The 57,025-nt window shown below is 66.5% G+C and carries 48 protein-coding genes (1 of these 48 only partly in view); 25 read left to right on the forward strand and 23 right to left on the reverse strand.

Annotated features, from left to right (window positions below):
* The 3 genes from acs to U1R88_RS12960 all read left to right on the forward strand — a co-directional run.
* Window positions 1–706, forward strand: the end of a protein-coding gene (acs, locus tag U1R88_RS12950) for an acetate--CoA ligase (RefSeq protein ID WP_322431588.1). 1,241 nt of this gene lie to the left of the window's left edge; the window shows 706 of its 1,947 coding nt (coding positions 1,242–1,947); its start codon lies off the left edge, out of view; its stop codon occupies window positions 704–706.
* Between the two features lie 83 nt (window positions 707–789).
* On the forward strand, window positions 790–1,446 hold the full coding sequence (locus tag U1R88_RS12955; RefSeq protein WP_322431589.1) for a DUF4241 domain-containing protein: 657 nt from the start codon (window positions 790–792) through the stop codon (window positions 1,444–1,446).
* A 127-nt stretch (window positions 1,447–1,573) separates the two neighbouring features.
* Window positions 1,574–3,370: a chloride channel protein gene (locus U1R88_RS12960; RefSeq protein WP_322431590.1), complete on the forward strand. Its 1,797-nt coding sequence runs from the start codon at window positions 1,574–1,576 to the stop codon at window positions 3,368–3,370.
* 10 nt (window positions 3,371–3,380) lie between these two features.
* Here the strand turns inward: U1R88_RS12960 and U1R88_RS12965 are convergent, their stop codons facing one another.
* Window positions 3,381–4,415: an alpha/beta hydrolase family protein gene (locus U1R88_RS12965; protein WP_322431591.1), complete on the reverse strand. Its 1,035-nt coding sequence runs from the start codon at window positions 4,413–4,415 to the stop codon at window positions 3,381–3,383.
* A 190-nt stretch (window positions 4,416–4,605) separates the two neighbouring features.
* On the opposite strand from U1R88_RS12965, the gene U1R88_RS12970 reads away from it, so the two are divergent.
* The 4 genes from U1R88_RS12970 (at window position 4,606) to kdgT (ending at window position 8,367) form a co-directional block, all read left to right on the forward strand.
* A complete protein-coding gene (locus U1R88_RS12970) occupies window positions 4,606–5,367 on the forward strand; it encodes a GntR family transcriptional regulator (RefSeq protein ID WP_322431592.1) in 762 nt (253 codons plus the stop codon).
* Window positions 5,368–5,576: 209 nt separating this feature from the next.
* Window positions 5,577–6,422 (forward strand): 5-dehydro-4-deoxy-D-glucuronate isomerase, encoded by an 846-nt coding sequence (kduI, locus tag U1R88_RS12975; RefSeq protein ID WP_322431593.1) that lies wholly within the window; start codon window positions 5,577–5,579, stop codon window positions 6,420–6,422.
* The gene (gene kduD / locus U1R88_RS12980) at window positions 6,419–7,204 is read left to right on the forward strand and encodes a 2-dehydro-3-deoxy-D-gluconate 5-dehydrogenase KduD (protein ID WP_425545420.1); all 786 of its coding nucleotides are present in this window, start codon (window positions 6,419–6,421) and stop codon (window positions 7,202–7,204) included. Before kduI ends, kduD begins: the two co-directional genes overlap by 4 nt.
* A 164-nt stretch (window positions 7,205–7,368) precedes the next feature.
* Complete coding sequence (gene kdgT / locus U1R88_RS12985; RefSeq protein ID WP_322431594.1) at window positions 7,369–8,367, forward strand: 2-keto-3-deoxygluconate transporter; 999 nt, start codon at window positions 7,369–7,371, stop codon at window positions 8,365–8,367.
* A gap of 19 nt (window positions 8,368–8,386) precedes the next feature.
* Here the strand turns inward: kdgT and U1R88_RS12990 are convergent, their stop codons facing one another.
* The 6 genes from U1R88_RS12990 to U1R88_RS13015 all read right to left on the reverse strand — a co-directional run bounded on the left by U1R88_RS12990 (window position 8,387) and on the right by U1R88_RS13015 (window position 16,761).
* Entirely contained in the window at window positions 8,387–10,105 is a 1,719-nt protein-coding gene (locus U1R88_RS12990) for a VanW family protein (RefSeq protein WP_322431595.1), read from the reverse strand.
* 394 nt (window positions 10,106–10,499) lie between these two features.
* On the reverse strand, window positions 10,500–12,509 hold the full coding sequence (locus U1R88_RS12995) for an aldo/keto reductase (RefSeq protein WP_322431596.1): 2,010 nt from the start codon (window positions 12,507–12,509) through the stop codon (window positions 10,500–10,502).
* A gap of 39 nt (window positions 12,510–12,548) precedes the next feature.
* Window positions 12,549–13,637, reverse strand: a complete 1,089-nt coding sequence (locus tag U1R88_RS13000; RefSeq protein WP_322431597.1) for an ABC transporter ATP-binding protein — start codon at window positions 13,635–13,637, stop codon at window positions 12,549–12,551.
* 26 nt (window positions 13,638–13,663) lie between these two features.
* Window positions 13,664–14,497 carry a carbohydrate ABC transporter permease gene (locus U1R88_RS13005; RefSeq protein WP_068292889.1) on the reverse strand — a complete coding sequence of 278 codons (834 nt, stop codon included), beginning with the start codon at window positions 14,495–14,497 and terminating at the stop codon, window positions 13,664–13,666.
* Window positions 14,494–15,354: a carbohydrate ABC transporter permease gene (locus tag U1R88_RS13010; protein ID WP_322431598.1), complete on the reverse strand. Its 861-nt coding sequence runs from the start codon at window positions 15,352–15,354 to the stop codon at window positions 14,494–14,496. Before U1R88_RS13010 ends, U1R88_RS13005 begins: the two co-directional genes overlap by 4 nt.
* 123 nt (window positions 15,355–15,477) lie before the next feature.
* Window positions 15,478–16,761, reverse strand: a complete 1,284-nt coding sequence (locus U1R88_RS13015; protein WP_322431599.1) for an ABC transporter substrate-binding protein — start codon at window positions 16,759–16,761, stop codon at window positions 15,478–15,480.
* Between the two features lie 84 nt (window positions 16,762–16,845).
* On the opposite strand from U1R88_RS13015, the gene U1R88_RS13020 reads away from it, so the two are divergent.
* The 3 genes from U1R88_RS13020 to U1R88_RS13030 all read left to right on the forward strand — a co-directional run bounded on the left by U1R88_RS13020 (window position 16,846) and on the right by U1R88_RS13030 (window position 20,241).
* The gene (locus tag U1R88_RS13020; RefSeq protein WP_322431600.1) at window positions 16,846–17,781 is read left to right on the forward strand and encodes a helix-turn-helix domain-containing protein; all 936 of its coding nucleotides are present in this window, start codon (window positions 16,846–16,848) and stop codon (window positions 17,779–17,781) included.
* A 154-nt stretch (window positions 17,782–17,935) separates the two neighbouring features.
* Window positions 17,936–19,222, forward strand: coding sequence for a multidrug effflux MFS transporter (locus U1R88_RS13025; protein WP_322431601.1), 1,287 nt, complete (start codon window positions 17,936–17,938; stop codon window positions 19,220–19,222).
* 53 nt (window positions 19,223–19,275) lie between these two features.
* On the forward strand, window positions 19,276–20,241 hold the full coding sequence (locus U1R88_RS13030; protein ID WP_322431602.1) for a tyrosine recombinase XerC: 966 nt from the start codon (window positions 19,276–19,278) through the stop codon (window positions 20,239–20,241).
* Between the two features lie 162 nt (window positions 20,242–20,403).
* On the opposite strand, the gene U1R88_RS13035 is transcribed toward U1R88_RS13030, so the two are convergent.
* The 4 genes from U1R88_RS13035 to U1R88_RS13050 all read right to left on the reverse strand — a co-directional run bounded on the left by U1R88_RS13035 (window position 20,404) and on the right by U1R88_RS13050 (window position 23,766).
* Complete coding sequence (locus U1R88_RS13035) at window positions 20,404–20,754, reverse strand: RidA family protein (RefSeq protein ID WP_068292912.1); 351 nt, start codon at window positions 20,752–20,754, stop codon at window positions 20,404–20,406.
* Window positions 20,755–20,825: 71 nt separating this feature from the next.
* Entirely contained in the window at window positions 20,826–21,836 is a 1,011-nt protein-coding gene (locus U1R88_RS13040) for an NAD(P)H-dependent glycerol-3-phosphate dehydrogenase (RefSeq protein ID WP_322431603.1), read from the reverse strand.
* A complete protein-coding gene (gene tsaD / locus U1R88_RS13045) occupies window positions 21,833–22,927 on the reverse strand; it encodes a tRNA (adenosine(37)-N6)-threonylcarbamoyltransferase complex transferase subunit TsaD (RefSeq protein ID WP_322431934.1) in 1,095 nt (364 codons plus the stop codon). Before tsaD ends, U1R88_RS13040 begins: the two co-directional genes overlap by 4 nt.
* Before the next feature lie 200 nt (window positions 22,928–23,127).
* The gene (locus U1R88_RS13050) at window positions 23,128–23,766 is read right to left on the reverse strand and encodes an HD domain-containing protein (protein WP_322431604.1); all 639 of its coding nucleotides are present in this window, start codon (window positions 23,764–23,766) and stop codon (window positions 23,128–23,130) included.
* Between the two features lie 141 nt (window positions 23,767–23,907).
* Between U1R88_RS13050 and U1R88_RS13055 the strand changes: the two genes are divergently transcribed.
* Both U1R88_RS13055 and U1R88_RS13060 read left to right on the forward strand, forming a co-directional pair.
* On the forward strand, window positions 23,908–24,885 hold the full coding sequence (locus U1R88_RS13055; protein ID WP_322431605.1) for a GlxA family transcriptional regulator: 978 nt from the start codon (window positions 23,908–23,910) through the stop codon (window positions 24,883–24,885).
* A 117-nt stretch (window positions 24,886–25,002) separates the two neighbouring features.
* Window positions 25,003–25,989 carry a 3'-5' exonuclease gene (locus U1R88_RS13060; protein WP_322431606.1) on the forward strand — a complete coding sequence of 329 codons (987 nt, stop codon included), beginning with the start codon at window positions 25,003–25,005 and terminating at the stop codon, window positions 25,987–25,989.
* Window positions 25,990–26,030: 41 nt separating this feature from the next.
* On the opposite strand, the gene galE is transcribed toward U1R88_RS13060, so the two are convergent.
* From galE to U1R88_RS13075, 3 genes are all read right to left on the reverse strand, one after another.
* On the reverse strand, window positions 26,031–27,011 hold the full coding sequence (galE, locus tag U1R88_RS13065) for a UDP-glucose 4-epimerase GalE (RefSeq protein ID WP_322431607.1): 981 nt from the start codon (window positions 27,009–27,011) through the stop codon (window positions 26,031–26,033).
* Between the two features lie 303 nt (window positions 27,012–27,314).
* On the reverse strand, window positions 27,315–28,445 hold the full coding sequence (locus tag U1R88_RS13070) for a serine hydrolase domain-containing protein (RefSeq protein ID WP_322431608.1): 1,131 nt from the start codon (window positions 28,443–28,445) through the stop codon (window positions 27,315–27,317).
* A gap of 86 nt (window positions 28,446–28,531) precedes the next feature.
* On the reverse strand, window positions 28,532–29,473 hold the full coding sequence (locus U1R88_RS13075; RefSeq protein ID WP_322431609.1) for an alpha/beta fold hydrolase: 942 nt from the start codon (window positions 29,471–29,473) through the stop codon (window positions 28,532–28,534).
* Window positions 29,474–29,930: 457 nt separating this feature from the next.
* Between U1R88_RS13075 and U1R88_RS13080 the strand changes: the two genes are divergently transcribed.
* The 3 genes from U1R88_RS13080 to U1R88_RS13090 all read left to right on the forward strand — a co-directional run bounded on the left by U1R88_RS13080 (window position 29,931) and on the right by U1R88_RS13090 (window position 32,020).
* A complete protein-coding gene (locus U1R88_RS13080) occupies window positions 29,931–30,167 on the forward strand; it encodes a hypothetical protein (protein WP_322431610.1) in 237 nt (78 codons plus the stop codon).
* Window positions 30,168–30,330: 163 nt separating this feature from the next.
* Entirely contained in the window at window positions 30,331–31,254 is a 924-nt protein-coding gene (hemC, locus tag U1R88_RS13085; RefSeq protein WP_322431935.1) for a hydroxymethylbilane synthase, read from the forward strand.
* Window positions 31,255–31,318: 64 nt separating this feature from the next.
* Window positions 31,319–32,020 (forward strand): uroporphyrinogen-III synthase, encoded by a 702-nt coding sequence (locus tag U1R88_RS13090; protein WP_322431611.1) that lies wholly within the window; start codon window positions 31,319–31,321, stop codon window positions 32,018–32,020.
* Window positions 32,021–32,056: 36 nt separating this feature from the next.
* Here U1R88_RS13090 and U1R88_RS13095 read toward each other — a convergent pair whose 3' ends face one another.
* On the reverse strand, window positions 32,057–33,499 hold the full coding sequence (locus U1R88_RS13095) for an amidohydrolase (RefSeq protein WP_322431612.1): 1,443 nt from the start codon (window positions 33,497–33,499) through the stop codon (window positions 32,057–32,059).
* A gap of 328 nt (window positions 33,500–33,827) precedes the next feature.
* Between U1R88_RS13095 and U1R88_RS13100 the strand changes: the two genes are divergently transcribed.
* The 5 genes from U1R88_RS13100 to U1R88_RS13120 all read left to right on the forward strand — a co-directional run bounded on the left by U1R88_RS13100 (window position 33,828) and on the right by U1R88_RS13120 (window position 39,851).
* Window positions 33,828–35,159, forward strand: a complete 1,332-nt coding sequence (locus tag U1R88_RS13100) for a COG4223 family protein (protein WP_322431613.1) — start codon at window positions 33,828–33,830, stop codon at window positions 35,157–35,159.
* Window positions 35,160–35,166: 7 nt separating this feature from the next.
* Window positions 35,167–36,816, forward strand: coding sequence for a heme biosynthesis protein HemY (locus U1R88_RS13105; RefSeq protein WP_322431614.1), 1,650 nt, complete (start codon window positions 35,167–35,169; stop codon window positions 36,814–36,816).
* Window positions 36,817–36,931: 115 nt separating this feature from the next.
* On the forward strand, window positions 36,932–37,561 hold the full coding sequence (locus tag U1R88_RS13110) for a hypothetical protein (protein WP_322431615.1): 630 nt from the start codon (window positions 36,932–36,934) through the stop codon (window positions 37,559–37,561).
* A gap of 112 nt (window positions 37,562–37,673) precedes the next feature.
* Entirely contained in the window at window positions 37,674–38,120 is a 447-nt protein-coding gene (locus U1R88_RS13115) for a DsrE family protein (RefSeq protein ID WP_322431616.1), read from the forward strand.
* A gap of 159 nt (window positions 38,121–38,279) precedes the next feature.
* Window positions 38,280–39,851 carry a Na+/H+ antiporter gene (locus U1R88_RS13120; protein ID WP_322431617.1) on the forward strand — a complete coding sequence of 524 codons (1,572 nt, stop codon included), beginning with the start codon at window positions 38,280–38,282 and terminating at the stop codon, window positions 39,849–39,851.
* A gap of 111 nt (window positions 39,852–39,962) precedes the next feature.
* Here U1R88_RS13120 and xylB read toward each other — a convergent pair whose 3' ends face one another.
* The 7 genes from xylB to U1R88_RS13155 all read right to left on the reverse strand — a co-directional run bounded on the left by xylB (window position 39,963) and on the right by U1R88_RS13155 (window position 50,921).
* A complete protein-coding gene (gene xylB / locus U1R88_RS13125; RefSeq protein WP_322431618.1) occupies window positions 39,963–41,426 on the reverse strand; it encodes a xylulokinase in 1,464 nt (487 codons plus the stop codon).
* Window positions 41,427–41,536: 110 nt separating this feature from the next.
* Window positions 41,537–42,208, reverse strand: coding sequence for a hypothetical protein (locus U1R88_RS13130; RefSeq protein WP_068292957.1), 672 nt, complete (start codon window positions 42,206–42,208; stop codon window positions 41,537–41,539).
* A 138-nt stretch (window positions 42,209–42,346) separates the two neighbouring features.
* Window positions 42,347–43,852 (reverse strand): chromosomal replication initiator protein DnaA, encoded by a 1,506-nt coding sequence (gene dnaA / locus U1R88_RS13135; RefSeq protein ID WP_322431620.1) that lies wholly within the window; start codon window positions 43,850–43,852, stop codon window positions 42,347–42,349.
* 89 nt (window positions 43,853–43,941) lie between these two features.
* Window positions 43,942–44,388, reverse strand: coding sequence for a rhodanese-like domain-containing protein (locus U1R88_RS13140; RefSeq protein WP_322431621.1), 447 nt, complete (start codon window positions 44,386–44,388; stop codon window positions 43,942–43,944).
* Between the two features lie 935 nt (window positions 44,389–45,323).
* Window positions 45,324–45,590, reverse strand: a complete 267-nt coding sequence (gene rpsT, locus U1R88_RS13145) for a 30S ribosomal protein S20 (RefSeq protein ID WP_068292962.1) — start codon at window positions 45,588–45,590, stop codon at window positions 45,324–45,326.
* A 157-nt stretch (window positions 45,591–45,747) separates the two neighbouring features.
* Window positions 45,748–46,524, reverse strand: coding sequence for a TSUP family transporter (locus tag U1R88_RS13150; protein WP_322431936.1), 777 nt, complete (start codon window positions 46,522–46,524; stop codon window positions 45,748–45,750).
* Window positions 46,525–46,859: 335 nt separating this feature from the next.
* Window positions 46,860–50,921 carry a Pls/PosA family non-ribosomal peptide synthetase gene (locus U1R88_RS13155; RefSeq protein WP_322431622.1) on the reverse strand — a complete coding sequence of 1,354 codons (4,062 nt, stop codon included), beginning with the start codon at window positions 50,919–50,921 and terminating at the stop codon, window positions 46,860–46,862.
* A gap of 286 nt (window positions 50,922–51,207) precedes the next feature.
* Here U1R88_RS13155 and U1R88_RS13160 point away from each other — a divergent pair, with 286 nt between their 5' ends.
* The 3 genes from U1R88_RS13160 (at window position 51,208) to U1R88_RS13170 (ending at window position 53,649) form a co-directional block, all read left to right on the forward strand.
* Window positions 51,208–51,486 carry a PepSY domain-containing protein gene (locus tag U1R88_RS13160; protein ID WP_322431623.1) on the forward strand — a complete coding sequence of 93 codons (279 nt, stop codon included), beginning with the start codon at window positions 51,208–51,210 and terminating at the stop codon, window positions 51,484–51,486.
* Window positions 51,487–51,562: 76 nt separating this feature from the next.
* Window positions 51,563–52,228, forward strand: coding sequence for a response regulator transcription factor (locus tag U1R88_RS13165; RefSeq protein WP_068292966.1), 666 nt, complete (start codon window positions 51,563–51,565; stop codon window positions 52,226–52,228).
* Window positions 52,225–53,649: a sensor histidine kinase gene (locus U1R88_RS13170; RefSeq protein WP_322431624.1), complete on the forward strand. Its 1,425-nt coding sequence runs from the start codon at window positions 52,225–52,227 to the stop codon at window positions 53,647–53,649. The genes U1R88_RS13165 and U1R88_RS13170 overlap by 4 nt, the downstream gene beginning before the upstream one ends.
* 17 nt (window positions 53,650–53,666) lie before the next feature.
* On the opposite strand, the gene U1R88_RS13175 is transcribed toward U1R88_RS13170, so the two are convergent.
* Window positions 53,667–54,254 carry a GNAT family N-acetyltransferase gene (locus U1R88_RS13175; protein ID WP_322431625.1) on the reverse strand — a complete coding sequence of 196 codons (588 nt, stop codon included), beginning with the start codon at window positions 54,252–54,254 and terminating at the stop codon, window positions 53,667–53,669.
* Window positions 54,255–54,634: 380 nt separating this feature from the next.
* Between U1R88_RS13175 and U1R88_RS13180 the strand changes: the two genes are divergently transcribed.
* A complete protein-coding gene (locus tag U1R88_RS13180; RefSeq protein WP_322431626.1) occupies window positions 54,635–55,768 on the forward strand; it encodes an ABC transporter ATP-binding protein in 1,134 nt (377 codons plus the stop codon).
* Between the two features lie 27 nt (window positions 55,769–55,795).
* Window positions 55,796–56,947 (forward strand): ABC transporter substrate-binding protein, encoded by a 1,152-nt coding sequence (locus tag U1R88_RS13185; protein ID WP_322431627.1) that lies wholly within the window; start codon window positions 55,796–55,798, stop codon window positions 56,945–56,947.
* The last annotated feature ends 78 nt before the right edge of the window (window positions 56,948–57,025 follow it).

Here is a 57,025-nt window from a genome sequence, read left to right on the forward strand (position 1 = left end):
GACCGGCGGCATCCTGATCTCGCCGCTGCCCGGCGCCACCAAGCTCAAGCCGGGCTCGGCCACGCGGCCCTTCTTCGGCGTGCGCCCCGAGATCGTCGACGCCGAGGGCAAGGTGCTGGAGGGAGCCTGCGAGGGCAATCTCGTCATCGCCGATTCCTGGCCGGGCCAGATGCGCACCGTCTATGGCGATCACCAGCGCTTCTTCGACACCTATTTCGCGGCCTATAAGGGCAAATATTTCACCGGCGACGGCTGCCGCCGCGACGAGGACGGCTATTACTGGATCACCGGCCGCGTCGACGACGTCATCAACGTTTCCGGTCATCGCATGGGCACGGCCGAGGTCGAGAGCGCGCTGGTGGCGCATGAACTGGTGTCTGAAGCGGCGGTGGTCGGCTATCCCCACGACCTCAAGGGCCAGGGCATCTATGCCTATGTCACCCTGATGGCGGGCACCAGTGGCGACGAGACCCTGCGCAAGGAACTGGTCGGCTGGGTACGCCGTGAGATCGGCCCGATCGCCTCGCCCGATCTCGTGCAGTTCGCGCCCGGCCTGCCCAAGACCCGCTCCGGCAAGATCATGCGCCGCATCCTGCGCAAGATCGCCGAGGACGATTTCGGTTCGCTCGGCGACATCTCCACTTTGGCCGATCCGACCGTGGTGGAGGATCTGATCGCCAACCGCCAGAACAAGCCCAAGGGCTGACGCTGGTGTTGAGGCGGGCGCTTCTTGTCGCGCTCGCTTGCAGCGTGGGCATGATCGCGCCGGCGCGGGCGGAGGAGGGGCCGTTGCTCCCGGATGCCGCCCGCTTCGAGGCGGCCTTCAAGCCTGGCGCGAGCGGCACGGTCGAGGGGACATCGGTGCCGTTCGACAGCCGCGTCCTCGGTGAGGTCACGGTGTCCAGCGGCCAGATCGTGGCCTGCGATCCCTTCGTCTTCATCGAGGCCAAGCCCTTCATTCGTACCGTGCCGAAGGGGCGCTTTCCCGTACGCATCGCGATCATGCGTTCGCAGCGTTTCGACGATCGCATCGCCTTTGCGCGCGTCGAATTCTCGCAGGCGCCGGTGGTGACCTGGGAACAGGCTTTGGTGCCGGGGCAGGACCCGGCCAAGCTGGGCAAGGACGAATATTACGGCTTTCCGGTCGATGCGGGCACCGGCGCCTTCCTCGACCCTGCTGCCGGCGCGGAGATTGCCGCCCTGCCCGCCGAGCAGATGCAGGCTCTCGATGACGACTGGATCCGGCAGGGCGAGAGCTATGGCAAGGAGCACGGGCTACCCTTCGCCCTGCCGGTCTCCCGAGGTGCCCATGCCATGGTGCTGTTTTCGAGCGGCTGGGGCGATGGAGCCTATCCGTCCTGGTTCGGCCTGGCGGCCGACGGCAGCGTGGCCATGCTGCTGACCGATCTGCGCGTGGTGGATGACGCCCCGGACCGGCGAGAATAATGCCTGGCATCCCCGATCGCGCCAATTTTCGTCGCTTGCGGACTTTTGCCTTTCACAACAAGTGTCTAAACAGGATGGATCGGCCTTCCCCTTATTCCTGCCTCCACCAGAGGCGGGCTAGCTTGCCATGTTCCATCAGCGTTTTTCCCGCCAGGCTCTCAACCTCGCCTTCGACCGGATCATCCCTGGCTGGATGCGCCTGCTGGTGCGGCGCAGCGAGAGCGGCATGGTCGCGCTCGCGGCCGTGGTGGGCGCGCTGGCCGGCGTGGCGGTCTACGCCGTCGCGGCCACCGCGCAGCTCGCACATGAGCTCTTCTTCGGCCTGCAATCGGAAGAGCGGCTGAGCGGAACCCTCGGCCTGCCGGTGATCCTGGCGGTGTCGATGCCGGCTGTCGGCGGCATCCTGCTTGGCCTGGTCAACCTGATGCTGGCGCGGGGCCGCTCGGCCCGCCCGGTCGATCCGATCGAAGCCAATGCCCTGCATGGTGGGCGCCTCTCGCTCACCGGCAGCGTCATCGTGGTTGTACAGACCTGGATCTCCAATGCCTTCGGCGCCTCCGTCGGGCTCGAGGCCGCCTATTCGCAGATCGGCTCGGGCATCGCCTCGCGGCTGGGGCTCGGTTTTCACCTGCGCCGCGCGGATCTGCGCCTGCTGGTGGGGTGCGGTTCGGCCGGTGCCATCGCCGGTGCCTTCAGCGCGCCGCTGACCGGCGCCTTCTACGCCTTCGAGATCATCATCGGCACTTATGCCGTTTCGCATCTGGCCCCCGTGGCAGCAGCGGCCATCGCCGGCACCATCGTCACCCATCTGCTCGGGATCGATTCCTACGCCTTCGTCATCGATGTCGGTTACAAGCCGCAGGCCTCGTCCTTCGTGGCCCTGGTCGGCCTCGGCCTGTTCAGCGCCGCCGTCGCCATCCTGGTGATGCTGGGCGTCGCCATGACCGAGAAGGGCTTCCGTCGCCTGCCCCTGCCGATCTGGCTGATGCCCGGACTGGGCGGCCTGATGGTCGGTGGACTTGCCTTGATCACGCCGCAGGTGCTGTCGTCGGGGCATGGTGCGCTGGTGAAGATGCTCGCCGGCGGCGAGCTGCCGATGCTGATGCTGGGCGGCCTGATCCTGTTGAAGGGGCTCGCCTCCTCCATCTCGCTCGGTTCGGGCTTTCGCGGAGGCCTGTTCTTCGCCTCGCTCTTCCTCGGCGCCCTGGTCGGCCAATTCTATCTGGGTGGCATCCATCTCTTCTCCCTGGATACGGGGCTGACGCCTCACGCGGCGGCGCTGACCGGCATGGCGGCGCTGGCCGCGTCCGTGATGGGCGGCCCGCTGACCATGAGCTTCCTGGTGCTGGAGATGACAGGCGATTTCCAGCTCACCGCCGCCGTGCTGCTGGCGGTGATCATCGCCAGCATCACCGTGCGCGAGACCTTCGGCTACTCCTTCGCCACCTGGCGCTTCCATCTGCGCGGTGAGGCGATTCGCAGCGCCCACGACATCGGCTGGGCCCGTGATCTCACCGTCGGCCGCGTGATGCGCAAGCCGGCGCCGACCGTCGACAAGGACGCTTCCCTGGTGGTCTTCCGCAACGCCAATCCGCTCGGTGCCACCCATTACATCGTCGCCGTCGACACCCTGACCAACCGCTATGCCGGGCTGATCCGGGTCGCCGATGCCTACCAGGTCAGCTCCGAGATCCAGGACGGCGCCAATCCCATCGGGGAATTGGCGCTCTATCGTGACGTGGTGCTGACGGCGGGCATGACGCTCAAGGAAGCGACCGAGCGCATGGAGGGCTGCGAGGCCGAAGCGCTGGCGGTGGTCAACGAGGCCGGCCATGTCATCGGCCTCCTCTCGGAAGCCCATGCCTTGCGCCGCTATGCCGAGGCGGCGGACCGCGCCCGCCGCGATCTGGCAGGCGGGGTCTAGCGGGTTTCCATTAACGCGAGGGCTGGACCCGGGCCAGGAAGGCGAGGATCTCGTCGGCGATCTGGCGGTGCAGGGCCGAGCGGTCGCGGGTGCCACCGTCCCGGCAGACGAAACTCTCGCCCGGGGCGATCTTCTCGATGGCAGCCGACGCTTCCGGCAGGCAGAGCTGCATGAAGCTGAAATGTGTGGCGTCAGGGATGGGCAGATAGCGCGTGGCCGCCTGCGGCAGGCTTTTGGCAACGAACTCGGAATCCTGCCGCAAGGCGACGATGCCGGGAACCTCGGTGCCTGCCGCCAGGACCAGCACGGGTATCCGGACACCCGCCAGGCTTTGCGGCGTGAAGCCGAGCGCAGGTCCGAGGTCCAGGGAAACCACGGTTCCGATCCTGGCATCGCTGAGATCGGCGCCCAGTTTGACGGGATCGGCCTTGCCGTCGCGCAGCCCGAGAGCCGTGAAGGCCTCGCAATGCGGTGCGCAGGCGGCGGAAAGGCGGCTGACGTCGTAGCGACCGCCGGCGAGAGCCATCACGGTCCAGCCGCCGAGAGAATGGCCGATGGCGGCGATGCGGCCCGCCTCGATGGGGCCGGCCAAGCCGGGATCGGCGTTGAGGGCATCGAGAACCCGGCTGAGATCATGCGGGCGTTCCCACAGGCGGACGGCTTGTTCGGGCCGGCGGTCGGAGGTGGTCGTGCCGGGATGGTCCGGTGCCGCCACGACATAGCCGTGCCCGGCGAGTTCTCCCGCCAGCCAGTTCAGGTTCCGCCAACTGCCGCCGAAGCCATGTGACAGCAGGACGAGCGGATGGCTGCCGCTCGCGGGCGGTGCGTTCTCCACGACCTGGATGCCGGGAAAGATCCCGTCCCGGCCGCCCACCGTCGTCACGGGGCCGGAGGCGGCGGTCGGATACCACAGACGCGCCTGCAGCGGGCGCTCGCCGCCCGGATCGGGGATGTTGAACACCTTGGTGGCGATCGGCTCGCCGGCCAGGGCAGCATGGCCTGCCAGGCAGACGGCAAGGACGAGGAGGAAAGAGAAACGGCGCATGAAACGCTCCAGGGATGGGTTGACGCCGCCTTCCTGCGGCTCAACGGCCTGATCCAGCGACCTGGAACGTGTTTGAGGTCGTACCGGAAGACGATGGGAGACCGCCCTGTCTCGGTGCGGTCATCCCGGGCCATTGACGTCGCATACGAGAATAGCTAGGATATCTGATATATCAGATATGGTGAGAGTGATGAGCGCCTTTGGCCATTTCCAGGATCGCACCGGCGGGCGGCCGCTTGCGGCTCAACCGGGCCTGACGACGGCAGCAACCGTGCATCGGGCATTGCGGGACGAGATCGTCTCCATGATCAGATTGCCTGGCGAGAAGATCGCCGAGGCTGAGGTCGCGACGGCGCATGCCGTCAGCCGCACGCCGGTCCGCGAGGCGCTGCTGCGCCTGGCCGACGAGGGGCTGGTCGAGATCGCAGCGCGGTCGGCCACGCGCGTGGCCCGCATTCCCGCCGCCATCCTGCCGGATGCGATCTTCGTGCGCTCGGCCGTCGAGCACGCCACGGCGCGCGCCGCCGCCCATCAGGCTCGGGGCAGCAGCGTCACTCTGCTGCGCGGCCTCATCGAGCGTCAGCGTGAGAGCCTCGGGTCCGGCGACACCAATGGCTTTCACGAGGCGGACGAAGCGTTTCACGCCGCCCTCGCCATGGCAGCAGGCCGGCCTGGCGCCTGGGAGATGGTGCAGCAGGTCAAGACCCAGCTCGACCGCTATCGCCGGCTGACCCTGCCGGAAGCCGGACGCATGCTGCGCGTCGTCGAGGAGCACGGCGCCATCGTCGATGCCATCGAGGCCCATGATGCCGAGAAGGCGGGGCTTGCCATGGACCATCATCTCGACGGGCTGCGGCGGAGCCTGGCCTCCATCCGCGATCACAACCCGGACTATTTCTCAGGGGATGCCGCCGGCATCTCCGCCGCCTTCGAGACGCTGCTGTTCCGGTGAGGAGCTGTTCGTACATCAGCGCTCTGTCGTCCCCGGCACGGCCGAAGGCCGTGGGAAGGGGATCCAGGAGCCATAAGTTGTGTCCTGCAGCCCCTGGATCCCCTTCTCGGGGTCTTCGACCCCGCCGGGGATGCCAATCCTCGATTCACCTATTCGCGAACGGTTCTTGAGCGGCTCATCCCAGCGATCCCGACAATCAGAAAGCCCCTATGTCCTATCAAACCCTCGAAATTCGCCACGCCAGCCACCCCGAAACCGTCAAGGGCCTGGATACGCAGGGTCTGCGCCGCGAGTTCCTGATCCCCGATCTGTTCGCCGCCGGCCGCATCAAGCTGGTCTATTCCCATGTCGAGCGCATGATCATCGGCGGTGCCTGCCCTGTTGACGAGCCCCTTGTCTTGCAGACGCCGAAGGAGGTCGGGCAGTCGAGCTTCCTGGCCCGGCGCGAGCTCGGCATCATCAATATAGGCGGTCCGGGGATCGTGCGCGTCGACGGCGAGGCCCATGACATCGGCACGCGCGAAGCCCTCTATGTCGGCATGGGCGCCGGCGAGGTGGTGTTCGAAGCCAGGGACGCCGCCGCGCCGCCGCGCTTCTACCTTCTCTCGGCGCCCGCCCATCGCAGCTATCCGACGCGCCGGATCGACGCCTCGGTCGGGCGGATCCTGCAGCTCGGCGACAAGAGTACCGCGAATGAGCGCAGCATTCACCAGATGCTGATCCCGGGCGCAGTCGAATCCTGCCAACTCGTCTTCGGCATGACCACGCTGGCGCCGGGCTCGGTGTGGAACACCATGCCCTGCCACACCCATGACCGGCGCAACGAGGTCTACCTCTATTTCGATCTCGCGCCCGAGGCGCGCGTCTTCCACTTCATGGGCGAGCCGCAGGAGACCCGCCACCTGGTGGTGGGCGAGGGCGATGCGGTGATCTCGCCGCCCTGGTCGATCCATTCCGGCGTCGGCACCGGCGCCTATACCTTCATCTGGGCCATGGCCGGCGACAACCAGGACTATGCCGACATGGACATGGTCGCGACGGCGGACCTGCGATGAGCAGCGCAACCATGAACCGGATTGCCGCCAATCCCTTCGATCTCACCGGTAAGGTCGCGATGGTGACGGGATCGCGCACGGGGCTCGGGCAGGCCATCGCTATCGCCTTGTCGCAGGCCGGCGCCAGCATCGTCGGGGTCGATCGCGGCCCCGCCGACGAAACCCGCGCGGCGATCGAGGCGCAGGGCGGCGCCTTCCTGCCCGTGACCGCTGATCTTTCCACCACGGCGCCTCTGCCTGCGATCGTCCAGTCGGCGCTCGACCGCTTCGGCGCGCTCAACATCCTGGTCAACAATGCCGGCATCATCCGCCGCGCCGATGCCCTCGACTTCACCGAGGAGGACTGGGACGCGGTCGTCGACGTGAACCTCAAATCGGCCTTCTTCCTGGCCCAGGCGGCCGCACGCGCCATGCTTGCGGGCGGACGCGGCGGCAAGATCATCAACATCGCCTCGATGCTGTCCTTCCAGGGCGGCATCCGCGTCGCCTCCTACACCTCGGCCAAGAGCGGGCTGATGGGGCTGACCAAGCTGCTCGCCTGCGAATGGGCCGCCAGGGGCATCAATGTCAACGCCATCGCCCCCGGCTATATGGCGACCAACAACACCGCGGCGCTGCGCGCCGATGCCGAGCGCAATGGCCAGATCCTGGGGCGTATCCCGGCCGGGCGCTGGGGCGCGCCCGCCGATCTCGGCGGCGCGGCCGTGTTCCTGGCCTCGGACGCCTCCGCCTATGTCCACGGCATCACCATTCCGGTGGATGGCGGCTGGCTGGCGCGCTGACGAGCCGAGAAGGTGGCATTGCGCAGCAATGACGGATGAGGGGTGTCAGCGTCCGCTTTTGCAAAGGTTGCGTTTCTCCCCTCATCCGCCCCTTCGGAGCACCTTCTCCCGCAAGGGGAGAAGGGATTGACCACACAAGAAATCTACAATCTGGGAGGCAGTCCATGAAGATATTGAAGGTCATCGATAAGATTCCCGGCGGGCTGATGCTGGTGCCGCTGCTGCTCGGCGCCCTGTGCAAGACCTTTTCGCCGGGAGCCGGCAGCTATCTGGGTTCGTTCACCAACGGCCTGATCACCGGCACCGTGCCGATCCTCGCCGTCTGGTTCTTCTGCATGGGCGCCACCATCGATCTCAGGGCGACCGGCGTGGTGCTGCGCAAATCCGGCACGCTCCTGGTCACCAAGATCATCGTGGCCTGGGTCGCCACCATGGTCGCGGCGCGGTTCATTCCCGATGGCGGCATCACCTCCGGCCTGTTCGCGGGCCTGTCGGTGCTGGCGATCACCGCCTCGATGGACATGACCAATGGCGGCCTCTACGCCGCAGTGATGCAGCAATACGGTACCAAGGAGGAGGCCGGCGCCTTCGTGCTGATGTCAGTCGAATCAGGCCCTCTGGTCAGCATGCTCATCCTCGGCGCCTCCGGCGTGGCCGTGTTCGAGCCGCGCCTGTTCGTCGGCGCCGTGCTGCCCTTCCTGATCGGCTTCGCCCTCGGCAATCTCGACCGCGACCTGCGCGAGCTGTTCGGGCGCTGCGTGCATCCGCTGATCCCGTTCTTCGGGTTCGCCCTCGGCAACGGCATCGATCTCAAGGTCATCGCGCAGAGCGGCCTTGCCGGCGTGCTACTCGGCCTCGGCGTGATCGTGGTCACCGGCATTCCCCTGATACTGGCCGACAGGTTCATCGGCGGCGGCAACGGCACGGCCGGGCTGGCGGCGTCCAGCACGGCGGGAGCGGCGATCGCCAACCCGACACTGATCGGGGAGATGATTCCGAGCTTCAAGCCGGTGGTGCCGGCGGCAACGGCCCTGGTGGCCACGGCCTGCCTGGTGACGGCGATCCTGGTGCCGATCCTGACGGCGCTGTGGGCAAAGCGGATGGGCAGGGTGCCGGCACCACAACCCGACGGCGTGCCCCGGCACGGCGTCGAGCCGATCTAGCCCGGCTTCCCGCTCCGCCTCAGCCGAGCAGCGCCTCGATGGCCGAGCGCAGCACAGCCGGATCGTCCTCCGGTACCAAGGTGAGACCTGGTCGCGGAGAAAGTCCGCAGGCCGGCGTGGCGATCACGGGCAGGCCGGCCGCCAGGGCGGCGAGGAGCTGGCGCGGCTGGTGCTCGACGACGGCCGGCAGCACCACGCCGGCAAGGGTGGCGGGCATCTCGCCCGGCGCCAGCAGGCGGACGGGCATGTTGCCCCAGAAGCCGAGGCTCTCGCGCGCATGCCCCTTCACGGCGAGCTCGACGGGCAGGCGGTAGAGCGCCTCGCGCAAGGCATAGGCGCCCTTGCGGCCGAGGGCCGAGGCGGGAAACAGCAGGGTGCGGCCGCTCTTTGCCGCCGGGAGCTGCCCGGCGGGGGACCAGTCGAGCAGATGGGTTCTGCCAGGGTCGAGGGTGGCGATCTCCGCATGCGGGCTCAGCAGCCGGTCGGCGGCAGCCAGGGCGGCGCTTTCGGCCGCGACGATCGCCTCCGGCGCGCGGAAATCCGCCAGAGTGGAGCTTTCGGGATGGCGCGCGGCAGCGGCATCGAGCTTTGCCTGCAGCACGGCGAGCGGCAGGCGCTCCATCAGCACTTCGAAGCTGCGGCCCTGCAGGGCGCCCGATAGCCACAGATGCGGCAGCAGGTTCTGTGACACCATGAGATGCGTATGCCGGTGCGACAGTTTCGCGGCATAGGCGGCGGCGAGCCGGGCATCGCCCTGGAGGGCCTTCGCCTGCAGGCTGCCACCCTTGGCGCCTCGCAATGCGAGCGAGCGTCGTAGCGTGGCGATGGTCGCCGTGGTCTCGCTGCCGGCCATGCCTGACGGCCAGCCATAGCGCGCGGCGCCCAGGCGGCGGGAGGGTAGAAAAATGGCATCTTCGCTGCCGGCCCTCTGCTCGAGCAGGGTGGCGAATTCCGGCCAGCAGGCATCGACGAGCCAGGCCGTCGGCACGCCGGCGCGCAGGGCGCGTTCGGGATCGTTGCGATGGCAATCTTGCTGGCCGCATTGCGTGCAATCATGGACTGACGGCCCGGCAGGCGGCGCTTCCACCGGCAGGTCGGTGGCATTGGCGCGGCCATGGCCGCGCAGGACGATCTCCAGCCTGTCCCGGCTCATCGAGGCTTCGATGCGGAAGGCGTGGGGGCTGCGGATGCGGAAGTCGACATAGTTCCAGAACACGGTGGCGTCGCGGCCGAGCTGGGCGCGCGAACCGGGCACCACGCGGCTATGGGCATGGCGTTCGACGATCTCCAGCCCGGCGGCGAGGGCGGCCTCGTAGAGGGCGTTGGAAAGCTGGCACAGGCCGCCGCCCACGCTGGCGATCAGGCAGCCTTCGCGCAGCTCGCGGCCGGGCACGTAGCCCCGGGCCCGGCTGGCCCGGCCGACCTGCTTCCAGAAGCTGAGCACGGCGCCGGCCGGCACTTCGACACCGTCGAGGCCCTTCAAGGCCATGCGCAGATTCTGCACCTTGCCGGCGGTGAGCTCGCGGTCCCTGGTCCCGGCGAGACTGGTCCATAGGGGCGAGCCGGCCCGGCCGAGCACGGGCGCGGCGGCCAGCCGGGCCGAGCGGCCATGGCGGGTCACGGGGGCGGCTGTGAATTTCTCGCGCAGGAAACGCAGGCCCCGCAAGGCCATCGCCTTGGCCTCGAAGGCGAGGTTGTCGGCATAGCTAGGCACGCTGCGTTGGGGGAGGGCGACCATGGCGGGATCCTGGCTCGGCTGAAAACTTGCCGAGACCTTATCGGGTCCTGCTGGGTTCTCCGTGCGCGCTTGCACGAAGCAAGTCTTGTCCCGCAGGGGATATCCGGTTCACACATCCGGGTACTGCCAGTACATGGCGCCGAGAATCCTTGCCCGCCTTCGGGGAAGGCGTCATTTCGTAGAAATGACGGAAGGGGGAGGGTGGCTCCAGCAGGCCAGTAAAGGGCGAGATCGCACCACTCTACCCCACCCGAGCCGGCTTTACCGGCCCACCCTCCCCGAAACCGGGGAGGGATTCCCGAGCCTTATTTGTCTCGGTCGAGATTTGTGAATTCGACACCCGCAAGGGGAGGAGGTTTGTCGCGCCCTTCCTCATAAGCTGCTATCGCGGCCTCTACCCCCGATCGAGCCAGGCGACCTCTTCCGGCGTCAGGGCGATGTCGAAGGCCTCCAGGCTGTCGTCGAGCTCGCCCAGCGTGCGCGGCCCGATCAGCGGTATGGAGGGGAAGGGCTGCGACAGGACATAGGCGAGTGCGACATGGATCGGCCGCTTGCCGAGCCGGCGGGCCAGTTCGACCGCCCGGTCCCGGCGCGCGAAATTGCGCTCGGAATACCAGACCCGGACGAGCTCCTTGTCGTCCTGCTTGTCCCGCCCGGCCCTGTCGGTGAAGAAGCCGCGCCCCTGGCTCGACCAGGCGAAATTGGGGACCTGCCGCGCCGCGAGCCAGGCCTTCCAGTCGTCGTCCGATGCCGAGACGCAGCCCGCCCAGATCACGTCCTGCATCTCGGCAAGGGCGAAATTGTTGGAGAGCGCCCCAGGTCTTTGCTTGCCTGTCCGATCGGCATAGGCGACCGCCTCGTCGAAGCGCTCGCGCGTCCAGTTCGAGCCGCCGAACGGGCCGCGGATGCGGCCTGCCTTGACCTCGGCATCCATGGCATCGACGAACTCGCCGACCGGCACGTCGAGATTGTCGCGATGCATGAAATAGACGTCGATATGGTCGGTCCTCAGCCGTTCGAGCGACTGGGTGAGCTGCTGGCCGATGAATTCGGGACGGCAGAGCGGGGTATGCGCGCCCTTGCCGATCACCACGCTCTCGTTGCGCACGCCCCGCGAGGTCTGCCAGTCGCCGAACAGTTTTTCGGTGATGCCGGCGCCATAGACGAAGGCGGTGTCGAACAGATTGCCGCCCTTCTCGAAGAAAGCATCGAGCAGGATGGCGGCGCTGGAGAAGGTGCGGAAGTCCTCGAAGCCGAGCGCCACGGTGGAGGCGGCCGGCGTGAGGCCGGGAATGGTACGCCGGGGGATCGGCCCGCTGCCGGGCCTGAGCGGCGCGCCCTTGAGCGTCAAGGTGCGCCGTTCAGGCTTCTCGATGCCGTATTCGAGCCCGATCGCCTGGCGCCATTTGTCGAGCACGCGCAGATTGCCCAGGCTGTCGGCCCAGTTCATGCCCGGCCAGGCGAATTCCCGGCGGCCTTCGCGAATGGCCTTGCCGGCGGCGTCGGCCTCGAAGGCATAGAGATGCCGTGTCTCCTCGACCTGCACCGTCTCCGCCGTGCCGTCGGGCCTGACGATGCGGATCTCGCCGGTGCCGCCCTGCACGCCGCCGGCGAACCAGAAATCCTGCACCTCGATGCGGCCCTCGGTGCCGAGGATGCGCAGCACATTATCCTGCTTCAGCGAGATCGAGCAGGAGAGCTCCGCCAGGATGCCGCCTGGGAAGTGCAGCAGGGCCGAGGCCCATTCGTCGACACCGGACAGGCCGAGGTGACCGGCGCCGGAAACACTGTCGGGCTCGAGGAAATCCTTGCCCGAGGCGGCGCCGGCGATCAGCCGCGCCATCGAAACGGGATAGCCGCCGACATCGAGGATGCCGCCACCCGCCAGATCATTGGCATAGAGCCGGTGCTCCGGCTTGAACTCCGGCATGGCGAAACCGAAGCTGGAGCGGATCAGCCTGACTTCGCCGATCACGCCCGACCGGATCAGTTCCACCAGCTTCAGGGTCTGCGGGTGCTGGCGATACATGAAGGCCTCGCCCAGGAAGGTTCCGGCCTTGCGGGCGGCGTGCATCATGGCGTCGGCCTCGAAAGCCGTCAGCCCCAGGGGCTTTTCCACCAGCGCATGCTTGCCGGCTTCGGCCGCCTTGATCGCCCATTGTGCGTGGCCGGGATGGGGCACGGCGATATAGACGGCATCGATTGTGGGATCGGCCAGCAGGGCCTCATAGCCCCGGTGGATGCGGGCGCCGGGGAAGGCTTCGGCAAGGCCCGGCCTGTCGGGATCGCGGGTGCCGATCGCCGCGAGGACGCCGCTTTCGGAATCGCCGAGGCCGGCGACGAAGGCCTTGGCGATGGCGCCGGGGCCGATGATGCCCCAACGGATCTTGTCTTTCTCGGTCATATCAGTCTTTCCAAAGGCTTCAGGAAAAAAGTACTGCGCTCAGCGCAGGCGCTGGCCGTCCTTGGCGAACAGCAGAGCGCGGTGGCGGGGGATGGCGACGGTGAGCTGGCGTTCCTCGGCCCATTGGCGGGAATCGTCGCGCTGGATGATCAGCGGTTCGGCGGAGGCCGTGCCGGCGTAGATATAGGACGTGGCACCCAGATGCTCGGCCATGTCGACCTCGACGGCGAGATCGGCGTCGCCGCTGCCCGCGGGCAGGAAGTGTTCGGGACGGATGCCGATGGTGACCTCGCTGCCTGATGCCGGCGCCGGGCCGGCGAGCGGCACCGCAAGGCGCGCGCCTTTCTGGTTGACCAGTTCGACCGTCACGCTTCCCTTGTCCGCCGTGACGACGCGTCCGGCCAGGAAGTTCATCTTGGGGCTGCCCATGAAGCCGGCGACGAAGCGGTTGGCGGGGTCCTCGTAGAGTTCGAGCGGGCGCCCGACCTGTTCGACATTGCCGCCGCGCAGTACGACGATCTTGTCGGCGAGGGTCATCGCCTCGGTCTGGTCGTGGGTGACGTAGATCATGGTCACGCCGAGCTCCCGATGGAGCCTGGCGATCTCAACCCGCATCTGCACCCGCAATTCGGCGTCGAGGTTGGACAAGGGCTCGTCGAACAGGAACACCTTGGGGTCGCGCACGATCGCCCGGCCGATCGCCACGCGCTGGCGCTGGCCGCCCGAGAGCTGCTTGGGCCGGCGCTGCATGAGATCGGTGATGCGCAGGATTTCGGCGGCGCGCGTCACCCGCCGGTCGGTATCGGCCTTGGGGGTGCCGTTCATCCTGAGGCCGAAAGAGAGGTTCCGTTCCACCGTCATGTGCGGATAGAGGGCGTAGGACTGGAACACCATGGCGATGCCGCGATCGGCGGGCTCGACCTCGTTGACCACCTGGCCGCCGATGCTGATCTGCCCGCCCGAGATGTCCTCGAGTCCGGCGATCATGCGCAGCAAGGTGGATTTGCCACAGCCCGATGGCCCGACGAAGACCACGAATTCGCCGTCGGCGATATCGAGGTCGACGCCGTGGATGATCTCGAAACTGCCGAAGCGCTTGACGACGGAACGGAGCGTGAGGCCTGCCATGTCGCTCTTGTCTCGCTTTCTTGAGATTACTTGACGGCGCCGGCTGCGATACCGGCGATGAAGTGGCGCTGCAGGAGGAGGAAGACGGCCAGCATCGGGGCGGTCAGCAGCACGGCCCCGGCCATGATGCCGCCCCAGCTCACATTGGAGATGCCGATCAGACTGCCCAGCGCCACGGGCGCGGTGAACATCGCCTTGTCGCCGGCGATCAGGAGCGGCCACAGATAATTGTTCCAGCTGGTCAGGAAGAGGATGATGCACAGCGCCGCCAGGGTCGGGCGCGCCAGCGGCAGCGCCACGAACAGGAAGATGCGCCATTCCCTCACCCCTTCCACCCGGGCGGCGTCGAAGAGTTCCGCCGGCATCATGGTGAAGGCCTGGCGCATGAACAGCACGCCCAACGAATTGAACAGGGGCGGCACGATCAGGCCGAACCAGCTATTGGCCATGCCGAGGTCGCGCGCCACCAGGATGAATTGCGGGATGATGACCACGAAGAAGGGCAGGGAGATCGTGCCGAGGATGATGGCGAGCACCACGCCCCGACCGAAGAAGCGATAGCGCGCCAGCGCCCAGCCGGCCATGGCCGTCAACCCGGCCGAGAGCACGGTATAGGCGAGCCCGACGATGACCGAGACGGTCATGGCATGCAGGAAGTTGGTGGTGCGCTGCAGGTTGGCGAGGTTGTCGAGGAAATTGGTGCCGAACCAGAAGGAGAGGTCCGGCGCATAGATGCCGTAGTCGGGCATGGTGGCGAACACGCCCATCATCCACAGCGGAAACAGCCAGACGAGCGACATCGGCACGATGAGGGCGTGCAGGATGACGGCGTTGAACTTTTGGCGACCGGACCTCGTCATTTCGCTTCCCTCGACAGGCGCAGCTGGATGAGCGAGACGATCATCGCCAGGCCGGCAATGGTGTAGGCGATGGCGGAGGCGTAGCCGACATTGCCGGAGAGAAAGGCCTGGCGGTAGAGCAACAGGCCGAGGGTCTCGGTCGCCCCGCCCGGACCGCCATGATTGGTGATCAGATAAGGCTCGGTAAAGAGTTGCATGGTGCCGGAGATCGAAAGGATCACGCTGAAGGTGATCACCGGCTTCAGGAGCGGCAGGGTGATGAAAAAGAACTGGCGCATCTTGGAGACGCGATCGAGCGTGGCTGCCTCATAGACGTCGCCGGGGATGGCCTGCAGGCCGGCGAGAATGATGATGGCGTTGTAGCCGGTCCAGCGCCAGGTCAGGGCGATCATCACCAGCGCCAGCGCGGCCGTCGGGTTGGAGAGCCAGTCGATGGCGGGCAGGCCGGCGGAGGCGAGCAGCTTGTTCACCACGCCGAAATCCTGGGCGAACATCAGGCGGAATACCGCCGAATAGGCAACCTCGCCCACCACGACGGGGGCGAAGAAGGCGAAGCGGAACAGGCCCTTGGCCTTGAGCAAAGGCGAATTGAGGAAGACGGCGATCACGGTGGCGAGGCCGATCATCACCGGCACCTGGATGACCAGGATGATCAGCGTATTCTTCAGGGCGTTGAAGAAGGCGGGATCGGAGATCAGCCGCCCCCAATTGGCCACCGGCCTGAATTGCCAGGGCGACACCCGCGTCTGATGCAGGGATATGACGAAGGAAGAGATGATCGGCCAGATCCAGAAGGCGAGGAAGATCGCCAGATAGGGCGCGAGGAAGCCATAGGCCGCGCGATTGTGCCGTTGCATGGAGGGCTCCGCGGGGGGAGGGGCTGAAGACCGGGGCGGAACGGAATAGGGCGCGGAATGCCTCCCCCACGAAGCTGGGGAGGGAAGTCGCACTTTTCGCGGTGAGGTCACCGCAAAGGCGCCCTACTGCGCCACCGGCAGCCCCGAGGCCGACGAGATCTGGTTGGCGGCATCATCCAGCGCGGCCTTGGCATCGGGGTAGCCGCCGCCCAGGAACTTGGTCTGCACGGTCTTCAGGGCCGCTTCGGCATCGTTGAGGAAGGCGGTGCCGTGGGTGGACTTGATCTTGGGCAGGGTGGCGAGGATGTCGGTCCAGATCGCCTGGTTGCCCCAATAGGGCTGGCCCTGCTTCACATAGGGATCTTCCAGTGCCGAATTCAGCGACGGCACCAGGCCATAGGCCTTGAGCATGGTGACCTGGCCCTCATCGGTGGAAAGGGCGTATTTGACGAAGGCGAAGGCCGCTTCCTTGTTCTTCGAACTGGCGGGGATGGCCAGCGACGAGCCGCCGATATTGGCGGCGCGCGGACCATCCGCCGTCAGGCTGGGCATGCGATAGACCCCCCATTTGCCGGCGAGCTCGGGCGCGTTGGTGCGGATCGTGCCCTCATACCAGCCGCCGAACATGATGGTCGCGACCTTGCCGGCCTTGAGGGCCTGGATCTTGTCGGCCCAGCCGGCCGAGATGATGGTGCCGGCGTCCTTGAGCTGCTTGAGCTTGTCGTAGACGGCGATGCAGGCGGGCGCATTGACCGTGACGGCGCTGGCGTCCGGGGCGAAATAATTGCACCCCTGCTCGTTGCCGACCATGCGGAACCATTCGGTGGTGCCGTCACCGTCGAGATCGGTGGCGCTCATGGTCACGCCGGGATTGGCAGCGGCGATCTTCTTGCCGACGGCGATGAAATCATCCCAGGTCTTGATGCTGGCCGGATCGACGCCGGCCTTCTCGTAGAAGTCACGCCGGTAATACATCACGACCGGGCCCGAATCCCAGGGCATGGCATAGGCGGCATCGCCCTTTTCGAGTTCCGCCCGCTTGAAATCGGCGAACTTGCCGGCCACCTCCGCCGTGTAGCCGAGCGGCTTGAGATCGGCGAAGCAGTCGGGGAACTGGTTCCAATAACTCTCCGCCTTGTAGTTCTCGATCGAGACGACGTCGGGCAGGCCCGCTCCGCCGGCGGCACAGCCGGCCTGGGTCTTGGAGAAGACCTGGGCGTTGCCGAGATCCTCCACCGTGACCTTCACATTGGGGAATTGCTTGTTGAAGCCTTCGATATTGGCTTTCAGCGAGGCGGCGGCGATGTCCCAGCTCCAGACCCGGATTTCCCCCGATTGGGCCAAGGCCGTCGACGCATGAAGGCCCGCGGCAACTGCCAGCGCGGCGCAGCCGATCGTCTTGCGCATTCCATTCCTCCCCTTTTCATTTGCTCTTGTGCGGCGGGAAGCTACTTTAGGCAGGCAGCTCGGTCTGTCTGCGATAAAGGGAAGATGGACTTGCCTGAAAGTAAGATGCAGGAACGCTCCTATTATCAGCCGACGGCCAACAGCGTCGAAAACCTGCCGACCGTACTGCAGACCTTCCACAATACGCCGCGCGTCATGCTCTCGCCCCATTGGCACGCCCAGGTCGAGGTGAACTTCATCGTCCAGGGCTGGGTGCATTACCGCATGGCCGGCTACGAGCTCAGGCTGGCGGCGGGCGACATGGTGCTGTTCTGGGGCGGCCTGCCGCACCAGATGGACGATGCCTCCGACGATGCCATCTATGCCGGGGCGCATCTGCCGCTGGTGCATTTCTTCCGGCTGAGGCTGCCCGAAGAGGTGCCGGCCCGGCTGATGGCCGGCGCGACCCTACTCATCCGCGAGACCGACTCGTCGGATGGCGCCAATTTCGCGCGCTGGAACGGCTATACCCGCTCGGGCGACATGGTGCGCGCCCAGCATGCGGTGAGCGAATTGCTGCTGCGGCTGGAACGGGTGCGCTTCGAGCCCTATGCCCTGTTGCCCAGCCTCGATGCCCATGCCGGCCAGGCCAGTACCGCCGATCCGCAGGCCCTGCGCCATGTGCGCAACCTGTGCGATTTCATCGCCGACAATTTCCTCGACGACATCGACAGCGCCGACATCGCGGCGGCCGCCGGCCTCCATCCCAAATATGCCATGAGCCTGTTCAAGAAATGCACGGGCATGACGCTGAACGACTATGTCAGCCTGCTGCGCCTGTCCTATGCGCAGGCGCGCCTGATCAGCGGTGACGGCAACATCCTGCGCGTGGCGATGGAGTCGGGCTTCGGCTCCCTCTCGGGCTTCAACAAGAGCTTCCGCAGGATCGCAGGCATGTCGCCCTCCGATTTCCGGCGCAGCGGACAGGGCGAGCGCCCCATACTCGCTCCCGTCGAACCGGGAGCGGTGCCTCAGGCGTGACGCTTCCCGCCGAAATTCGTCAATTCGCTTGAAATATTTGCCCTCTGTGGCGAAAAAATCACCTTTTCGTCACGATTGATATGCTACAGATCCACCATCTGAGCGCCGCTTTATTGCCCCGCCGGTTATAGATTTTCACATTTCCGAGTTTTCCATGCCCCGTCCCGTTGCCGGCGCGGCGCTGGAGCCTGCCGTGCGGCGGGAGCCCCAGCCGTCCTTTGCCGAGTTCGTTCTCGTGATTGCCCTGATGATGGGGCTCAGTTCCCTCTCCATCGACAATCTCCTGCCAGCCTTCTCCGCCGTGCGGTCGGAATTCGGCATTGCCGATGCCAACCGCATGCAACTGATCATCACCGCCTATATGGCGGGCTTTGCCATCATGCAGTTGGCCTGGGGACCGATTTCCGATTCCATCGGCCGCCGCAAGGTGCTGATGATCGGCCTGGGCATCTATACCGCCGGCACGCTCCTGGCGATCTTCGCCCCCAGCTATGAGGTGCTGCTGGCCGCCCGGGCCATCCAGGGCCTCGGCGCCGGCTCGGCACGCGTGCTCTCCATCGCCATCGTACGTGACCGCTACGAGGGCCGCGAGATGGCACGGGTGATGTCGCTCACCTTGATGATCTTCATCATCGTGCCGGTGATCGCGCCGGCCACGGGCAGCGCCTTCCTGATGCTGGGCGACTGGCGCACCATCTTCATGAGCATGCTGGGCCTGGTGCTGGTGGTGGTGTTCTGGTTCGGCCTGCGCATGCCTGAGACACTGCATCCCGAATATCGCCGGCCGCTGTCGCTGCCCGCCGTCGCCAGCGGCATGCGCCGGGTGGTGACGACGCGCGCCTCCTTCGCCAACATGCTGGCGATGGGGCTCGCCATGGGCTGCCTGATGACCTATCTCGGCTCGTCCCAGCAGATCTTCGAGACCGACATCTACAAGCTCGGCCCGCTCTTCCCGCTGGCCTTCGCGCTGATCGCCATCTGCATGGGCCTGGCCTCCTTCGCCAATTCGCGTCTGGTGAGGCGGCTCGGCATGCACCGGCTGTCGCGTTTCGGCATGGTCGGCTTCTGGTTGATGGCGATGGTGCTGCTCGGCCTGGCCGTGCTGTTCCAGGGCCGGCCGCCGCTGATCTATTTCGGCATCGTCATGGGCGTGGCGCACTTCCTGCTCAGCCTGACCATGCCGAATTTCAACGCGCTGGCGATGGAACCGGTGGGCGATATCGCCGGTACCGCTTCCTCCTTCATCGGCTGCGTCACCACGCTGATGGGCGCGGTGATCGGCGCGGTGATCGGCGAAGCCTATGACGGCACCATCTTCCCGCTTGCCTGCGGCTATCTCGGCCTTTCCAGCCTGTGCATGCTCGTGCTGGTGTGGTCGAGCGAACGCGAGGCGGCGGTTCCCGACCCGGCAGCGACCCCAGCGATTGTGGCGGCGGAGTGAAGAAAGCGGGAGGCTCTAACCTCCCGCTCACCTTTTTACGCTACACTGGCCGCATGAACGCTTCTCCACCCGTCCTCGTCGCTGCCTCCGACCTTGCCGCCGCCAAGGTGCAATGGCTTACCTATCTCGCCGTCGAGCGGCGCATGAGCCCCAAGACGGTGGAAGCCTATGACCGCGACGTCACCACCTTCCTGCGTTTCCTGACCGGCCATTTCGGTGAGCCGCCGGGATTGGATGACATCGCCTCGCTTGCCCCCCGCGATGTCAGGGCCTTCCTGGCTGCGCGCCGGGCCGATGGGCTGAAGCCCCGCTCGCTGATGCGGGCGCTCGCGGCGACACGCGCTTTCGCCCGTTTCCTCGAACGTCAGGGCCATGGTGCCAGTGCGGCGCTGTCGGCCGTGCGCGGGCCCAAGCTGCCGCAGAGCCTGCCCAAGCCGCTCGCCCCGGAGGTCGCCCGCAAGGTGGCTTCCGCCGATACCCGCCTGGGCGAGGCGCGCGAACCCTGGATCCTGGCCCGCGACGCCGCCGTACTGGCGCTGTGCTACGGGGCTGGCCTGCGCATTTCCGAAGCGCTTGGCCTTACGCGCAAGGATGCGCCGGTCAGCGGGCGAGACAGTCTCACCGTCACGGGCAAGGGCAACAAGATGCGTTCGGTGCCGGTGATCGCGCCGGTCGCGCGGGCGGTGGAGGATTATCTGAAAATCCTGCCCTATCCCGGCGGGCCGGACGATCCGCTCTTCGTCGGTGCGCGGGGCGGCCCGTTGTCGCCGCGCATCATCCAATATGCCATGCAGCATCTGCGCGGTGCGCTCGGTCTGCCGGACAGCGCCACGCCCCATGCGCTGCGGCATTCCTTCGCCACCCATCTGCTCGGGCGCGGAGGGGACCTGCGTTCCATCCAGGAACTGCTCGGCCATGCCAGCCTGTCGACCACGCAGATCTACACCAAGGTCGATGCGACCGAATTGATGAGGGTCTACCAGTCGGCGCATCCCAGAGCAAAGCGCGTTCAGGCATGAACGCGTCTTTGCGATTCTTGGCGATTCCGCCAAATCGCAAAATGCTATGGAGCGCGAACTTGAGCTGCTCCGGGTGCACGGGCATCCTGCCCGTTCTTCCTGTCCTTGATCAGGTCGGTTTCAAGAACGGGCGGGATGCCCGCGCACCCGGAAATAGTCTGCTTACAGCGCCGCTTCGACCATGATCTCGACGTCGAGGCCGGGGCCGGCGAGCTTGGCTTCCACCGTGGCGCGGGCCGGGGCCTGGCCAGCGACCACCCAGGCGTCCCAGGCCTCGTTCATCTCGGCCCAGGTGCCGATGTCGGTGAGCCAGATATTGGCCTTGATCACCTTGGTCTTGTCGGTGCCGGCCTGCTTCAGGGTCTCATCGATCTGGGCGAGAATGTCGGCGGTCTGCTCCTTGACCGACTTGCCGACCGTGGTCTCGGCGACATAGCCGGACAGGTGGATCTTGTCGCCGTGGATGACGGCATCGCTCATACGGTTGCCGGCGCCGATACGCTTCAGGGTCATGTCAGTCTCCAGGTTTGGTTGGGGTGGCGTTGTCCGGGGCCCTGATGCGTCGGCATCTTCGGGACCGTGGATTACTCGGCGCGCGGGGGACGCGACAGCAATTGCTTGATGGCCTGGTCGACGCTGGCCTTGCCAGCCACCAGACCGGCGACGGCGGTGGCGATCGGCATGTCGACATGTCTGTCCGCTGCCATGCGCGCCAGGATCGGGGCGGTCCAGACGCCTTCGGCCAGGCCGACATCGGCGATTGCCGTTTCCAGGCCGATGTCCTTGCCGAGTTCCTCGCCGAAGCGCCGGTTGCGGGAGCGAGACGAGGTGCCGGTAAGGATGAGATCGCCGAGGCCCGACAGGCCTGCCAGCGTTTCCGGGCGGGCGCCGAAGGCAAGGCCGAAGCGGGTGAGCTCGGCGAAGCTGCGGGCGAGGAGGGCCGCCACCGTGCTTTCGCCGAAGCCGCGGCCGGCGGCGATGCCGGCGGCGATGGCGAGCACGTTCTTAGCCGCTCCGCCGATCTCGACACCCCGCAGATCGTCCGTATGGTAGAGACGGAAGGTCGGGGAGCCGATGGCCTTGACCAGGCGTTCGCCGAGCGGGCGATCCGCGCAGGCCAGCGTCAGGGCCGTTGGGTAGGCCTTGGCGATGTCGGCGGCGAAGCCCGGTCCGGAGAGCACGGCAGGAATGCAGCCCGGCAGGATCTCGGCGGCGACCTGCGAGACGAACTCACCACTCGAGCGCTCGATGCCCTTGGCGGCCAGGATGAGCGGGGTATTGGCCGAGACCATGCCGGCCAGCCGCCCGCAGACATCGCGCAGGGCCTGGGTCGGAACCGCCAGGATCAGGGCGTCGGCGCTCGCGGCCTCGGCAAGATCGGCGGTGGGGTGGATGGCTTCGGGTAGGGCAAGGCCGTCGAGCTTCGGCAGCCGGCGTGTCTCCGTCAGTGCAGCCATGGCCGCGGCATCGCGTCCCCACAGGCTGACATGACGGCCGGCGCGGGCCGTGGCGCAAGCAAGCGCAGCACCGAAAGCGCCGGCGCCGATGACCCCGATGCTTTTGAACCCGGAGCCGTTCAAGCCAGACGCACTCAAGCTTTCGCTCCCTTGCCGACGCCGGCCTTGCCGAGGCCCTGCTTGCCCGCGCCCGGTGCATTCGGGTCGAGCGGCCAGCGGGCCCGCGGGCTCACGTCGAGGCCATCCGTGAGGCCGGCGGCCAGACGCTCGGCCCCAGCCCAGGCGATCATGGCGCCGTTATCGGTGCACAGGGCAGCCGGCGGCATCACGATGCGCAGGCCCGTCTCCGCGCCGAGGCGCTGCAGGCCGCGCCGGATGGCGAGATTGGCAGCGACGCCGCCCGCGATCACCAGGGCGCTGGGGGATTGGCCGGCGGTTTCGCGGAAGCGCCTGAGGCCGACGCGCGTGCGGTCGACCACCATGTCAACCACCGCTGCCTGGAAGGAGGCGCAGAGGTCCCTGATATCCTTGGCGGCAAGCGGCGCCAGCCTTTCGGCTTCGAGCCTCACGGCCGTCTTCAGTCCCGACAGAGAGAAATTCGGATCCGGCCGTCCCTGCAGCGGCCGGGGAAAGGCGAAGCGGGCGGCATCGCCGCTCATCGCCTGGGCCTCGACGGCGGGGCCGCCGGGATAGCCCAGGCCCAGCATCTTGGCTGTTTTGTCGAAGGCCTCGCCAATGGCATCGTCGATGGTGGTTCCAAGCCTGACATAGTCGCCGAGGCCGCGCACGGCCAGAAGCTGGGTGTGCCCGCCGGACGCCAGCAGCAGCAGATAAGGGAAAGTGACCTGGTCGGTGAGGCGCGGGGTCAGCGCATGCGCCTCCAGATGGTTGACGGCGATCAGCGGCTTGCCGAGCGAAAGCGCCAGGGCCTTGGCGGTGGTGAGGCCGACGATCACCCCCCCGATCAGGCCGGGGCCCGCGGCCGCGGCGATGCCGTCGAGCTTGTCGAAGCGGACATCGGCCTCTTCCAGCGCCTGCTCGATGATGTGGTCGAGCACCTCGACATGGGCGCGCGCGGCGATTTCCGGCACCACTCCGCCATAGGCGGCGTGCTCGGCGATCTGCGACAGCACGACATTGGACAGGATCTCGCCCTCGCCGTCCTGATTGCGTGCGACGATGGCGGCGGAGGTTTCGTCGCAGGTGGTTTCGATGCCGAGAACGAGCATGGGGCGGGCGGGTACCTGGGCGCTTTGCGATGGACGGATCACCAACAATCGCAAAGACGCGTTGCAAGGGGAACCACAGCAAAGAAACGCTTGCGCCGAAACGCGCCTTTGCTTTTGGAGTTGATGGCACACCCTATAGCACGATCCGCTCGCCGGGATAGGGGCGAGGCCATTCCCGCCGAGCACGGGAGGCTCCCGTTTCAGCCGTGCCAGTGCGAGCAGCGGATCATCGAGCAGAAATTGCCGCGCTGGAAATGAGGCTCCTTGTCGGCGATCACGTCCGCCTTGACGTTGCCGAAGGTGGTCTGGGGCTTGTGCCGGATGCCGTCATAGAAGGCCTGGATGATGTCCTCCTTGAAATGCGGCGTGCGCGGATGGGCGCCGACCACGGCCTCGCGTTCGGCCTCGCCATATTGGTCATAGGTCAGCCCGAGCACGTCCATCTCGACGCCTGCCGTCACCAGGGCGACGACCGGGTGCATGTGCTCGGGAATGCCCGGCGTGGTGTGCAGTGCGATCGCTGCCCAGACGAGGTCGATGTCGGCAGGCGTGATGCCGCGGCTCGACAGGAAGTCGCGGGCGGCATTGGCGCCGTCGACCTCGAAACGCTCGGTCGCGCTGCTATGGCCAGGCATCAGCCCGATGTCGTGGAACATGGCGCCGGCATAGAGGAACTCGGGATCGAAGGTCAGCCCACGGCGCTTGCCGGCCAGGGCGCCGAAATAGAAGACCCGGCTGGAATGGTGGAACAGGAGCGGGGTTTCGGTGTCGCGGATGAAGGCAGTGATGTCCCGGCACAGGCGACTGTCCGGGATTTCGATGCCTGAAATGGCGGTCATTTCGATATCTCCAGTGGATTTCATTGGCGCAGAGCCTAGGCTCGTCCTAGGTATGGCTTCAATCGGTGTATTACGCCAATTTCTGCCAAAACCGGTTGCAAGTGGACGCTGACGCCGGGAATGCCCATGTCGGGAATGCTGATGTCTGGGAACGAGACCAAGACCATTGCGATACTGGCCCTGCAGGGCGTGCAACTGCTCGACGTATCCGGGCCGATGGACGTCTTTGCCGAGGCCAACACGCAGGCTGGCCGGGAGGTCTATCGCCTCCTTATCGCGTCCCGAAGCGAGGAGGCGATCCGCAGTTCCTCGGGCGCCCGCCTGCTGCCCGACATCGTGATCGGGGCGGAGAGCGGCGAGCCCGTCGATACGCTTCTCGTTGCCGGCAGCCCCAACGCAGCGGTGACCGAACCCGATGCGGCCGTGCTCGCCTGGCTGAAGCGGGTGGCTGCCACGACGCGGCGCTATGGTTCAGTCTGCGCCGGAGCCTTCGTCTTGGCCGCTGCCGGGTTGCTGGCGGGCCGGCGGGTCGCCACCCATTGGGCCGTGGCGGATCGTCTGGCCCGGGCCTATCCCGACATTGCCGTGGACCCCGACGCCATCCATATCCGCGACGGGCGGCTGCGTACCGCGGCCGGCGTGACGGCCGGGCTCGACCTTGCACTGGCGCTAGTTGAGGAGGATCTGGGACGGGAAATCGCCATGCGCGTCGCCGCGCAACTGGTGATGTTCTTCAAGCGTCCCGGCGGCCAGATGCAGTTCAGCCGCCGCGAGGAAACCCTTCCCGCAGGACGCTCGGCGCTGCAGGAGCTCCAGCGCTGGGTGGCCGCCAATCCTGCCGAGCGGCACAGCGTCGCCAGCATGGCCAGGCGCCTCAATCTGAGCCCACGTCATTTCGCCCGGGTCTTCGCCATGGAGGTCGGCGTGACGCCGGCAAGTTGGGTTGAGGCGGCGCGCATCTCCGCGGCCCGGCGCCTGCTGGAGACAGGTCAAAGCCCGCCCAAACAGGTGGCGGCGGCGTGTGGATTCGCCAATGCCGACGTGCTGCGCCGGGCCTTCATGCGGCATGTCGGCATCACGCCCGCCGATTATCGCAGGCGCTTCACGCCGGAGGATTGATCGACATCTTCGGCCTTGGCGGGGGAAAACGGCCGGCCGGGGTTTGCCTGGCTGCTGCCGGAAACGCTAAACGTTTCACCACTGCCGGATCATTGAGTCGGCGAGAAAGGGGGAAGCATGGGCGAACAATTCGACATGTTTCGGACCGAGGCGCTTCCGGAGAGGCGCCCACCGGCCACCCGGGCCAAGCGTGCCCTTCCCGCACCGGCCCGCCAGCACGAGGCGCTCGATGAGGCTGCCCTGGTCAGCATGTTGGAGGCAACCGGCCGCTACCGCATCCTGCGCAAACTGGAGCCGCGCTCCGTCATCCCGCGGGACAAGAGCCGGTTTCCGCGCCTGGCAGTCATCGTCGATACCGAGACCACCGGCCTCGACCATGAGAAGAACGAGATCATCGAGCTCGGCATGGTGGCGGTCACCTATGATCCGGCCGGCCAGGTCGGCGATGTCGTCGGCGTCTTCAATGCCCTGCGCCAGCCGGGGGAACCGATCCCGCCCGAGATCACCAGGCTGACCGGCATCACCGACGCCATGGTGGCCGGCAAGCATATCTCGCTGGCCGAAGTCGAGGCCTTCATCGAGCCCGCTGACCTCGTCATTGCGCATAATGCGCGGTTCGACCGTCCCTTCTGCGAACGCTTCGCGCCGGGGTTCTCGCCCAAGCCCTGGGCATGCTCGAATGTGGAGATCGCCTGGTCCGACCGTGGCTTCGAGGGCACCAAGCTCGGCTATCTCCTGGGACAATCGGGCTATTTCCACAACGGGCATCGCGCGGTCGACGATTGCCATGCGCTGCTGGAGGTGCTTGTCCGGCCGAGCGGACCGGGCAGGACCGCCCCCTTCGCCGAACTGCTGAAGGCATCGGAACGGGCCCGGATCAGGATCTCGGCGACCAACAGTCCCTTCGACATGAAGGATCGGCTCAAGGCGCGCGGCTATCGCTGGAACGACGGCAGCAATGGCCAGCCCAAGAGCTGGTGGACCGAAGTCGGCGAAGAGGACGCGGAGGCGGAGCTGAAATTCCTCCGCGCCGAGATCTATCAATGGCCGGAGGCCAGGCCTCTGACGCAGCGCCTGGCCGCGACGGATCGGTTCAAGGCCTAGCCGGGTGGGCTTGCCCCTCCGGCTGCCTGTCTTCGGAGCGTTCAGGCCGCCAGATTGTGCCGGAACCAGGATACGGCGCTTCCCACGATGGTATCGATCTCGCGGTGCTGGGGATGCCAGCCCAGCAATTCGGCAGCCCTGGTGGCGGCGGCGTAGAGGCTGGCGGGGTCGCCGGGCCGCCGCGGCTGGAAGCGGATGTCGAGCTTGCGGCCGGTGCAGCGCTGCACAGCCTCGAGGATCTCGATCACCGAGGTGCCGATGCCGGTGCCGAGATTGAAGGCGGAGCTTTCGCCGCCCGCCTTGAGATAGTCGATGGCCCGCACATGGGCATCGGCGATATCGGCGACATGCACATAGTCGCGGACGGCCGAACCGTCGGGCGTGGGATAGTCCCGGCCCAGCACGTTGAAGATGGGCCGATGGCTGAGGGCGGCCTGGATGGCGAGCGGGATGACATGGGTTTCCGGCTCATGGCGCTCGCCCAGTTCGCCGTCGAGATCGGCGCCGGCGGCATTGAAATAGCGCATCGCCGCCCATTTCAAGCCATAGGCGGTGCCGTAGTCGGCCAGGGCATGCTCCACCGCCAGCTTGGTCGCGCCATAGGGGCTGATCGGATTGCGCGGTGCGCTCTCCAGGATCGGCAGGCAGGTGGGAATACCATAGGTCGCGCAGGTCGAGGACAGGATGAAGGTCTCGATCTCGTTCTGGCGTACGGCCTCGAGCAGGGTCAGCGAGCCTATGACATTGTTGGAATAATATTTGGCGGGATCGGCGACGGATTCGCCCACCGTGGAACTGGCCGCGAAATGCATCACCGCTTCGGGCTTGTAGTGGGTGATCACCTTGTTGAGGAAGGCGCTGTTGCGGATGTCGCCGACTTCCAGCGGTCCCCATTTGACCGCATCGGCATGGCCCAGAGAGAGATTGTCGACGACGACGGGGTCATAACCTGCCAGGGCCAGGGCCTTGCAGGCGTGGCTGCCGATGTAGCCGGCGCCACCAGTTACCAGAACACGAGTCATGTTGGTTCCCATACTTGCAGGGCTCAATCGGCCCGGTCCCGCGTATCGGGACTTCTCACCACGATTGGCCTGTCAGGTGCGTCATTGCTGTTAACCAAGATGTAACCCCAGATTGTGGGCGCGACTAGCTGGGAATGAGCGGTATTGCCGCACCGAAAGGATAGGGGGCTCACGCGTCGGCCCCCCTCCCAAAAGATTGAGCCACCCGCCCATTTCGGTGGCGGCGACGGGGCCGGCCTCCCAACGAGCGGGGCGGTGGGTCTTCCTGCAGATCGCGGGGGAATATGGAATCGCAGGGCGCCTTTAGCCGTAAACGGCCGCACGGAGGGCATCGGGATAGGCACCGCCGACACCCGCGGCCGCCGTGTTGGTGAACATGACCATCGAAAGCTTGCGTGCGGGATCCACGAACCAGCTGTGACCATAGACGCCGCCCCATTGCCAGCATCCGGGCGAGCCGGGCATGCCGGCAAGGGCGGGATCGCGCAGGATCGACCAGCCGAGGCTGAAGCCGCAGCCGGGGTCCTCGATGGCGAGATCGGCGACCGCATCCTCGCTCAGGAGGCGCTGGCTTTCCGGGGAGAGAATCGGCGCCCCACCGCTGCGGACCGCTTCGAGAAAGGTGAGGAAGTCACCGGCGGTGCCCACCATGCCGGCGCCGCCGGAGGGGAAGGACGTGGGGTCGAAAGCCCGCTGCGGCGCGAAGGTGAGCCACCAGCCATTGTGGCATACACGCTGGATCTCGCCCATGCGCACCGGGCGAGGCACGCCATCGGCATAGGCGGTCGCCAGGCGGTGGGGCTTGCTGGCCACGAATTCGGTGTCGGCCATGCCGAGCGGCCCGGTGACGCGTTCGGCCACGATCTCGGGCAGGCTCTTGCCGGCGGCCTTCTCCATCAGCCCGCCCAGCACGTCGATCGCCACCGAATAGCGCCAGGCGCTGCCGGGCGCGAAGGCCAATGGTTGGGCCGCGATCTTGTCGAGATTCTCCGCCATGCCGCGGCCGAGCCGGTCGAGACCGCTGGAGATGTCGGCATCGTCGCCGTAGTCATAGCTCAGGCCGGCCGTATGGCTGAGGAGATGACGCACGGTGATCACCGGCTCCCTGCCATCGGGGAGCCTGGGGCGGAACGTCGGAAGGTGATGGGTCACGGGCTCGTCGAGGCTGAGTTGCCCGGCCTCGACCAGCGCCAGCGCGGCGGCGGCCACCATCGGCTTGGTCACCGAGGCGAGGCGGAAGATGGTGTCCCCGGCCATCGGCACGCCGGCTTCGCGATCGGCGTGGCCAGCGGCACGGCGATAGACGATCTCGCCCGCCTCGGCCGCCAGCACCACGGTGCCGACGATGCGTTCCTCGGCGATGGCGGCGTCGATCACGGCATCGAGGCGCTCCATACGGGCTTGGCTGATGGCGGGGGAAGGCTGGCCGTGCATGGGGAAGCTCCGAAGCGGGATGGTGCCGGACAATCGGCAACAAACCCGCTTCTTTCAAGCCCCTTTCCGGGGGCACCCCGCGGCGGTCACTTGCCGGCCTGGTCGCTCCAATTGGCGTTCTCGCTCTTGCCATCGAGGAAGGGCAGGGCGGCAGCCGTGAGCTGCGGCGACAGGAAGATGTCGTAGTGGGTCAGGCCCGGCAGGATGGCGAGGCGGTTCCTGGCCATGTGCTCGCGCTGCCAGCCGGCATCGCGCAGTCCGCCGCCGAGAAGCTGGTAGAACTTGACCACATGCTCGGGGCGGTACATGTCGCTGTCGCCAAAAATCAGCATCACCGGCATGGTCAGCTTCGGCACGTCGGACGACCAGTCATATGGCTTGCGCATCAGCGCGCCCATGGCGTCGAGCAGGCGCGGGAATTCGGCCGGATCGGGCGCGACCTTGACATAGGACTGGTACATCGGCGTGGCCTTCATCATCTCGGCCATGCCGGCGCCGACCTGGGCCTGCATCGGCAGCATTTCGGGATAGAAGCCGTCCTGGGCGAAGCCCGCCGAGACCAGCACGAGCCGGCGCACCTTGTCGGGATGCTGGGCTGCGAGCTGGAAGGCGACGCCGCCGCCCATGGAGTACCCGAACACGTCGACCTGGCCATAGCCGAGCTTGGCGAGGATCTGGCCCATATCGTCGCCCATGGCCTTGAGGTCGATCGGGCGCGTGCCGAGCGGCGTGCGACCATGGCCCTGGAGATCGACGGCGATGATCTGGCGGTGAGCTGTGAACACCGGCATGACGGGCTGGAACATGTCGATCGAGCCGAGGCCCCCATGCAGCAGGAGGAGCGGTTCGCCGCTGCCGCGGATCTCGTAGTAATAGTTCACGCCGCCGGCCTCGACATGGCCGCTCTTCACCGGTGCCTGTTCGGTCGTCGTCTCAGTTGCCGCCACGACGCCCGCGGTGGCGGCCAGGCTACCGGCACCGACCACGAGGGCAACCAGCAGGGATTTCAGGATGGAGGCTTTCGGCATGGTTCGTCACTCCTGTCTCGACGGATGGGGTCGATGTTTTCCGATTTTTCGCCGCGCGAGCCGTTCTGTGCTCGTGGGGTGTCGGGCAGAGGACGCCGGCAGGCGGGTCTGGCCGACATCGAACGAATGATTTTTTACGCGGAGCGGCTGGCCGGCCGGGGGAGGAATCAAGGAGTGAGTCGATTTGAGACGGACTGTGGCGATTTTGCTCTATCGAAGGAGCGACAAGCGGTGTTATAAATCCGTACAAGATGCTAACTGTATGGCTCTGTTGAATTTTTTGTTTCCGATCCGGTTAAGTGAAATAGCCGGCTCGAAGCAAGGCGAGCGGCTTGGTCAAGACCAAAATTCGTGTGATGCAGGTCGTTGACGCAGGCCGGTGTTTCACGTTGATCTCACGCCGAACGCAGACAGTGCCGCCGGGACGCGCCTGGGCCGGGGAACAAGGTAGGTCGACATGATGGATGATATCGATGACCTCGAGGGCAAGAGTGGAGCGATCGAAGCACCGGTGCTGACCAGCCTGCTGCGCCTCGCCTCACCCCCTAGCGGTCGTTTCGTGCTCGCCGAGTTCCATTTCGACGGGGACGCCGTCCTGAAGGTGCCCCTCTCGCCTGAAGCCGCCGAGGCCCTGCACACCGCACTCGGCCTCTGGCTTGCCACCACCGGCGGCTGTCCCCCGGTACGGCACTAGCGGAATCACCGTTGCAGCTTCTTCCGGATGTCGACGCGCCGAGCGATGTCCAGGGCATAACGCCCACCGTCATGCAGGCTTTGTGATCTTCCTCCATAAGGTCGCCTTTGACTCCCCCAACCTCCGGCGCTAAGCAGCCGCGAGCTGTTTGGGAAAAATATCGATCGTGTCCATTCTGTTGCGCCTCGGCACGCGAGGCAGTCCGCTTGCATTGGCGCAGGCCCGGCAGACGCAGGCCCTGCTGGCCGGTCTCCTGGAGATCGCGCCCGAGCGTATCGAGATCCGGGTGATCAAGACCTCCGGCGACATGATCCGCGACCGGCCTTTGTCGGAAGTGGGCGGCAAGGGGCTGTTCACCAAGGAGATCGAGCGGGCGCTGGAAGACGGCGAGGTCGATATCGGCGTGCACTCGTCCAAGGACATGCCGACGATATTGCCCGATGGCCTCATGCTGGCGGGCTTCCTGGAGCGTGAGGATGTCCGCGATGCCCTGATCGCGCCCGGCATCACCTCCTTTGCCGAGCTGCCACAAGGCGCCGTGGTTGGCACGGCGGCGCTGCGGCGCCAGGCTCAGGTCAAGCATCTCAGGCCAGACCTCCAGACCGTGCTGTTCCGCGGCAATGTCGAGACGCGCCTGCGCAAGCTTGCCGAGGGGCAGGCCGATGCCACGCTGCTGGCCGTGGCCGGCCTGAAGCGGCTCGGCCTTATTGCCCATGCCAGCGCCATCCTGTCGGAAGAAGATTTCCTGCCGGCCGTCGGCCAGGGCGCGATCTGCCTGGAAACCCGGGCTGACGATGGCGAGACCATTCGCCGTGTCGCCGGTATCGACCACCGCGACACCCACCTTGCCGTGACGCTGGAGCGGGCCTTCCTCGCCGTGCTGGACGGCTCCTGCCGCACGCCGATCGCCGGCCACGCGGTGGTGGAGGGGGATGCCATCCGCTTTCGCGGCCTCATCCTCAAGCCGGATGGCAGCCAAGTGCACGAGGCCCGGCGCAGCGGTAGCGTGGCCGATGCGGAAGCGCTGGGGCGTTCGGCTGGCGAGGAGCTGCGTGCATTGGGCGGCGAAGGATTCTTTGCCGGCTGATTGCCGGAATGCCTCCTTGCCGCGCAGACCGCGCGACCGGCGGCTTTTCGGCGGAGGGATGATCATGGCGCGCATACTCGTCACCCGACCGATCGAGGAGGCAAGGCAGACGGCGCAGGCGCTTGCGCTTCTGGGCCATGAGCCGGTGATCGAGCCGATGCTGGAGATCGTGTTCGGCGGCGATGCGCTGCCGGCCGGGCGTTTCGATGCCCTCATCGTCACCAGCGGCAACGCCCTGGCGGCCCTTTACGAGAGGCCGGAGTTCCATGGCCTGACCGCCACGCCGCTGATCGCGGTCGGCCGCCGTACCGGGGCCGTCGCCCGCGCCATGGGCTTTGAGGATGTCGAGACCTTCGGGCGCGATGTCGCCAGCCTGATTTGCCATGTCCGGCAGGCCTGGCGCGAACCGCACCGGGCTCTCTATTTGGCCGGGGCCGACCGCACCGCCGATCTCGTCGGGGCCCTGGGGGGAATGGGGCACCGCATCGAACTCGCCGTCGTCTATACAGCGCACCAGGCGGCGCGATTCCGGCCCGAGATCGCGGCTGCGCTGGCCCAGGGCAAGCTCGACGGCGTGCTGCATTACTCCGCGCGGACGGCCGAGGCCTTCATCGCCTGCGCCGGTGGCGCCGAGGCCGTGGCGCGCCTGCCGGTGCGGCATCTGTGCCTGTCGCGCAAGGTGGCCGAAGTGATATCGGCCACCGGTGCCGCCGAGGTCGCCTTTCCGGCGCGCCCGGAGGAGGATGCGCTGCTGGCGTTGATCTGAGCGCTTCCCCGGCTCGCGCGTTGGCGCAAGCTGCGATCAGCGGCCCTGGCTCGAATGCAGGTGTTCGGGCAGGATTTCCGGCGGAATCGGGCTTTCGAAGGGCCGGCCACCGGTGCGCCGCTTGAGTTCGGCCTTCGCCCTGGCGATCAGGTCCGGCTTGCTCAAGCAGTCGGCGGCCGTGCTGGCAAGCGCCTTCGCGGCCGCGACCATGCCCTTGTGGGCCGCCGGCTCCAGGCCTTGCGTCACCAATTGCCAGCTGTGGAAAGGAGTGCCGATCGCAAAGCAGGCGGTGTGGCACTGTACCGTCGGCGCAATCCAGCTGACATCGCCGACATCCGTGCTGCCCATCTGCACGCTGGCATGCCTGGCCATGGGCAGGATGCCTTCGTGCAGGCTGTGGGCGGCCAGGGCGGGATCGTGCGAGGCCACGCTGGCGGCGATGTCCTCGTCCGACAGGCTGGCCCGGCGCAGCCGGTCGGCGAAGTCGCGGTCATCGCCGTTGAAAGCCGGGGCGCCGATGCGAACCATGTTGTCGTGCATGGCTTCGAGCAGGGTCTCGTTGGGCACGAGATTGAGCCCGGCATCGGTCACCTGGTAACTGGCTTGCGTCTCCGTCATCAGGGCGGCGCCCTCGGCCGCCTTCCTGACGCGCTCGAACAGGCGCTTGGTCTCGGCGATATCGGGAGAGCGCACCAGATAGAGCACTTCGGCATTGGCCTGCACGACATTGGGCGCGATGCCGCCGCTGTTGGTGACGGCGTAATGGATGCGCGCCTCTGCCGGCATATGCTCGCGCATATAGTTGACGGCGATGTTCATCAGTTCCACCGCGTCCAGCGCCGAGCGGCCGAGATGGGGGCTGGCCGCCGCATGCGAGGCGCGGCCGGCGAAGCGGAAATAGCATTGGATGAAGGCGAGGCTGGAAGCGGCCACCACCTCGTTGACGACATTCGGGTGCCAGCAGAAGGCGACGTCGACATCGTCGAACACGCCGGCTCGTGCCATGAAGCTCTTGCCCGAGCCGCTCTCCTCGGCCGGGCAGCCATAATAGCGCACGCGGCCCTCGATGCCTGCCGCGGCCAGTGCGTCCTTCAAGGCCACCGCGGCCAGGGCCGCGCCGGCGCCGAGGAGATTGTGGCCGCAGCCATGGCCGGGGCCACCGCGCTGCAGCGGCTCGGCCTTCTCGATGCCCTTGGCCTGCGAGAGATCAGGCAGGGCATCATATTCGCCCAGAAAGGCCAGCACCGGCCCGCCTTCGCCATATTCGGCCATGAAGGCGGTCTCGATGCCGCCCACCTTGCGCGTGATGCGGAAGCCCTCGGCCGCCAGGGCGGCGACATGCTCCGCGCAGGACCGATGCTCCTCGAAAGCAAGCTCGGGCATATGCCAGATGCGGTCGCTCAAGGCGCAGAAGGATTGCGCCTTGGCGTCGACACGCTCGATGATGTGCTGGAGCGTCAGACGGTCATTCTGCGTCATCTCTGCGCTTCTTCCCTGTCGAGGCGGTTGAGCCGCCAATTGTCTTCGATGGCCGCGATTCCGGCTGCCGCAGGCTAGAGGCTGTCATGGGCCATGGATAGGGTTTTGACATGAGCGATTTTGGCCGAGGAGAAGGCGTTTGGCGTTCGCTCCCTACGCCGGTCGCTGTCCAGCGCACTTCGGTTCGGGCAAATTGGCTTGTCGGGTTTTCATGCTATAGGCTGGGCCTGTTGGGGGTCTCCATGGGGGTCGCATGGCACGGGAAGACAGCACGCAAGGCAGGCCAAAAAAGCAGAAAAGCGCAGGCCTCGGTCCCGCGACGTTGGATTTGAACGCCACGGAAGTCGTCGAATCGCCCGCAGCGTCGACAGCGCCGCCGACGCAGGCCACCGGCGAGGAAGCATCCGCCTCCAGCCCCGAATCTGTCGCCGAGGCACAGCCCGCCACCGGCGAGACGCCGAAGATCGAGGACACAGCTCCCGCCGCCGCGGCGGAGGCCGGGGAGACGGCGAACCAGTCCATCTGGGCGCAGTCATCGGCCGATGGCGAAAAGGTCAGCGGCGATACGCCGCGCACCGAGGCAGTCGCCGAACCGGAGGCTTCCGCTCCTCCGCCCCGCCCCGATCCCGAATTCACGCCTCCACCTCCTCCCCCGCCGCCCCGGTCGGGCTTGTCGACCCTCGCTGCGGCGCTGGCCGGCGGCATCGCCGGTGGCGTGCTGGTGCTGCTGGCTGGCGCCCTTGGCCTCGTCCCGCTCGGCAAGGGCGGCGGCGATGACGGGCTGGCTTCCCGGCTCGCGATGGCCGAGCAGGAAGCCGCCAGCGCCAAGAAGACCACGGATGGGGTCCTCGACCGCCTCACGGCCCTCGAAACCGGCGTCAAGACGACACAGGAAGCAGCGAACAATGCCCTCACTCTCGCAGGCGAAGCCCAGAAGGCTGCGAGCGCCGCCGGCTCGTCGGCACCGGCAGCTCCTTCGGCCGGTCCCGACATTTCCGGCCTGACCGAGCGCCTCGCCAAGGCCGAAGGCGAGCTTGCCACGCTCGGCGACGGCCTGCGCCAGGTCGGCACTGCCGCCAGCGGCCTCTCGCAGGAGGTCGCGCAGGTCAAGCAGACGGTGAGCGCGACCCCGGACAAGGCGGCCGCCTATGCCGTCGCGCTCGGCCAGCTCAGCGAAGCCATCCGCAGCGGCAAGCCCTTCGCCACCGAATTGCAGACGGCCACCGGTCTCGGTGGTGATGCCGGGGCCCTGGCGCCGCTGGCGAGCCTCGCCGCGGCGGGTGTGCCGTCGGTCGAGGCCCTGGCCACCAGCTATGACGCGCTGAAGCCGAAGATCGAGGCCGCGCTCACGCCCAAGCCCGAGCCCCTGTCGTCCGATGCGGGCGTGATGGATCGTATCACCGCCAGCCTCGGCAACATCGTCACGGTTACGCGCGAAGGCGAGGGCGGGGACGGCGATCCGGTCGCCTCGGCCGAAAAGGTCTCGAAGGCCTTGCACAACGGCGACCTGACGGGGGCCATCGCGGCCTTCAAGGCGATGCCGGAGGCGGGCCAGCAGGCCGGCGCCGCCTGGCTCACCCAGGCCACGGGAGCCGCCGAAGCCCTGGCCTTGATCAAGGCGCAGACCGGCGCCGCCCTGCAGAAATTCTCTCAACCGTGAGGCGTCGATGATCCGGGCTCTCGTTACCGTTCTCGTTCTCGCTCTCGCGGCCTACGGGCTCTATCTGCTGGCCGGCCGGCCGGGCGAGGTCGCCCTGACCGTCGGGCTGACAACCTACAAGGTGAAGCTGGTCTGGGCCGCCGTCGCCGTGCTGGTGCTGGTCGGCGTCCTGATGGCCGTTATCGGTTTCCTGCGCTGGCTTCTGCGTTCGCCTGCCAATGTCGCCGGCTTCTTCCGCACACGCCGCCGCTCCAAGGGCTTCAATGCGGTGACGCAGGGCATGATCGCCGTTGGTTCCGGCGATGTCCGCCGCGCCCAGCGCCAGGCCTCCGATGCCGAGCGTATCCTCGGTTCCGAGCCGCTGGCCCTGCTCCTGCGGGCGCAGGCCTCGCAGCTTTCAGGCGATCGCGCCGGGGCCGAGGCCGCCTTCCGGGCCATGCTCTCGGAAGCGGAGACCAAGCCGCTCGGCCTGCGCGGCCTGTTCGTCGAGGCCCGGCGCCGCGGCGATGCCCATGCCGCCCGCCAGCTCGCCGCCGAGGCGGTGAAGACCTCGCCGACCCTGCCCTGGGCCGGTACGGCCCTGCTCGAATTCCAGTCGATCGAGAAGGATTGGAGCGGCGCGCTCTCGACCCTGGCCCGCAACGCCAATCATCGCCTGGTCGACAAGGAGACGGCCAAGCGTCACCGCGCCGTGCTGCTCACCGCCCAGGCAATCGAGCAGGCCGAGCGCGACCGCGCCGGCGCCAAGGCCAGCGTGCTCGAGGCTCTCAAGCTGGCGCCGGGCCTGGTGCCTGCCGCCGTGCTGGCAGCCAAGCTGCTCTCGGAGGGCAACGATATCCGCAAGGCTTCCAAGGTACTGGAGACAGCCTGGCGCCTGTCCCCACATCCCGACATCGCCGAAGCCTATACCAATGTCCGGCTCGGCGATTCCGCCCGCGATCGCTATGCCCGCGTCCAGACCCTCGCCGCCCAGATGGCCGGCAATCCGGAGGCGGCGATTGCATTGGCCCGGGCCGCCCTGTCCGCCCGCGATTTCGCGGTTGCCCGCTCGGCGCTGGCGCCCCTGCTGGCATCGGGCGCCACCGAGCGCGTCTGCCTGTTGATGGCCGACATCGAGGAAGCCGAACACGGCGCCACCGGCAAGGTGCGCGAGTGGCTGTCGCGGGCCGTACGAGCCCCGCGCGATCCGGTCTGGACCGCTGATGGCATGGTCTCGGACGTCTGGCTGCCGGTCTCGCCCGTCACCGGCCGGATCGATGCCTTCGAGTGGAAGACGCCGGTCGAACGCCTGGGCGCACCGGTGGTCTCCTATGCCGACGACGTTCTGGCCGATGTCGACGAACCCGAGCAGCCCAAGCTGGTCGAGGCACGTGCCAAGCCGGTCGAGCCGGCGCCGCCGGTGGTGGAGAGGCTGGTGGAACCGGCCGCCGAAGTGCCGCCGGCACCCGTCGAGCCCGCCAAGGTCGAACCGGCGAAGATCGAGCCTGCCAAGATCGAAGTCCTGGCGCCCGAGCCTGCCAAGCCCGAACCGCTGAAGCCGCCGCCGCGCCGTCCGCCGCCGCCCATGCCCGTGGTGCCGTCCCATCCGGTGCCGGACGATCCGGGCACGGGGGAGGAAGAGCCGAGCCGGGTGGTGCGTTTCCCGATCAACGGTTGATAGCGGGAACTATCGGCATCTTTGAAATGGGGCAGTGCAATGCGCGGGCGCACGGACAGCGCGCCCGCAATCTCGTAGAGTATCCCGAACTGCGCATCGTCGTTCGGAGGGTCGCATGAGAGGTCATTTCCCGACGCGTGTTCTGTCGGCACCGGTGGCCCTCGCCCTGATGGCGGGTATGGTGTCTCCCGCCCTGTCGGCCGGCTCGGCGCCCGACGAAACCTTCCAGCGCCAGGTTTTCGGCCGCGTCATCGGCAAGGACAGGATCCATGCCTGCTACCGGCGGGCCTATGACGCGCCGCATCTGGGCAGCCATCCCCAGCAGAACGTGCGAACCATGACGCTGCTGGTCACCGGATCGGCGGAAGAGGGGGGAGATCCCGGCTATACGCTCGGGCTGGGCGTCACCTTCCGCAAGGCCGGCACGCATTTCGAGACGTTCGGAGGCTGTGGCGCGATCGGCTCCGCCACGTCGCCGGCGGCCAAGGCGAATGTGGCCCATTGCAGCGTCGATTGCGACGGCGGCGCCATCGACGTGCGGCTCAAGAACGACAAATCCGTCCTCGTCGCCATTCCCGACGGCGCGCGCATCTGGAAGGCCGGCAGCGACAGCGAGGACAGCGACGAGCGCAAGCGCTTCGGCGCCGATGACAAGTTGTTCCGCCTCGATCGCACCGCGCTGACCGACTGCCTGTCGCTGGTCGGCGACGAAGACGAGAAGGCGATGTTGCGCCGGGGCCAGTGAGCCGCTTCGACGAAAGGGAGCGCGGACATCCTGTCCGCCTATCCTTGCCCCAAACACAGTTGTTGAGGAAAGGGAGAGCGGACTGGAAGTCCGCGCTTCGCAGGAGGCCTCGATGGACCGCAGAACCGCCATGAGGGCCATGCTGGCAAGCGGCCCGGCCATTCTGGTTGCCGGCGCCGGCGGTTCGCTTGCAGCAGAGGCCAAGCCGGTGCCGCGCATCGCCTATCATCTCGCCGATCTGGAGAAGGCCGGCTTCGTGCTCGGCAATCTGCGCAACCATGTCGACGGCATGGGCGGTCCCGATGGCGTGAAACTGGCCGTGGTGGTGCATGGCCCGGCCCTGCGTGCCTTTCGGGCCGATGGCGGCAACGGGGATTTCAAGGCACGTTTCGGCCGGCTCGTGCAGGAGGGCGTTGCGTTCCATGCCTGCCGGCACACGATGGACGGCATGAAGCTCGGCCTTCCCGACCTGCTGCCCGGTTTCGCGGTGGCGGAGAAGGGCGGGGTGGTGCTGCTGGCCGAACTCCAAGGCGAGGGCTGGCTCTATTTGCGGCCATAGTCGCGGCGGCTGATCCCAGACCGCCTTGTGTCCTTGCCATGCGGCAGATGCCTGGGCGTCGTCACCCCATCCTCTCTGACCAGCCACAAGCTGACGCATGTCCTCTTGACGCTTTCGGCAAACTGCCGGATGCAACCGGGAGACGATGTCGAGGCCGCGATGGAAACCTTCGAGTGGATCATTCTGCTGTTGCTGGGCGCGGCCCTGCTGTCGACCCTCGCCCGGCGCCTCGGCGCCCCCTATCCGACCTTCCTCGCCATTGGCGGTGCCTGCCTCGCTTTCGTGCCCAACAGCCCGGAATGGACGCTGGATCCGCATCTGGCCCTTACCCTGTTCGTCGCGCCCGTGCTGCTGGACGCTGCCTATGACACCTCGCTGCGGGACCTGCGCGACAACTGGGTGCCGGTCGCCAATCTGGTGATCGTCGCCGTCGGTGTCACCACGGTCGCCGTCGCCCTGCTCGTACGCTGGCTGGTGCCCGGCATGCCCTGGGCGGCGGCGATCGCACTCGGTGCCATCGTGGCCCCGCCGGATGCGGCCGCCGCCACGGCGATCGTCCGACAAGTCAAGCTGCCGCATCGCCTGACCAAGATCATCGAGGGCGAGAGCCTGCTCAACGATGCCAGCGCCCTCCTGATCTATCGCCTCGCCGTGATCGCTATGGTCTCCGGCGGCTTCTCGCTCGGCGGCATCGGCCCGGCCTTCTTCGTCACGGTGTTCGGCTCGGTCGCCGCGGGCATCGCCATGGGGCTGGCCTTTCCCTATGTGATCGGGCGGTTCGACGATGCGCCGACCGCCCTGATCGTGCAGTTCGCCACCACTTTTGGCGTCTGGATGCTGGCGGAAGCGGTGGGGTTGTCCGGCATCCTCACCATCGTCTGCTACGCCATGACCATCGCCCGGCGGCGCGATGCCCCCATGCCGGCGCGGCTGCGCGTGCCCGTCTACGCGGTATGGGAGACGGTGGTGTTCATGCTGAACGCCTTCGCCTTCGTGCTGATCGGCCTGCAATTGCGCCCGATCTGGGAGCGGCTCGACATGGGGCTGCGCCTGCAATATTGCGCCGTTGCCCTGGCCGTGCTGGTCACGGTCATCGTGGTGCGCTTCCTCTGGGTGATGACCTACAACACTGCCGTCCGTTTCAAGATTTCCCGCTATGGTTTCCACCCGCCGCGGCCGATGGCACGGCCGACGGCGCGCGGCGGCATCGTCATCTCCTGGGCCGGCATGCGCGGCATCGTCACCCTCGCCGCCGCCTTCGCCCTGCCGGAGCACCTGGCGGACGGCACGCCATTTCCCTATCGCGACCTCATCCTGTTCACCGCCTTCTGCGTGGTGTTCGGCACGCTCGTCCTGCAGGGTCTGACGCTCAAGCCGCTGATCCGCTGGATGAATCTGCGCGATGGCGATCCCGTCGGCCAAGAGGTCAAATGGGCCCGAACCGAGGCCTATCGCGCCGCGATCGATGCGATCAAGGACGACGACTCCAAGCATGCCAAGCTGCTGTGCAAGGAATATGGGGCGGTGGTGGAGCTCAGCGAGGCGAGCCCGCTGCAGGGCGAGATCGGGGATCTGCCCGGCAATCCGCTCAGGCGGCGGGCGATCGCCGCCGCCCGGCTCAAGACAAACGAGCTGCGCCGCGAAGGGGCGATCGGCGACGACGCCTATTACGTCCTGGAGGAAGAATTCGACTGGGCCGACCTCAGTGCGGGGGCGGCAAGGACGAACTGAGCTTCCCGCACATCATACCAACGGTATTGACGCTTGACCGATCAGGCACCGCACGGGTCAAACATCGAGATCCCTGGTACAACGCCGTCACCGCGATTTTTGGGCACCCCCTCAACGCGCCGCCTTCGTCGCCTGATAGAGCCGGCGGAAGGCGGCGACCTTTTCGGCATAGGCCTGCGTCAGTTCGAGGCGCGGCTCGGCGACGTCCAGGATCGGGGGCTTGGTCGCGATGGCGGCGATCGGCTCGCCGCTGGAGGCGGCCCGTGCCAGCCGGGCGGCGCCGAAGGCCGGCCCCTTTTCGCCGCCGCGATAGCGCTTCAGCCTGAGGCCGAGCACATCGGCGAGAATCTGCACCCACAGGGCGCTGCGGGCGCCGCCGCCGATCACGGCCGCTTCGCTCAGCTCCGTGCCGGCTTCGGCGAGGCAGGCCGCCGCATCGGCGAAGGAATAGGCGACGCCCTCCAGCACGGCGCGGATCAGGTCGGCCTTGCCTGTGCCGCCGGTCATGCCCGTGAACAGGCCGGTCGCCTCCGGATCGTTGTGCGGCGTGCGCTCGCCGGCCAGATAGGGCAGGAACAACACCCGGCCCGGGCCGGAAGGCTGGGCGGCGACATCGGCCAGCAGCTTCTCGATCGGCTCGCCCACCAGCCCCGCGGCCCAGGCGAGGCAGGAGGCGCCGTTGAGCAGGGCGGCCATCTGCACCCAATGACCAGGCACGGCATGGCAGAATGTGTGCAGGAACTTGTCGGGCAAAGGCCGATAGGCGGTGCCGGGCACGAAGAATTGGCCGGAAGTGCCGATGGAAAGGAAGGCGCCATCGGCAATGGTGCCGATGCCGATCGCTCCCGCCATCGCATCCCCCGCGCCGCCGGCCACCGGGATGCCGGGCTTGAAGCCGAGACGGGCGGCGAGTCCCGGGCGCAACTGACCGGAGACTTCCGTCCCCTCGATCAGGCGCGGCACCTGGCTGCGCTCGACGCCGGTCGCCGCCAGGGCCGCATCGGACCAATCGCGCCTGGCCTGGTCGAGCCACCAGCTTCCCGCCGCGTCCGACATTTCGCTGACATGCTCGCCGGTCAGCCACAGGCGCACGAAATCCTTGGGCAGCAGCACCCGCTTCAGACGGGCGCGCGGCGCCGGCTGGTGGCGGGCGAGCCACAGCAATTTGGGTGCGGTGAAGCCGGGGGCGGCCGGTACGCCGAGTTGCCAGGCGAGTTCGGGATGCTCGCGGTTGAGCTCGGCGGCCTCTGCCGCGGCGCGGCCGTCGTTCCACAGCATCACCGGGCCGAGCGGCCGGTCCTCGGCATCGAGGCAGACGGAGCCATGCATCTGGCCGGACAGGCCAATACCCTCCACGCCGGCCAGCAGAGCGGGCTGTTCGACCCGCCAGCGCGTCAGGATGGCTTCGATCGCGGCGATCCAGTCATCGGCGTTCTGCTCGCTGAGGCCTGGCCCGGGCCGCGACAGGGAGAGTGGCTGCTCGCTCTCGGCCAGCACGGTCTCGCATTCGTCGACGATGACGGCCTTGACGGCCGAGGTTCCGATATCGAGGCCGAGATAGAGCATGGCGATCATCTCAATCTGGTGGTGCCGCAAGCGGCGCCGAAACAAAGGGTCGCTTGCGCCTTTGCCCGGATCGCGCCGGCGATGCAAGGGGGAAGATTGGGGCGCTGCCCCGGCCAGCATCAGTCGGGCCGGATCACTGCGTCGCGCGGCGCGATCGTCGTGCCGGTGGAATCGGGGATGAAGTCCATGCGGACATCGACCTTGCGGTTGCAGCCGCTCAGCGTCCAGGTTTCGGACCAGGGCGCCTTGAGGCCGCCGCCCGTTCCTGGCGGGGGGCTCGAAGCCGGAGCCTTGGTATCGATGACCAGAAAATTCTTGCAGTCGGCCACGGCACGCGTGGCGCCGAGATTGGCATAGAGTAGCGCGTCTCGCTGGAGCAGCGGATCGGCGAGCGTGGTGCCGGGCAAGGCGGCACCGGCCTGGGGCTTGCCGTCGGCCGCCACCGAGAAATAGAGATTGAGCACTGTGTCGTTGCCGCAGCCGCTGATCGGAAAGGATTGCTTCCATCGTCCCGCAGCCGGGCTACCCTGCGGGCCGGCGGATACGGGCTGAAGGATGGTGACGGAAGAATCCCGCGCCACGAGCGTCGGACAGCGTGTGAAGATGGCCGGCGGGATGCCTGAAAGGGCTTTGCCGGTGATGTCCCGGTAGCTCTGGCTCGTCATGAAGACTTTCAGGACGCCCATGCCCTGGTCATCGTCCTGAACCTTGCCCTGAGCGTGGCCGAGCCCCGGCACGACCAGTGCCGCAAGACAGGCGAGCCAGCGGATGTGCGCGGCCGGAGATGACATCGGAATCGTCCGCACCGGTCGAGCCATAAATCCACCTCCAGTTCCTGCAACAAGCAAGAACTGGGTTAAGCCCATGCATGGCCGATGGCAAGATGCCGGCGATGGCCGACCTCCCGCCGCCGACCAGGCGCCGGCCTTCTATTCCGACAGGAGCCGGCGCAGCAGATCCACTTCCTCGGCCAGGCCCGTGTCCTTACCGACAAGGCCCTCGATCTTGCGCACGGCATGCAGCACCGTGGTGTGGTCGCGCCCGCCGAAGCGGCGGCCGATCTCGGGCAGGGAACGCGGTGTCAGCGATTTGGCGAGATACATCGCGACCTGGCGCGGCTTCACCACCGTGGCGGTGCGGCGCAGCGACAGGATGTCGGCCCGGCTGACATTGTAGTGCTTGGCCACGATACGCTGGATGTCCTCGATCTTGACGCGCCGCGGCTCCCGGTTCTTGACGAGATCGCGGATGGCGGCCTCGGCCGTCTCCAGCGACATGCCCGAGCCGGACAAAGCGGAGTGGGCGAGCAGGCGGTTGACGGCGCCGTCGAGGTCGCGGCCATTGGTGGTGACCTGGTGGGCGACATAGGCCACGACATTGTCGGGCACGTCGAAATTGGCGTGGTGGGCCCGGGCCGCCTCGATGCGGGCCTTCAGGATCTTGATGCGCAGTTCCTCGTCGAGCGCGCCGATCTCCACCACCAGGCCGCCCGACAGGCGCGAGCGCACGCGCTCGTCCAGGGTCTCAAGATCGGCCGGCGGGCGGTCCGCCGCGACCACGACCTGCTTGCCGCCATCGATCAGGGCGTTGAGGGTGTGGCAGAATTCCTGCTGGATCGACTTGCCGGCCAGGAACTGCAGGTCGTCGATGACGAGCAGGTCGATGGCGCGCAGCTTTTCCTTGAACTGGATGGCCGTCTGCGCCTTGAGGGCGGCGACGAAGCCATACATGAAGCGCTCGGCCGTAAGGTAGAGGGCGCGCTTGCCCTGGAGCTCGGACTGATGGGCGATAGCCTGGATCAGATGCGACTTGCCCAGGCCCACCGAGGCATGGATGAACAGCGGATTATAGGGCAGCGGATCGGCTGCGCCGGCCTTGGCGACCTGCAGGGCCGCTGCATGGGCGAGCGCGTTGGATCGGCCGATGAAATAGGCTTCGAACGACATGCGCCGGTCGAGCGGGGAACCGGCAAGGTCGTCCTCGCGTGCCGGCGTTTCCACCGCCCGCAGGAAGGGGACGGCCGGCTTGGCGGCCGCCGTCTCGCCAGCGGGCTTGGCGCATGGCGCAGCATCACGCGCTGCCAGCGGGCGGGCCACGGCGGTGCGGACATTGAGCGCGATATGGCCCGTGCCCGGCAATTCGGCCGACAGAAGGCCAAGGATCTTGTCGATGTAGTGCGCCTGGATCCAGCTGCGCAGGAAGCGGGTCGGCACCGACAGGTTCACGGTGTCGTCGATGACGGCGTCGAGTTCCAGGCGGGCGAACCAACTGGAAAACACGTCCTCGCCATATTCGGCGCGCAGGCGGCGCTTGACGCGATCCCAGGCCGCTGCCGGCTGGATTGCGCCATCGGCGACGGAGGAATCCGAATCCAGGCCGGAAACGGTTTTTGCGGTTTGGCTGGCAATGACTGACAGGCGTTCGCTCGAGGTCATAGGGCTATCGTCTGGCAAAATGAGTTCAAGAAACAGCTCCGGCCTTTTCCGGTCCTGGACCGGCGGCTGCAGAGCGCGAATTGGTTTTTTTAGGACTGGATCCAGGGCAAACCGGAGGCTTTCCAGCCTTCGACAATGCCACGATGCCGCGAAGCATCCATCGGGCCCTCGAAGCCCGCGGCTATGTTGCGAGCACCCTTCCAACCGGCAGCCAACATGGCCTGGGCGGCCGCGAGCGAACGAGCGCCCGAACGGCAGAGGAACAGGACGGGCTGGTCCTGTCCGGCGCCGCGGCGCTCGAGTTCGCGCTCGAGCTGGGAGACGAAATCGGTAGCGACTTCCATGCTGGGGTAGCGCTGCCACTCGGCGAGGACAGGTTCCTTGCCGAGCGCGGAGAGGTCGGGAACGCCAACGAACGACCATTCGGCCCGGGTACGGACATCGACAAGCTGTGCCTTAGGCTGCTGGCTGAGGAGCTCATAGGCTTCCTGCGCCGAAACGTCTCCCGCATAGTCATTCAACCACCCCGACGACATGACACCCCAATTCCGTCTTCTTCAGACTTCGTTCGTAATTATACACAACATGCCGTGTAACGCCGGCACGGGACGCTTCACCAGAAGGTCCATCTCATTATTGGTCTCGAAAGCAGCAATCGAATGCCGACGCTATTACCTTACTGTTTTCAAAACTATACGTAGCCATCAAAGCATACCTCACCGATGCCCCGGAATGGACGGACGTCCGCTCGCAATATCGGGAAGGAACCTACACATGACCCGTTCCGAGAAAAAACATACCGAACCGGCCCAGTCGGGTGCAACAGGCAAATCTCAATGATTCGTTAATGGCCCCTCAATGTTCCCGATTCGGACAGCAGGCGCTTTGACTGCCGCAGCCGCAAGGTGTTGAGGAGTCGATGGAATCATGGAGGCGGCAAAATGACTCAAAAATATTCATTTCGGATGCGTAAAGATTGCGAGGCTTCGTAATTTGCCCGGCGCGTGCCGGGATGGCTGCCGGGCTACTTTTCTCTTATCCCATAAAGCTATGAAATATATGGAGAAATTTTGACCGACCACGGAGGGGTGATGGGCATCTCAGCCAAACCTTGAGTCAAGGGGAAAGATTGCCCAGTTCAGCGTTGTTAGTATTATGATACCTTAATTGTCGAATATTGTTACGTGACAATGACAATCATGGGTCGCGGTTTCCGGCGGCACTCCACCCGGAACAAATGTTTCCAGGGCGCCGTCGGCGGCGGTGTCTGGAACGTCGGCCAGGCAGGGACGGAGCCGGAACAATGTCGTGCGCTACCGGGAAAGGGCCGCAGGCTCCGAGTGCGGTCCTTCCCTTCCGCCGGTAAAGCTAAACAAGAAAAACCCGGCCTTGCGGGCCGGGTTTCTTCACCTAAGGGAAATTAAATAAAGCGGCTTGATCGCCTGCCTCTATTCGACTTCCGCCGTTGGACTCAGGCGCTGAGCTTCTTGACGGCATGGGCCAGGCGCGACACCTTGCGCGACGCCGTGTTGGCCGGCAGCACGCCCTTCTGGGCAGCGCGCATGATTTCCGGCTCGGCGCTCTTCAGCGCGTCGGCAGCCTTGACCTGGTCGCCGGCAGCGACGGCGTCCTCGACATTGCGGATGAAGGTGCGCATACGCGAGCGGCGCGCCTTGTTCACTGCGGTGCGCACTTCGATCTTGCGCGTAGCCTTCTTGGCCGACTTCGTATTGGCCATGATCCCTGCCTGTTAAGCCGGCCGCATCCATAACGATCCCGAAAGATCGCCGAAAGGCCGTGCGTTGCCTGAAAATGATAAGCCGCGAGCGCTTCGGGCGCTCGCTATTGGAAGGCGGCTCTTTACATCCCAATGGCTTCGGCGTCAACGACGGACTTCACTGAAACAGCGAAATAACGGCCTGATGCAAGGGATTGGCCGGGTCGAGCAGCAATTTGACGGCAACCGAGCAGCACACCAGCACCAGGAGGGGCCTGATCACCCGCGCGCCCTGGCGCACCGCCATATAGGAGCCGGCCTGGGCCCCGAGGAACTGGCCCACGCCCATAACCAGGCCGACCACCCAGACGATCTTGCCTGCCAGGATGAACAGGATCAGCGAGGCGAAATTGGAGGTGAAGTTGAGGAGCTTGGTGTTGGCGGTGGCATGGATGACGCCATAGCCGCACAGCGCCACGAAGGCGAGCATGAAGAAGGAGCCGGTGCCCGGGCCGAACAGGCCGTCATAGAAGCCGATGAGCGGCGCCATGGTAAGGGTGAACAGGCCTGGGCTCATGCGGGCCTTGCCGTCCTCGATGCCGGCCTTGGGCGAGAAGCGGGAGGAGAAGGCGAAATAGAGCGCCATGGCGATCAGCAGCACCGGCAGAGCCGCCGAGAGCAGTGACAGCGGTGCGACGCTGATGGCAGCCACGCCCAGGCAGGCGCCGAGCAAGGTCGTCACCACCATCCAGCGCGTCTGGTGAAAGTCGATATGGCCGCGCCGGGCAAAGGCGATCACCGCCGAGCCCGAACCGAAGCTCGACTGTAGCTTGTTGGTGGCCAGGGCCGCCACTGGGTCGAGCCCGGAGAGCAGCAGGGCCGGGATGGTCAAGAGGCCGCCCCCGCCGGCGAGGGCATCGACGAAGCCGGCCACCAGGCCGACGGCGCCCAGCATGGCGATGAGAGTCCAGGTCAATTCCACGAGCGAGGATCTTCCTTCCAAGAGGCCTGCAGCCGGCACGCTTGGAGGTCCGGAAGGCGGGAGAGCCTCCGGCTAGGCCATTGCAGGGCACTTGGCAAGGCATTCGCGTCGCAGGCGGCCAGAGGATGGGAGCAGGAGCTCGGGCGCGATGCGGCCGGACCGGCGATCATCGATTGTGCGGCGCCGATTTCAGCCGTTCGCGGACCATCCTGGCGATCGGTTTGCGACGGCCGCCGAAATGGTGGCCGGCAGGGGCATGCAGGGGGGTGGGCGCCTCCATCGATCCTCGCCGATGGAGGCTGTGGGGCTTACTCCGCCGCTTCGGCCAGGATGGGAAGCCTGGCCGGTTCATGCGCCTCGGCGCTTGCCGGAGCGAGGGCCTGGGGCTGGGCCGGAATGCCGGTCCACACCGTCGAGGCCGGGAGTGCCTCGCCCTTCATGATCAGCGTCAGCAGCGCGACCTGGGCGAAGGGGCCGATCTCGGTGTCGTAGAGCACGGTTGCTCCGGTGCCCACCGTGGCGCCCTCGCCGATGCGGATGCGGCCCACCTTCATAACCCGGTCCTCATAGAGGTGGGTCTGCGGGCAGGAACCCATGTTGAGCACGGCATGATCACCGATCTCGGTGCAATCGAACTCGCAGATGTCGGTGGTGTTGATCCAGGTGCCCTTGCCGATCTTGGCGCCGAAGGGACGCAGCAGCCAGGGCAGGAAAGGCGTGCCCCTGAGATAGTCGAGCAGCATCTTGCTGGCGAGGCCGCCATAGATCACCGCAACGCCTTCCGTGCGCATGGCCCACCAGGACCACATCGGCCGCATCATCGGCTTGTAGGTGCCGATCAGGAGCCATTTCACCGCGACGGCGGCCAGATACATCAGGCCGGAGATCGCCAGCCCGGCGACGAGGAAGATGCCGGTGGCGGCCAGCCAGGCGCCCTGCGAGATCACCGAGGCCAGGATGTCGGCGGTGATGTAGGCTGCGGCGATCAGCACCGCCGTCGGCAGCGAGGTGTGCAGCGTCTCGAACATCACACGCAGGAGCTTCATGCGGAAGGGCGGCGCATAGGTGGTGCCGGCGGCAGCCGCCACCTTCTGGCGGGTCGGCATGGCGATGGGCGGGCTGCCGAGCCAAGTCTCGCCGCTACCCACCTTCAAGGAGTCGGGCAGGCGCGACTTGATGCCGATCAGGGCATCGTCTTCGACCACCGACCCCTGCGACACCACCGAGGAATTGCCGAAGAAGCAGCGGTCGCCGGTCTTCAGGCGCTTGAGGATCATGCGGCCGTTGCGGATTTCCTCGTCGCCGAAGATCGTCTCGTCGCCGATGAAATTGTCGCGGCCCATCTCGATCAGGTCGTATCGCCCGGCAAAGCTGGCCGAGATCTCGGTACCCTTGCCGATTTTGGCGCCCATCATGCGGTACCAGTTGCGCATGAACACGGTGGCGTAGAGCGAGTTGAGTGTCTCCAGCAGGGATTCGGTGGACAGGCCGATCACCCATTTGCGGAAATAGAGCGAACCGAAGATCGAGTAGGAACCCTCGCGCACCTTGGGCAGCAGCAGCCAGCGCAGGGCCACCATCACCGCCATCGAGACCACGATCAGCGCGAGCGCTGCCGGCCAGGCCGCGACCGCTACCAGGCTCCAGGACAAGGGCTGATCGGGATCGGCACCGAACAGGGTTTCGACTTCCGAGAACAGCGAGAAGGCGGGGAAGATCGGCAGGAGGCCGATGACCAGGCACAAATTGTAGGCGATGAAATAGCCAACTGCCTGGGTGGCGCGGCCAAGGCGACCGAGGCGGGGATGCTCCGCCGGATCGTCCTGCTCGGCGGGGCCAATTTCGGTGGCGGGTGCGCCTTCCCAATGGGTGCCCGGCGCCACCATCGTGCCGGGCGGCAGGGCGGTGAGGTCGCCGATCTCCGCACCGTCGCCGATGACGACGTCGCCGCCGATCACACTGCCATTGCCGATGCGTGCGCCGGCGCCGATCTCGATGCGGCCGACATGGACCTCGTTGCCGATCACCTCGACATTGGCGAGCTTGAGCTTGGTGCCGAGGCTCGCCCGGTCGCCAATGGTGACGAGGTCGATGGCGCCCTCCTCGAAATCGTCGATCATGGCGTCATCGCCGATGCGGGCGCCGAGGGCACGCAGATAGATGCGGATCAGCGGCGAGCCCTTGAGGAATTTCGGCGTGGTCAGCTGCACGATGCGCTGCATCAGCCAGATGCGGAAATAATAGGGGCCCCAGAGCGGATAGACGCCGGGCCTGGTACGGCCGATCACCAGCCATTTCAGGCCGATCACCGCCAGCTTGATGGCCAAGTTCAGGAAAACATAGACCCCGCACAGCACGGCAAGCTCGGTCAGGATGGAAGCGTTGTCGCCCACGAGCAGCATGCTGGCGAGCAGCAGGCCGATCCATTGCACCGAGACGAGGGCGACGATGAAGGGCAGCGTCACGGCCTGGGCCAGGCCGCACAGGAAGCGCCGGGCGAGCGGCACCGGTTCGAAGCTGCGGTCCGGCGGCGGCGCGGCCGCTGCAGCAGCCGCGCTCTCGTCCAAGGCCTTGGCGAGGTTGCGCAGAGTGCGATGGGTATAGAGGTCGCGGATGGCGATGCCGGACAAAGCCGGCACGCGGCGAACCTCTGAGACGAAGCGCGCCGCCAGCAGCGAGTGGCCGCCGAGTTCGGTGAAGAAATCGGCCTCGAAGTCGACCGTCGGGGCGCGCAGCAAGTCCTGCGCCGCCTTGAGCAACTGGGCTTCGGTCCAGGAGCGCGGGGGCTCCTGCTCGCCGACCGTGGCCTGGCGTTCCGGCACCGGCAGGGCGGAGAGGGCCTTGCGATCGACCTTGCCCGACGGCAGCACCGGCAGCGCATCATGGAGCTGGAAGGCCGAAGGCAGCATGTAGCGCGGGATCTTGGCAGCAAGGTCACGCTTGATGCGGTCGAGGTCGATCTCGCCCTGCGGCACCAGATGGGCGACCAGCGTATCGCCGGCCTCGCTCTGGTTGGCCGTCACCACCGCGGTGCGGATGGCGGGATCGGCAGCGAGCAGGCTTTCGATCTCGCCGAGCTCGATGCGATAGCCGCGGATCTTGACCTGGCTGTCGATGCGGCCCTGGAAGACGATCCGTCCGTCCGGCTTGAGGCTTACCGCATCCCCGGTGCGGTAGAGCACCGGGTCGGAGCCGTCCAAGGCAAACGGATTGGCAATGAACTTGGCCGCCGTCATCTCCGGCAGGTTGAGATAGCCCATGGCTACGCCGGGGCCGCCCACCAGCAATTCGCCGGTCTCGCCGGGCGCCAGCAGGTTGAGCTGATCGTCGACGACATAGGCGGTGTAGTTGGGGATCGGGCGCCCGATCGTGACGTCGTCGCCGGCTTCCAGCTCGGTCGAGGTCGCCACCACCGTGGTCTCGGTGGGGCCATAGGTGTTGAGGAGCCGCCGGCCGGGCCGGGCGAAGCGGGCGACCAAAGCGGGCGGGCAGGCTTCGCCGCCCAGAATGATGGTGTTCAGCCCGGCGACGTCCCGGCTGAACATGGACAGCAGGGTCGGCACCGTATCGATCACGGTGATGCCCTCGGCCTCGAGCATCTGGGGCAGGGCGTCGATGTCCTGCAGCACGGCGGCGCCGGCGATCTTCAGCGTGGCGCCGACCATATAGGGAATGAAGATCTCTTCGAGCGAGAGGTCGAAGGCGATTGAGGCCTGCTGGAGCACCACGTCATCGGCCGTGATGCGCAGGCGCTCGTTGCCGGCGCGCAGATAGTGGCAGATGTTGCGATGGGAAACCTTGATGCCCTTGGGCTTGCCGCTGGTGCCGGAGGTATAGATGGCATAGGCCGCATCGGTCAGCGCCGGCGCATGGCCGGCGGGGACGTCGCGGCGCGGATCGGCCAGCAGCGTCTCGATCGTCACCGTCTCGGCCTCGACGGCGGCATATTTCTCGGCCTGCGGCGCATGCGAGATCAGAAGGCCTGCACTAGCGTCGACAAGGCTCGCCGTCACCCGCTCGGGCGGAATGTCGGCATCGAAGGGAATGAAGCTGGCGCCGGTCTTGATCAGGCCGAGCAATGCCACATGCAGGTCGATTGAGCGCTGGAACCAGAGGCCGACGAACATGCCGGCGCCGACGCCGCGACGGGCCAGGGCGGCGGCGACCCGATCGGAGCGCTCATCGAGCTCGCGATAGGTCAGGCGCTCTCCGCTGCCGATGGCACCGAGGGCCTGCTTGTCGGGAAAGGCCGCGGCGGACGCCTTGAAGATCGTCGCCAGGGTTTCGTCGCGGAGAAGGTCGGGACGCTGCTCGCCGCGAACCACGGCGAGGGGCCCGGCGGCATTTACTGGTACAGGAAAAGACAACACACGCGTAATCCTTCGGCCGGCGATTCGGATGGTGGCCAAAATCGTTTCCAGCTATTCTAGCGAGGTGCGCGTTGCGAGCGTCTGACAGCGCCTGCAAGCCAATTGCAAGCTTGGTTTCGGTAGACTGTGAAGCAAGACTATCGAAAGCAACCTGCAAGTGACCCAACAGTTGCGGAATACCCGGCGAGGCCCGTCGGGAGCCTTGCCAGCTATCCTGCTTAGGAGATTCATGACGGCTTTTAACGCCAGGTCTTTTAGCGTGAGGTCCAGCGCCTGTGCCGGACTGTTGCTGACAATCGCTTGCTTCATGCCGCCGCTCGAAGCGGCGATGGCCGGCCCTGCTCATCACGGCCAGCCCAGCGGCGTGTTGATCCGCCGCCCGGGGGCACATTCGTTCAAGGATATTTCGGCCGCGGTTGCCCGCGAGGTGCCGGGACGCATCCTGCGCGTGCGCGAACTGCGGCGCGGGGGGCGCCTGCTCTACATGGTCCGCGTTCTCAGACCGGACGGCAAGAGGCGCGACGTGCTTGTCGATGCGGTGACACTGGCCTTGGTCGATAAATAGGCCTAATGTCCGGCCCGGCTCGACGACCCGTTTCCTCGCCCGGCCGTGTCAGCCCATGAGATCCTAGCCCCGTACCATGCGCATCCTGGTCGCCGAAGACGAACGAGCCATCGTCGACGATATTCGTCGCAGTCTCGAAGCCCAGCAATATATCGTGGTGACAGTGTTCGACGGCGAGGAAGCGCTCTTTGCCGGCGAGAACGAGCATTTCGACCTGGTGATCCTCGACCTCGGCCTGCCCAAGCTCGATGGGCTGACGGTGCTCAGGCGCTGGCGCCTGGCACGGCGCGGCATGCCCGTGCTCATCCTCACCGCGCGCGACGATTGGCGCGACAAGGTCGACGGCATGGATTCAGGCGCCGACGACTATTTGACCAAGCCCTTCCGCATGGAGGAACTGCTGGCGCGTGTCCGGGCTCTGGTCCGCCGCGCTTCCGGCCAATCCTCCCCCGTGCTGTCGAACGGCGTGCTGGAACTCGACACGCGCCAGCGCGCCGTCTCCTTTTATGGCAGCCCGGTGCAGGTGACGCCGCTGGAATATCGCCTGCTTGCCTATCTCCTGCACAATGCCGGTACCGTGATGTCGCAGTCGCAGATCACGGATTCGATCTACGACCAGGACGTGGAACATGATTCCAATGCCCTCGAAGTCGTGGTCGCCCGGCTGAGGCGCAAACTCGACAACAGCGTGATCGAGACGCGCCGCGGCCAGGGCTACGTCATCCCGGCCGAGCCTCAGTGACCGTGACCTCCTTCTCCCTCAGGCGGCGCATGCTACTCGGCTCGGTGGTGGCGATCGTGGTTGCCACCATCCTGGCCGGCATCGGCATCGATGCCATCTCGGGCCTGGCGATCCGGGCGCTCGAACTGTCCGAGATCGAGGACGAGATGCGCCTCCTGCTCGGCAGCATCGAGGTCAATGCGTCCAACCAACTCACCATCGACGAGGGGCCGCAGGATCCGCGCTTCGAATTGCCCAATGGCGGGCTCTATTGGCAGGTCGGGCGCGGGGGTAATGTCGAGCTGCGCTCGCAGTCGCTGTGGGATCAGGGGCTGCCCTGGCTGCAGGCAACGGCGGCCAAGGGCGGCGGCAAGGTCAACGATCTCGTCGGGCCGAATGGCAGCCAGCTCCTGGCGGTCGAACGCTCGATCGTGATCTCGACCGCGAGCGGCGACCAGACCGTCAATGCCCTGATCGCGCTCGACAATGCCCAGCTCTCGCCGGTGAAATGGCGCTTCTTCTATGCGATGGCGCCCTCGCTCGCCGTGCTGATGGCGGCGCTGCTCGGGGCGGTGATCGTCTTCCTGCGCTATGGCTTCCGTCCGCTCGACAAGCTCAGCGTCGAATTGCTGTCGCTGCGCAGCCGTCCGGCCCGCAAGATCAGCGGGCGCTATCCCGACGAGATCCAGCCTTTGATCGACAATCTCAATGCGCTGATCGCTTCCCGAGAGGCGCAGCTCATCGAGGCGCGCAGCCGGGCCGGTGATCTCGCTCACGGCCTGAAGACGCCGCTTGCCGTGCTGGAAGCCACTGCGCGTTCCCTGGCCGATGGCGGGCAGGTGACCGCGGCCAATGCTATCCGCGACGAGGTCTGGCGCATGGATGCCCAGGTCAAGCGGACCCTGGCGGAGGCGCGGGCGAGTCTCGCAGCGGCGCAATTGTCCGGACGCGTCGATACCCATGCCGTGCTGTCCAAGCTGGTATCGACCATGCACAAGCTCTCGCGCGACAAGGACATGAGGTTCGGCCTCGAAGCTCCCCAGGGCGTCGTGCTCGCCATGGATGAGAGTGACTTCACCAATATTGCCGGCAACCTGCTGGACAATGCCCGCAAATGGGGAAATTCCCAGGCAAGGGTACGCCTGACGGCCGAGACGGCCTCGCCCGTGATTGTCCTGTCGATCGAGGATGACGGGCCCGGCCTGCCGCCCGATGCCGAAAAGTCCTTCATCGAGCGGGGCAAGCGCCTCGATGAAAGCGTGCGCGGCACGGGCTTCGGCCTTGCCATCGCCAAGGACATCATCGAGGCCTATGGCGGCGAACTCCACATCGCCAGGTCGGGTCTCGGTGGCCTTGGCGTCGAAGTGCATCTGCCCAAGCGGTTGATCGTCACCGATGCGGGCGATGTCGCCGCCGCCGGCGAAGGGCGACCCTCGGCCTGAGGCCCGGTTGTTGCTGCTCACAATGCGAGACGCATCACCTGGCGACGCGACCCGGCCCTGCCGGCAGGAACGAAGCCGCGCCCTGCGAACAATTTGACGAAACCCATGAAACGGTAGCTGGGCGAGCCGGGATCGACCGGATAGGCTTCGGCCACCTGCGCGCCCTGGCCGCGGGCATAGGCGATGGCGCCATCGAGCAAGGCGCGGGACAGGCCGGCCTTGCGGTGGTCGCGTCGCACGAAGAAGCAGGTGATCGACCAGATGCCTGCCTCCCCGTCGTCCTGGTTGGGCGAGAGACTGAGGAAGCTCTCGCGCGGAGCCACGGAGCACCAGCCGACGGGCTCGCTGTCGAGATAGCCGAGAAGCCCGATCGGCGTGCCGGTTCTGACCCGGTGGTGGAGCGCCTGCTTGCGGGCGGCGTTGTCGGCCGAACCCCGTTCTTCCATCGGACGCCAGGCCATGCACCAGCAATATTTCGGCGCACCCCTGCCTTCGAAGAGCGCCTCGAAATCGGACCAATTGGCCGCGGTGACGGGCCGGGCAGCGAATGTCGGAGCGATCATGCCGGCTACCCCCTGATTGTCCGCGGCGCTGGCTTCGCCCATGCCCGGATCCGTGGCGTCCAGTCTTCGGCATTTGGGGCGATGATGCCAGCCGTGATTTTGGATGCCGAGCCGGCGAACCGTCATATGGCTGTCACGTCGAAGCGGCAGGGATAAAACGTGGCCTTGCTTCTGCACAGCTGTGCAAGAGAGGCTGGCCCGTCAGTAAAATCCGTTTTCGTACTATGGGAGCGGATTCCAACCACTCAGGATCAAGCAGGCGATTGCGATGGAATGGCTCTGCGCTATTGACAGGAGTTTCGGGCAGAGCGAGCATTGCACAGCTGTGCAATCAGACATGGCGATGAGGAAACGAGAAGGGACGGCACCTCGGGCTGCAGGCATCCTGCCCGACCCGGGTTCTGCCCGCGGGAGGGTGTGCCATGAAGCCGAGTGACCAATCCCTGGTGATGGCTCCTTCGGTGCCGGCACGGCAACCCTTGCTCGAGGTCGACAGGGCCTCGGTGCGGCTGGGCAATACCCAGGTCTTCGAAGATCTGAGCCTGACGGTGGGCGAAGGCGAATTCGTCGCCCTGCTCGGCTCGTCGGGCTGCGGCAAGACCTCGCTGCTGCGCACCATCGCCGGCTTCATCCGGCCGCGTTCCGGCGCCATCCGCGTACGGGGACGCGACATCACCGGCGAGCCGCCCGATCGGCGCGGCATGGCCCTGGTGTTCCAGACCTATGCGCTCTGGCCGCATATGACGGTGGCGCAGAATATCGGCTATGGCCTCAAGCTGCGCCGGCTGGGGCGCGGTGAGATCGCTGCCAAGGTCAAGGATATCACCGCCCTTCTTGGGCTTTCCGGGCTGGAGGAGCGCAAGCCGGCGGCGCTCTCCGGCGGCCAGCGCCAGCGCGTGGCACTCGGCCGGGCACTCGCCATCAGCCCCGACATCCTCTTGCTCGACGAGCCCCTGTCCAATCTCGACGCACGCATCCGCCTTGCCGTGCGCCAGGAAATCAGTGCCCTGCAGCGGCGGCTCGGCATCACGGCCATCCATGTCACGCACGACCGCGAGGAGGCGATGGTGATGGCCGACCGTATCGTCATCCTCGATGCCGGCAGGATCGCCCAGATCGGCACGCCGGAGGAGGTCTACAACAAGCCGGCTTCCGCTTTCGTGGCCGCCTTCATGGGTGCCGAGAACAGGCTGCGCCTGCAGGCCCGGCCCGCGGCCTCGGGCGAAGGCCTGCTGCAATTGGAAGGCGAGGGGGGCGTGCCGGCCCTCGTCGCACCCGGCCGTCCGGTCGTGTCCGGTGCCTGCCTGGCCCATTTCCGCGGTGAGGCGGCGGAGCTGCATGCATCCGCGCCATTGGCAGGACCGACGCGGGGCTTTCTCGTTCTGCCCGGCGAGGTCGGCCAGGTCAGTTTCCCCGGCGGGTTCTGGCGCCACGTCGTGGCCACCCCGGCCGGCTCCTTCGTCGTCGACGCGCCCAAAGCGTGGTCTGCCGGTTCGAAGGTCAATGTTCATATCCCCGAGACAGGCCTGTTCGTCTTTCCGGACGGGCAAGGCTGAGCAGCAAGACAAGACAGGAGAGTTCGGATGAGACTGACAGCGTTATCCGCGGTCGCGGGGCTTCTTGCCGCCGCCCTGCCCCTGGCCAGCACTATCGCATCGGCGGAGGAGCTGACGGTGATCACGGCGGGCGACCAGAACATGGTCGACTACGTCAACAATTTCCTGGCGCCTGCCTTCGAAAAGCAGAATCCGGGCACGACGGTCCGCGTGGTCGGTACCGGCCCCGGTGATGCCGGCTCGCAGAAGATCGTCGAACGGCTCGATGCCCAGAAGAAGGCCGGCAAGGAGGTCTATGACGTCGATGTCGCCGTCATCCACGAGAAGGTGGCGGGCAAGCTGGTCCAGGACGGACTGCTCGACAAATATCGCGGCAATATCGATACCGGCAAGCTGGTGACGCGTACCAATGCCAGGCTGGCGCTCGGGGCCGATGTCGACGGCTATGTCATGCCGATGTTCAACAGCCAGACCGCCATCGCCTACAATCCGGACCTGGTGGCCAATCCACCGAAGACCTTCGACGAGCTGGTGGCCTGGACGGAGAAGAATCCCAAGCAGTTCGGCTATAACGGCATCAAGGGCGGTGCCTCCGGCGTCTCCTTCGTGATCAGCTGGATCTACAATTATGCCGGCGATGCCAAGGTCCTGCAGGAAGGCCCCTATGACGCCGGCGAGAAGGCCAAATGGGACGATGCCTTTGCCAAGCTGAAGGCCTTCAACAAGAATGTCGCGCTGACCCCCGGCAATGCCGGTACGCTCGACATGCTCAGCCGCGGCGAGATCGCCATGGGCGCGGTATGGGTCGACATGTTCTATTCCTGGAAGGCCAATGGCCAGTTGCCGCCTACCATGAAGCTGGTGCTGCCGGCGCCCGGCATGCCCGGCCAGCCGATGCATTATGTCATCCCCGGCAAAACAGCCCACAAGGCGCTGGCCGAGAAGTTCATCGCGCTCGCCACCAGCCCCGAGGTCCAGGCCAACGGCATCGTCAAGCAGTTCAACTGGTATCCGGGCATCGACGCCAAATATGTCCAGGACAAGCTCGATCCGGCGATCTGGCAGAAGCTGTTCACCGACATCTCGCCGGATGACCTCGCCAAATACGGCAAGTCCTTCCCGATCGGGCCTTACTACGCCGACCTGCTCGAAGCCTATGAGAAGAAGGTGGCGGAGTAGGGCGCCTGTGCCTTCTCCCCTTATGGGTATCGCTTGCTCCAAGTGGAGTGGGCTGGGTGTCCCAAAGGGGCGGATGAG

This window comes from Labrys sedimenti (assembly GCF_034424805.1).
GTDB lineage: Bacteria > Pseudomonadota > Alphaproteobacteria > Rhizobiales > Labraceae > Labrys > Labrys sedimenti.

Coding starts and splice junctions, on each gene's coding strand:
- U1R88_RS13010 (WP_322431598.1), bottom strand. CDS start 15,354: ATGCAACGGCACAATCGCGCGGCCTATGGCTTCCTCGCGCCCTATCTG.
- U1R88_RS13020 (WP_322431600.1), top strand. CDS start 16,846: ATGGACTTGCCTGAAAGTAAGATGCAGGAACGCTCCTATTATCAGCCG.
- U1R88_RS13015 (WP_322431599.1), bottom strand. CDS start 16,761: ATGCGCAAGACGATCGGCTGCGCCGCGCTGGCAGTTGCCGCGGGCCTT.
- galE (WP_322431607.1), bottom strand. CDS start 27,011: ATGACTCGTGTTCTGGTAACTGGTGGCGCCGGCTACATCGGCAGCCAC.
- U1R88_RS13055 (WP_322431605.1), top strand. CDS start 23,908: ATGTCTGGGAACGAGACCAAGACCATTGCGATACTGGCCCTGCAGGGC.
- U1R88_RS13060 (WP_322431606.1), top strand. CDS start 25,003: ATGGGCGAACAATTCGACATGTTTCGGACCGAGGCGCTTCCGGAGAGG.
- U1R88_RS13165 (WP_068292966.1), top strand. CDS start 51,563: ATGCGCATCCTGGTCGCCGAAGACGAACGAGCCATCGTCGACGATATT.
- U1R88_RS13105 (WP_322431614.1), top strand. CDS start 35,167: ATGATCCGGGCTCTCGTTACCGTTCTCGTTCTCGCTCTCGCGGCCTAC.
- rpsT (WP_068292962.1), bottom strand. CDS start 45,590: ATGGCCAATACGAAGTCGGCCAAGAAGGCTACGCGCAAGATCGAAGTG.
- U1R88_RS13025 (WP_322431601.1), top strand. CDS start 17,936: ATGCCCCGTCCCGTTGCCGGCGCGGCGCTGGAGCCTGCCGTGCGGCGG.
- U1R88_RS12970 (WP_322431592.1), top strand. CDS start 4,606: ATGAGCGCCTTTGGCCATTTCCAGGATCGCACCGGCGGGCGGCCGCTT.
- U1R88_RS13030 (WP_322431602.1), top strand. CDS start 19,276: ATGAACGCTTCTCCACCCGTCCTCGTCGCTGCCTCCGACCTTGCCGCC.
- kduD (WP_425545420.1), top strand. CDS start 6,419: ATGAGCAGCGCAACCATGAACCGGATTGCCGCCAATCCCTTCGATCTC.
- U1R88_RS12960 (WP_322431590.1), top strand. CDS start 1,574: ATGTTCCATCAGCGTTTTTCCCGCCAGGCTCTCAACCTCGCCTTCGAC.
- U1R88_RS13090 (WP_322431611.1), top strand. CDS start 31,319: ATGGCGCGCATACTCGTCACCCGACCGATCGAGGAGGCAAGGCAGACG.
- U1R88_RS13150 (WP_322431936.1), bottom strand. CDS start 46,524: ATGCTGGGCGCCGTCGGCCTGGTGGCCGGCTTCGTCGATGCCCTCGCC.
- dnaA (WP_322431620.1), bottom strand. CDS start 43,852: ATGACCTCGAGCGAACGCCTGTCAGTCATTGCCAGCCAAACCGCAAAA.
- xylB (WP_322431618.1), bottom strand. CDS start 41,426: ATGATCGCCATGCTCTATCTCGGCCTCGATATCGGAACCTCGGCCGTC.
- U1R88_RS13080 (WP_322431610.1), top strand. CDS start 29,931: ATGATGGATGATATCGATGACCTCGAGGGCAAGAGTGGAGCGATCGAA.
- U1R88_RS13120 (WP_322431617.1), top strand. CDS start 38,280: ATGGAAACCTTCGAGTGGATCATTCTGCTGTTGCTGGGCGCGGCCCTG.
- U1R88_RS13180 (WP_322431626.1), top strand. CDS start 54,635: ATGAAGCCGAGTGACCAATCCCTGGTGATGGCTCCTTCGGTGCCGGCA.
- U1R88_RS13000 (WP_322431597.1), bottom strand. CDS start 13,637: ATGGCAGGCCTCACGCTCCGTTCCGTCGTCAAGCGCTTCGGCAGTTTC.
- U1R88_RS13130 (WP_068292957.1), bottom strand. CDS start 42,208: ATGTCATCTCCGGCCGCGCACATCCGCTGGCTCGCCTGTCTTGCGGCA.
- U1R88_RS12995 (WP_322431596.1), bottom strand. CDS start 12,509: ATGACCGAGAAAGACAAGATCCGTTGGGGCATCATCGGCCCCGGCGCC.
- U1R88_RS13185 (WP_322431627.1), top strand. CDS start 55,796: ATGAGACTGACAGCGTTATCCGCGGTCGCGGGGCTTCTTGCCGCCGCC.
- tsaD (WP_322431934.1), bottom strand. CDS start 22,927: ATGCTCGTTCTCGGCATCGAAACCACCTGCGACGAAACCTCCGCCGCC.
- U1R88_RS12965 (WP_322431591.1), bottom strand. CDS start 4,415: ATGCGCCGTTTCTCTTTCCTCCTCGTCCTTGCCGTCTGCCTGGCAGGC.
- U1R88_RS13110 (WP_322431615.1), top strand. CDS start 36,932: ATGAGAGGTCATTTCCCGACGCGTGTTCTGTCGGCACCGGTGGCCCTC.
- U1R88_RS13140 (WP_322431621.1), bottom strand. CDS start 44,388: ATGTCGTCGGGGTGGTTGAATGACTATGCGGGAGACGTTTCGGCGCAG.
- U1R88_RS13095 (WP_322431612.1), bottom strand. CDS start 33,499: ATGACGCAGAATGACCGTCTGACGCTCCAGCACATCATCGAGCGTGTC.
- U1R88_RS13050 (WP_322431604.1), bottom strand. CDS start 23,766: ATGACCGCCATTTCAGGCATCGAAATCCCGGACAGTCGCCTGTGCCGG.
- U1R88_RS13175 (WP_322431625.1), bottom strand. CDS start 54,254: ATGGGCGAAGCCAGCGCCGCGGACAATCAGGGGGTAGCCGGCATGATC.
- U1R88_RS13075 (WP_322431609.1), bottom strand. CDS start 29,473: ATGCCGAAAGCCTCCATCCTGAAATCCCTGCTGGTTGCCCTCGTGGTC.
- U1R88_RS13070 (WP_322431608.1), bottom strand. CDS start 28,445: ATGCACGGCCAGCCTTCCCCCGCCATCAGCCAAGCCCGTATGGAGCGC.
- kdgT (WP_322431594.1), top strand. CDS start 7,369: ATGAAGATATTGAAGGTCATCGATAAGATTCCCGGCGGGCTGATGCTG.
- U1R88_RS13115 (WP_322431616.1), top strand. CDS start 37,674: ATGGACCGCAGAACCGCCATGAGGGCCATGCTGGCAAGCGGCCCGGCC.
- U1R88_RS13005 (WP_068292889.1), bottom strand. CDS start 14,497: ATGACGAGGTCCGGTCGCCAAAAGTTCAACGCCGTCATCCTGCACGCC.
- U1R88_RS12990 (WP_322431595.1), bottom strand. CDS start 10,105: ATGGTCGCCCTCCCCCAACGCAGCGTGCCTAGCTATGCCGACAACCTC.
- U1R88_RS13035 (WP_068292912.1), bottom strand. CDS start 20,754: ATGACCCTGAAGCGTATCGGCGCCGGCAACCGTATGAGCGATGCCGTC.
- kduI (WP_322431593.1), top strand. CDS start 5,577: ATGTCCTATCAAACCCTCGAAATTCGCCACGCCAGCCACCCCGAAACC.